The sequence below is a fragment of the uncultured Sphingomonas sp. genome, assembly GCF_936927845.1.
GTDB lineage: Bacteria > Pseudomonadota > Alphaproteobacteria > Sphingomonadales > Sphingomonadaceae > Sphingomonas.
In genome coordinates this window covers 57672-113322 of the sequence record NZ_CAKZHV010000069.1, presented here as the reverse complement: position 1 = coordinate 113322, position 55651 = coordinate 57672, and the positions used below count along the sequence as shown (strand labels likewise).

The 55651-nt window shown below is 68.2% G+C and carries 56 protein-coding genes and 2 tRNA genes (2 of these 58 only partly in view); 18 read left to right on the top strand and 40 right to left on the bottom strand.

Annotation, left to right across the window (positions count from 1 at the left end):
* Together Q0579_RS17420 and queF are read right to left on the bottom strand one after the other, a co-directional pair.
* Positions 1-229: the beginning of a glycosyltransferase family 4 protein gene (locus tag Q0579_RS17420; RefSeq protein ID WP_298814911.1), read on the bottom strand. The gene continues 2045 nt to the left of window position 1, outside the view; the window shows 229 of its 2274 coding nt (coding positions 1-229); it begins with the start codon at positions 227-229; its stop codon lies off the left edge, out of view.
* 128 nt (positions 230-357) lie between these two features.
* The gene (queF, locus tag Q0579_RS17415) at positions 358-810 is read right to left on the bottom strand and encodes a preQ(1) synthase (protein WP_298815048.1); all 453 of its coding nucleotides are present in this window, start codon (positions 808-810) and stop codon (positions 358-360) included.
* An 84-nt stretch (positions 811-894) separates the two neighbouring features.
* Between queF and Q0579_RS17410 the strand changes: the two genes are divergently transcribed.
* The 3 genes from Q0579_RS17410 to Q0579_RS17400 are packed head-to-tail and all read left to right on the top strand — an operon-like array spanning position 895 to position 4869.
* Positions 895-3882, top strand: a complete 2988-nt coding sequence (locus Q0579_RS17410; protein WP_298814908.1) for an isoleucine--tRNA ligase — start codon at positions 895-897, stop codon at positions 3880-3882.
* Positions 3879-4400: a signal peptidase II gene (gene lspA / locus Q0579_RS17405; protein WP_298814905.1), complete on the top strand. Its 522-nt coding sequence runs from the start codon at positions 3879-3881 to the stop codon at positions 4398-4400. The genes Q0579_RS17410 and lspA overlap by 4 nt, the downstream gene beginning before the upstream one ends.
* Complete coding sequence (locus Q0579_RS17400; protein WP_298814902.1) at positions 4393-4869, top strand: DUF3035 domain-containing protein; 477 nt, start codon at positions 4393-4395, stop codon at positions 4867-4869. Before lspA ends, Q0579_RS17400 begins: the two co-directional genes overlap by 8 nt.
* A 141-nt stretch (positions 4870-5010) precedes the next feature.
* Here the strand turns inward: Q0579_RS17400 and Q0579_RS17395 are convergent, their stop codons facing one another.
* The 11 genes from Q0579_RS17395 to Q0579_RS17345 form a co-directional block, all read right to left on the bottom strand.
* Positions 5011-6324 (bottom strand): mechanosensitive ion channel domain-containing protein, encoded by a 1314-nt coding sequence (locus Q0579_RS17395; RefSeq protein WP_298814899.1) that lies wholly within the window; start codon positions 6322-6324, stop codon positions 5011-5013.
* A complete protein-coding gene (gene metC / locus Q0579_RS17390) occupies positions 6321-7514 on the bottom strand; it encodes a cystathionine beta-lyase (protein ID WP_298814896.1) in 1194 nt (397 codons plus the stop codon). Before metC ends, Q0579_RS17395 begins: the two co-directional genes overlap by 4 nt.
* A complete protein-coding gene (locus Q0579_RS17385; RefSeq protein ID WP_298814893.1) occupies positions 7511-8356 on the bottom strand; it encodes a sulfurtransferase in 846 nt (281 codons plus the stop codon). Before Q0579_RS17385 ends, metC begins: the two co-directional genes overlap by 4 nt.
* Before the next feature lie 226 nt (positions 8357-8582).
* Entirely contained in the window at positions 8583-10124 is a 1542-nt protein-coding gene (locus Q0579_RS17380) for a cryptochrome/photolyase family protein (protein WP_298814890.1), read from the bottom strand.
* Positions 10125-10149: 25 nt separating this feature from the next.
* Complete coding sequence (locus Q0579_RS17375) at positions 10150-11076, bottom strand: bifunctional riboflavin kinase/FAD synthetase (RefSeq protein ID WP_298814888.1); 927 nt, start codon at positions 11074-11076, stop codon at positions 10150-10152.
* A gap of 48 nt (positions 11077-11124) precedes the next feature.
* Entirely contained in the window at positions 11125-11592 is a 468-nt protein-coding gene (locus Q0579_RS17370; protein WP_298814887.1) for a dihydrofolate reductase, read from the bottom strand.
* Positions 11589-12344 carry an SDR family NAD(P)-dependent oxidoreductase gene (locus Q0579_RS17365; RefSeq protein WP_298814885.1) on the bottom strand — a complete coding sequence of 252 codons (756 nt, stop codon included), beginning with the start codon at positions 12342-12344 and terminating at the stop codon, positions 11589-11591. Before Q0579_RS17365 ends, Q0579_RS17370 begins: the two co-directional genes overlap by 4 nt.
* Before the next feature lie 12 nt (positions 12345-12356).
* Positions 12357-13283, bottom strand: a complete 927-nt coding sequence (gene thyA, locus Q0579_RS17360) for a thymidylate synthase (protein ID WP_298814883.1) — start codon at positions 13281-13283, stop codon at positions 12357-12359.
* Between the two features lie 10 nt (positions 13284-13293).
* Positions 13294-14037 (bottom strand): 16S rRNA (uracil(1498)-N(3))-methyltransferase, encoded by a 744-nt coding sequence (locus tag Q0579_RS17355; RefSeq protein WP_298814881.1) that lies wholly within the window; start codon positions 14035-14037, stop codon positions 13294-13296.
* Entirely contained in the window at positions 14037-14201 is a 165-nt protein-coding gene (locus Q0579_RS17350; RefSeq protein ID WP_298814878.1) for a hypothetical protein, read from the bottom strand. The genes Q0579_RS17355 and Q0579_RS17350 overlap by 1 nt, the downstream gene beginning before the upstream one ends.
* Before the next feature lie 117 nt (positions 14202-14318).
* Positions 14319-14723, bottom strand: a complete 405-nt coding sequence (locus tag Q0579_RS17345) for a DUF2147 domain-containing protein (RefSeq protein ID WP_298814875.1) — start codon at positions 14721-14723, stop codon at positions 14319-14321.
* A gap of 100 nt (positions 14724-14823) precedes the next feature.
* Between Q0579_RS17345 and ubiA the strand changes: the two genes are divergently transcribed.
* A complete protein-coding gene (gene ubiA / locus Q0579_RS17340; protein WP_298814872.1) occupies positions 14824-15756 on the top strand; it encodes a 4-hydroxybenzoate octaprenyltransferase in 933 nt (310 codons plus the stop codon).
* Positions 15757-15923: 167 nt separating this feature from the next.
* Here the strand turns inward: ubiA and Q0579_RS17335 are convergent, their stop codons facing one another.
* Positions 15924-16292, bottom strand: coding sequence for a hypothetical protein (locus Q0579_RS17335; protein WP_298814868.1), 369 nt, complete (start codon positions 16290-16292; stop codon positions 15924-15926).
* Between the two features lie 191 nt (positions 16293-16483).
* Between Q0579_RS17335 and Q0579_RS17330 the strand changes: the two genes are divergently transcribed.
* Positions 16484-17830, top strand: coding sequence for a metallopeptidase TldD-related protein (locus Q0579_RS17330; protein WP_298814866.1), 1347 nt, complete (start codon positions 16484-16486; stop codon positions 17828-17830).
* Positions 17831-17867: 37 nt separating this feature from the next.
* Entirely contained in the window at positions 17868-18638 is a 771-nt protein-coding gene (locus Q0579_RS17325) for a 3'(2'),5'-bisphosphate nucleotidase CysQ (protein ID WP_298815045.1), read from the top strand.
* A 309-nt stretch (positions 18639-18947) separates the two neighbouring features.
* Here Q0579_RS17325 and Q0579_RS17320 read toward each other — a convergent pair whose 3' ends face one another.
* From Q0579_RS17320 to Q0579_RS17300, 5 genes are all read right to left on the bottom strand, one after another.
* On the bottom strand, positions 18948-19328 hold the full coding sequence (locus Q0579_RS17320; protein WP_298814863.1) for a hypothetical protein: 381 nt from the start codon (positions 19326-19328) through the stop codon (positions 18948-18950).
* Positions 19329-19338: 10 nt separating this feature from the next.
* Positions 19339-20085 carry an HAD-IIB family hydrolase gene (locus Q0579_RS17315; RefSeq protein ID WP_298814860.1) on the bottom strand — a complete coding sequence of 249 codons (747 nt, stop codon included), beginning with the start codon at positions 20083-20085 and terminating at the stop codon, positions 19339-19341.
* A complete protein-coding gene (locus Q0579_RS17310) occupies positions 20082-20879 on the bottom strand; it encodes a Cof-type HAD-IIB family hydrolase (protein ID WP_366522295.1) in 798 nt (265 codons plus the stop codon). The genes Q0579_RS17315 and Q0579_RS17310 overlap by 4 nt, the downstream gene beginning before the upstream one ends.
* 41 nt (positions 20880-20920) lie before the next feature.
* Positions 20921-21904 (bottom strand): phosphogluconate dehydrogenase (NAD(+)-dependent, decarboxylating), encoded by a 984-nt coding sequence (gene gnd / locus Q0579_RS17305; protein ID WP_298814851.1) that lies wholly within the window; start codon positions 21902-21904, stop codon positions 20921-20923.
* Between the two features lie 93 nt (positions 21905-21997).
* Entirely contained in the window at positions 21998-24343 is a 2346-nt protein-coding gene (locus Q0579_RS17300) for a GH92 family glycosyl hydrolase (RefSeq protein ID WP_298814848.1), read from the bottom strand.
* Positions 24344-24472: 129 nt separating this feature from the next.
* Here Q0579_RS17300 and uvsE point away from each other — a divergent pair, with 129 nt between their 5' ends.
* Complete coding sequence (uvsE, locus tag Q0579_RS17295) at positions 24473-25642, top strand: UV DNA damage repair endonuclease UvsE (protein WP_298814845.1); 1170 nt, start codon at positions 24473-24475, stop codon at positions 25640-25642.
* Between the two features lie 46 nt (positions 25643-25688).
* On the opposite strand, the gene Q0579_RS17290 is transcribed toward uvsE, so the two are convergent.
* The 7 genes from Q0579_RS17290 to Q0579_RS17260 are packed head-to-tail and all read right to left on the bottom strand — an operon-like array spanning position 25689 to position 33218.
* The gene (locus Q0579_RS17290; protein WP_298814842.1) at positions 25689-26672 is read right to left on the bottom strand and encodes a UDP-glucuronic acid decarboxylase family protein; all 984 of its coding nucleotides are present in this window, start codon (positions 26670-26672) and stop codon (positions 25689-25691) included.
* 11 nt (positions 26673-26683) lie between these two features.
* Entirely contained in the window at positions 26684-27766 is a 1083-nt protein-coding gene (locus Q0579_RS17285) for a glycosyltransferase (protein ID WP_298814839.1), read from the bottom strand.
* A complete protein-coding gene (locus Q0579_RS17280) occupies positions 27763-28851 on the bottom strand; it encodes a glycosyltransferase (protein ID WP_298814835.1) in 1089 nt (362 codons plus the stop codon). Before Q0579_RS17280 ends, Q0579_RS17285 begins: the two co-directional genes overlap by 4 nt.
* Positions 28848-29957 carry a glycosyltransferase gene (locus Q0579_RS17275; RefSeq protein ID WP_298814832.1) on the bottom strand — a complete coding sequence of 370 codons (1110 nt, stop codon included), beginning with the start codon at positions 29955-29957 and terminating at the stop codon, positions 28848-28850. The genes Q0579_RS17280 and Q0579_RS17275 overlap by 4 nt, the downstream gene beginning before the upstream one ends.
* Entirely contained in the window at positions 29954-31036 is a 1083-nt protein-coding gene (locus Q0579_RS17270) for a glycosyltransferase family 4 protein (protein ID WP_298814828.1), read from the bottom strand. The genes Q0579_RS17275 and Q0579_RS17270 overlap by 4 nt, the downstream gene beginning before the upstream one ends.
* On the bottom strand, positions 31033-32106 hold the full coding sequence (locus Q0579_RS17265) for an SDR family NAD(P)-dependent oxidoreductase (RefSeq protein WP_298814825.1): 1074 nt from the start codon (positions 32104-32106) through the stop codon (positions 31033-31035). The genes Q0579_RS17270 and Q0579_RS17265 overlap by 4 nt, the downstream gene beginning before the upstream one ends.
* A complete protein-coding gene (locus tag Q0579_RS17260; RefSeq protein WP_298814822.1) occupies positions 32106-33218 on the bottom strand; it encodes an NAD-dependent epimerase/dehydratase family protein in 1113 nt (370 codons plus the stop codon). Before Q0579_RS17260 ends, Q0579_RS17265 begins: the two co-directional genes overlap by 1 nt.
* A gap of 192 nt (positions 33219-33410) precedes the next feature.
* Here Q0579_RS17260 and Q0579_RS17255 point away from each other — a divergent pair, with 192 nt between their 5' ends.
* The gene (locus tag Q0579_RS17255) at positions 33411-34007 is read left to right on the top strand and encodes a histidine phosphatase family protein (protein WP_298814820.1); all 597 of its coding nucleotides are present in this window, start codon (positions 33411-33413) and stop codon (positions 34005-34007) included.
* Here the strand turns inward: Q0579_RS17255 and Q0579_RS17250 are convergent.
* Positions 33991-34443: a DUF6165 family protein gene (locus Q0579_RS17250; protein ID WP_298814817.1), complete on the bottom strand. Its 453-nt coding sequence runs from the start codon at positions 34441-34443 to the stop codon at positions 33991-33993. The two genes, Q0579_RS17255 and Q0579_RS17250, sit on opposite strands and share 17 nt — an antisense overlap.
* A complete protein-coding gene (locus tag Q0579_RS17245) occupies positions 34427-35344 on the bottom strand; it encodes a glycosyltransferase family 9 protein (RefSeq protein WP_298814814.1) in 918 nt (305 codons plus the stop codon). The genes Q0579_RS17250 and Q0579_RS17245 overlap by 17 nt, the downstream gene beginning before the upstream one ends.
* 127 nt (positions 35345-35471) lie before the next feature.
* Between Q0579_RS17245 and Q0579_RS17240 the strand changes: the two genes are divergently transcribed.
* Together Q0579_RS17240 and Q0579_RS17235 are read left to right on the top strand one after the other, a co-directional pair.
* The gene (locus Q0579_RS17240) at positions 35472-36317 is read left to right on the top strand and encodes a TIGR04290 family methyltransferase (RefSeq protein ID WP_298814812.1); all 846 of its coding nucleotides are present in this window, start codon (positions 35472-35474) and stop codon (positions 36315-36317) included.
* A complete protein-coding gene (locus Q0579_RS17235) occupies positions 36314-37237 on the top strand; it encodes a glycosyl hydrolase (protein ID WP_298814809.1) in 924 nt (307 codons plus the stop codon). The genes Q0579_RS17240 and Q0579_RS17235 overlap by 4 nt, the downstream gene beginning before the upstream one ends.
* A 99-nt stretch (positions 37238-37336) precedes the next feature.
* Here the strand turns inward: Q0579_RS17235 and Q0579_RS17230 are convergent, their stop codons facing one another.
* Positions 37337-38056 (bottom strand): folate-binding protein, encoded by a 720-nt coding sequence (locus Q0579_RS17230; RefSeq protein WP_298814805.1) that lies wholly within the window; start codon positions 38054-38056, stop codon positions 37337-37339.
* A gap of 44 nt (positions 38057-38100) precedes the next feature.
* Between Q0579_RS17230 and Q0579_RS17225 the strand changes: the two genes are divergently transcribed.
* Positions 38101-39441: a dihydroorotase gene (locus Q0579_RS17225; protein ID WP_298814802.1), complete on the top strand. Its 1341-nt coding sequence runs from the start codon at positions 38101-38103 to the stop codon at positions 39439-39441.
* A gap of 9 nt (positions 39442-39450) precedes the next feature.
* Here Q0579_RS17225 and Q0579_RS17220 read toward each other — a convergent pair.
* Positions 39451-39526, bottom strand: a tRNA-Lys gene (locus Q0579_RS17220).
* On the bottom strand, positions 39517-40014 hold the full coding sequence (gene folK, locus Q0579_RS17215; protein ID WP_298814799.1) for a 2-amino-4-hydroxy-6-hydroxymethyldihydropteridine diphosphokinase: 498 nt from the start codon (positions 40012-40014) through the stop codon (positions 39517-39519). Before folK ends, Q0579_RS17220 begins: the two co-directional genes overlap by 10 nt.
* 23 nt (positions 40015-40037) lie before the next feature.
* Between folK and Q0579_RS17210 the strand changes: the two genes are divergently transcribed.
* Positions 40038-40706 carry a uracil-DNA glycosylase gene (locus Q0579_RS17210; RefSeq protein WP_298815042.1) on the top strand — a complete coding sequence of 223 codons (669 nt, stop codon included), beginning with the start codon at positions 40038-40040 and terminating at the stop codon, positions 40704-40706.
* A gap of 35 nt (positions 40707-40741) precedes the next feature.
* Positions 40742-40975, top strand: a complete 234-nt coding sequence (locus Q0579_RS17205) for a hypothetical protein (protein ID WP_298814796.1) — start codon at positions 40742-40744, stop codon at positions 40973-40975.
* Between the two features lie 18 nt (positions 40976-40993).
* On the opposite strand, the gene aguB is transcribed toward Q0579_RS17205, so the two are convergent.
* From aguB to Q0579_RS17190, 3 genes are all read right to left on the bottom strand, one after another.
* The gene (gene aguB / locus Q0579_RS17200; protein ID WP_219769691.1) at positions 40994-41845 is read right to left on the bottom strand and encodes an N-carbamoylputrescine amidase; all 852 of its coding nucleotides are present in this window, start codon (positions 41843-41845) and stop codon (positions 40994-40996) included.
* A 6-nt stretch (positions 41846-41851) separates the two neighbouring features.
* Positions 41852-43270, bottom strand: a complete 1419-nt coding sequence (locus Q0579_RS17195) for a glycosyltransferase (RefSeq protein WP_298814784.1) — start codon at positions 43268-43270, stop codon at positions 41852-41854.
* A 92-nt stretch (positions 43271-43362) separates the two neighbouring features.
* Positions 43363-44706: a NupC/NupG family nucleoside CNT transporter gene (locus tag Q0579_RS17190; RefSeq protein WP_298814781.1), complete on the bottom strand. Its 1344-nt coding sequence runs from the start codon at positions 44704-44706 to the stop codon at positions 43363-43365.
* Positions 44707-44942: 236 nt separating this feature from the next.
* Here Q0579_RS17190 and Q0579_RS17185 point away from each other — a divergent pair, with 236 nt between their 5' ends.
* Positions 44943-45581 (top strand): hypothetical protein, encoded by a 639-nt coding sequence (locus Q0579_RS17185; RefSeq protein ID WP_298814778.1) that lies wholly within the window; start codon positions 44943-44945, stop codon positions 45579-45581.
* A gap of 78 nt (positions 45582-45659) precedes the next feature.
* Complete coding sequence (locus Q0579_RS17180; RefSeq protein ID WP_298814775.1) at positions 45660-46319, top strand: queuosine precursor transporter; 660 nt, start codon at positions 45660-45662, stop codon at positions 46317-46319.
* A 42-nt stretch (positions 46320-46361) separates the two neighbouring features.
* Here Q0579_RS17180 and Q0579_RS17175 read toward each other — a convergent pair whose 3' ends face one another.
* On the bottom strand, positions 46362-47663 hold the full coding sequence (locus tag Q0579_RS17175; protein WP_298814772.1) for a UDP-glucose/GDP-mannose dehydrogenase family protein: 1302 nt from the start codon (positions 47661-47663) through the stop codon (positions 46362-46364).
* A 196-nt stretch (positions 47664-47859) separates the two neighbouring features.
* Here Q0579_RS17175 and Q0579_RS17170 point away from each other — a divergent pair, with 196 nt between their 5' ends.
* A complete protein-coding gene (locus Q0579_RS17170; RefSeq protein WP_298814767.1) occupies positions 47860-48315 on the top strand; it encodes a MaoC family dehydratase in 456 nt (151 codons plus the stop codon).
* Positions 48316-48320: 5 nt separating this feature from the next.
* Here the strand turns inward: Q0579_RS17170 and Q0579_RS17165 are convergent, their stop codons facing one another.
* The 3 genes from Q0579_RS17165 to cysD are packed head-to-tail and all read right to left on the bottom strand — an operon-like array spanning position 48321 to position 51992.
* A complete protein-coding gene (locus Q0579_RS17165; RefSeq protein ID WP_298814764.1) occupies positions 48321-49121 on the bottom strand; it encodes a 3'(2'),5'-bisphosphate nucleotidase CysQ in 801 nt (266 codons plus the stop codon).
* Between the two features lie 13 nt (positions 49122-49134).
* A complete protein-coding gene (cysN, locus tag Q0579_RS17160; RefSeq protein ID WP_298814762.1) occupies positions 49135-51078 on the bottom strand; it encodes a sulfate adenylyltransferase subunit CysN in 1944 nt (647 codons plus the stop codon).
* Positions 51078-51992: a sulfate adenylyltransferase subunit CysD gene (cysD, locus tag Q0579_RS17155; RefSeq protein WP_298814759.1), complete on the bottom strand. Its 915-nt coding sequence runs from the start codon at positions 51990-51992 to the stop codon at positions 51078-51080. Before cysD ends, cysN begins: the two co-directional genes overlap by 1 nt.
* A gap of 164 nt (positions 51993-52156) precedes the next feature.
* Here cysD and Q0579_RS17150 point away from each other — a divergent pair, with 164 nt between their 5' ends.
* Positions 52157-52342: a hypothetical protein gene (locus tag Q0579_RS17150; RefSeq protein WP_298814756.1), complete on the top strand. Its 186-nt coding sequence runs from the start codon at positions 52157-52159 to the stop codon at positions 52340-52342.
* Positions 52343-52362: 20 nt separating this feature from the next.
* Positions 52363-52908: a DUF924 family protein gene (locus Q0579_RS17145; RefSeq protein ID WP_298814753.1), complete on the top strand. Its 546-nt coding sequence runs from the start codon at positions 52363-52365 to the stop codon at positions 52906-52908.
* A 16-nt stretch (positions 52909-52924) separates the two neighbouring features.
* Here the strand turns inward: Q0579_RS17145 and Q0579_RS17140 are convergent.
* Together Q0579_RS17140 and Q0579_RS17135 are read right to left on the bottom strand one after the other, a co-directional pair.
* Positions 52925-53000: transfer RNA gene (locus Q0579_RS17140), tRNA-Ala, on the bottom strand.
* Between the two features lie 178 nt (positions 53001-53178).
* Positions 53179-55651, bottom strand: partial view of an NAD-glutamate dehydrogenase domain-containing protein gene (locus Q0579_RS17135; RefSeq protein ID WP_298814750.1) — the 3' portion only. Its footprint extends 2162 nt past the window's final position; only the last 2473 of its 4635 coding nucleotides appear in the window; its start codon lies beyond the right edge, outside the window — the gene reads right to left on this strand; the stop codon is at positions 53179-53181.

Here is a 55651-nt window from a genome sequence, read left to right as displayed (position 1 = left end):
TATAGGCGGCGCGGTCGTGCTGCGGGATCGCGGCGGTGACAGCTTCGGGGTAATCGTAGCGTCCCGGGTGATCGTCCATCGCGTACACGTCGACCTGGAGGTCGGGGTAACGCTTTCGCAGTGCTTCGTACGTGTCGGTCGTGAACGTGGCGATGCCGCACTTGCGCGGCAGGAAATTCCCGATCAGGGCGATATGCTTGACCGCGCCCGGCTCGACCGACTGCTTCATCCTTCTACCTTTGCTGATCCCGCAGCCGTCATAACGGACCGCCGCTTGGCATCATCAACGGGTCGTCGGGGCTTTGGTTGCATTGCGATGTACTGCAATGCAGCATGATCTTGCACTAGTAACGTGGATCAACCGCGCCCGCGGTAACCCGGAACTCCTTGATCGGGCAGCCATAACCCTTCCGGCGGAGTGCCCGACTGCCAGAACACGTCGATCGGCATGCCGCCGCGCGGGTACCAATAGCCGCCGATGCGCAGCCAGCGCGGGCGCATCTCGCGGAACAGCCGCTCGCCGATGCCGACGGTGCAATCCTCGTGAAAGGCGTTGTGGTTGCGGAAACTACCGAGGAACAGCTTCAACGACTTCGACTCGACGATCGTCTCGTCGGGCACGTAGTCGATCACCAGATGCGCGAAATCGGGCTGGCTCGTCACCGGGCACAGCGAGGTGAACTCGGGCTGGGTGAAGCGGATCAGATAGGTCTGGTGCGCGCGCGGGTTGGGCACATAGTCGAGCACGGCTTCTTCAGGCGAGGTGGGAAGCGGCACCGACTGGCCGAGATGGGTGGGAGCAAGCGTCATGCGCAGGCAGATAGGAGCCGCCGGCGCCGGCGTCACCTGCCGGTTTGTTTCGGACGCGCGCCCGCGCTAAGGCGCACCCCGATCATGACCGACCACCCCGACACCAAACGCGACTGGCGTCACACCGTCTTCCTGCCGAAGACCGACTTTCCGATGAAGGCAGGACTCGCGCAAAAAGAACCCGCGATCCTGGCGCGATGGCAGCAGATGGGGCTGTACGACCGGCTACGCAGCGAGCGTGCCGGGCGCGAGCGCTGGATCCTGCACGACGGCCCGCCCTACGCCAACGGCGACATCCACATGGGCCATGCGATGAACAAGGTGCTGAAGGACGTGATCGTCCGCAGCCGATCGCTGATGGGTTACGACGCGCCCTACGTGCCGGGCTGGGACTGCCACGGTTTGCCGATCGAGTGGAAGGTCGAGGAAGCCTATCGCGCGAAGAAGCTCGACAAGGACCAGGTCCCGGTTGACCAGTTCCGCGCCGAATGCCGCGCCTATGCCGACAAATGGGTCGCGGTGCAGGCAGACGAGTTCCAGCGGCTGGGCGTGATGGGCGACTGGGCCGACCCGTATTTGACGATGAAGTACGAGGCCGAGGCGACGATCGCGGGCGAGCTCTTGAAGTTCGCCGAGAGCGGTCAGCTCTACCGCGGCGCGAAGCCGGTGATGTGGAGCCCGGTCGAGAAGACCGCACTCGCCGAGGCCGAGGTCGAATATGAGGACGTGGTATCGACGCAGATCGACGTGGCGTTCGAGATCACCGACGCGCCGAACGCGCCCGAGCTGATCGGCGCGCACGCGGTGATCTGGACCACGACGCCGTGGACGATCCCGGTAAACCAGGCGTTGGCGTATGGGAAAGACGTACATTACCACGTCTTCCAAGATGAAAACGGACGCCGCTTCCTGCTAGCTTTCGATCTGAAGGAGCAATTCGAGCAGCGCTCAGGGCTAAGTCTAACGACAGTTCCAGACTCAGTCGACGATGACGTTTCCGATCTGCAGAAGATCGCTGATCGACAGGTCTCAGGTTCGCAACTCGAAGGCGCGCTCGCCCGCCACCCGATGCATCACCTCGGCGGGTTCTTCGCCAAGCCGCGACCATTGTTGCCGGGCGACTTCGTGACGACCGACGCCGGTACGGGCCTCGTCCACATGGCGCCCGACCACGGCGAGGACGACTTCCTGCTGTGCAAGCAATACGGGATCGAGCCGGTGTTCGCGGTCGACGGTGCGGGCTTTTACCGCGCGGATTGGGCGTGGCTGGGCGGCCAGGGCAGCGTCATCAACAAGAAGTTCGTCTCCGCCGAGGGCCCAATCTGCGCCGACCTGCGCGAGGCGGGAGCGCTGCTGGCCGCCTCGGACGACTTCAAGCACAGCTACCCGCATTCGTGGAGGTCGAAGGCGAAGGTGATCCAGCGCGCGACGCCGCAATGGTTCATCCCGATGGATCGTAGCGGCGTCGGCGATCTGCCGGGGGCAGATCGCGCCGCGGAGATCGGCTCGCAAAGCGAGCCGTGGGCCGCGGGTCAGGCGCGTGCGGCGGGGATCGCGGGGGAGCAGGATCAGGCGGACCGTGCGGGGCAGCCCCTCTCCCAACCCTCTCCCCAGGGGCGAGAGGGCTTTGAGGGCGACAACGCCCCTACGCTACGCAACCTCGCGCTCGACGCGATCGCGCGGACACGGTGGGTGCCGGCGCGGGCCGAGAACCGGATCACCGCGATGGTCGAGGGGCGCCCCGACTGGGTGATCTCGCGCCAGCGCGCCTGGGGGGTGCCGATCGCGCTCTACGTCCACCGCGCGAGCGGCCAGTACCTCGCCGACGGGCAAGTGAACGCGCGCATCCTCGACGCCTTCAAGGCGGGCGGCGCGGACGCGTGGTTCACCGCCGACCACCAGACGCTGCTCGGTGACCAGTACGATTTGGCCGATTACGAGCCCGTCAACGACATCCTTGATGTGTGGTTCGATTCAGGTTCGACCCACGCCTTCGTCGTCGAGGCGCGCTACGGCGAGGGGACGCGCGCGAACCTGTACGTCGAGGGATCGGACCAGCATCGCGGCTGGTTCCAGTCGTCGCTGCTGGAGAGCTGCGGCACGCGCGGGCGCGCGCCGTATGACGCGGTTCTGACGCACGGCTTCGCGCTCGACGGCAAGGGGCGCAAGATGTCCAAGTCGCTCGGCAACGTCGTCGATCCGTTGAAGATCATCGGTGAGAGCGGCGCCGACATCCTGCGGCTGTGGGCGGTGTCGACCGATTATTTCGACGACATCCGCATCGGCAAGGAAGTGCTGGCGACCGCGTCCGACGCGTACCGCAAGCTGCGCAACACGTTCCGCTACCTGCTCGGCGCGCTCGACGGATTCGGCGAGGACGAGCGGGTCGCGGTGGCGGACATGCCCGAATTGGAGCGCTACGTGCTCCACCTGCTCCACAAGCTCGACCTGGAGCTGCGCAGCGCGGCGGACGCGTTCGAGTTCAACCGCTACACGCGCGCGCTGACCGACTTCTGCAACGAGGATCTGTCGGCGTTCTTCTTCGACGTGCGCAAGGACTCGCTCTACTGCGACGCGCCCACCGACGTAAAACGCCGCGCGTACCGGACGGTGCTCGACACGCTATTCCACGCTTTGGTGCGCTATGCCGCGCCGGTGCTGGTGTTCACCGCCGAGGAGGTATGGCAGGCGCGCTTCGCGCAAGCCGACACGTCGGTTCACCTGCTCGAATGGCCCGAGTTGCCCGAGCAGGCGGCCGAGGACATTGCGCAGCGCTGGCATGAGGTGCGCAAGCTTCGCGAGCGCGTCACCGAGGCGATCGAGCCGCTCAGGCGCGAGAAGACGGTGCGATCGAGCCTGGAGGCCGAGGTTACGGTGCCCGAGGCGCCGCTGCCCGCCGACGCGCTCGCCGAGGTGTTTATCGTCGCGAAGGTGAGCGAGGCCGGCACGGTCGACGTCGCGCGGACCGATTACCATAAGTGCGGGCGCTGCTGGCGGCACCTGCCCGAGGTGCGCGAGGATGGTGATCTGTGCGCGCGGTGCGAGGACGTGGTGGCTGAGGTGGCGGCATGACGCGGGTGACGCCCCGCGCCGGGCTGCTGCTCGCCGCGGTCGTGCTGGTCGTGGATCAACTGGTGAAGTGGCTCGTCACCGGGCCGCTGGGCCTCGATTATCTGAACGCGTCGCGTACGCTGCTGCCGATCTTCGACCTGCGCTTCGTGAAGAACAACGGCGTGTCGCTTGGGCTGCTGCGCGCGGAGACGGCGACGATGCGCTGGGTACTGGTCGCGTTCACGGCCGCGATCGCGATCGCGGTCGCGGTGTGGATGTGGCGCGAACCCAAGCGCGGCGACCAACTGGCGCTCGGGCTGGTGCTGGGTGGCGCGATCGGCAACATCCTCGATCGCGTGCGGCTGGGCTATGTGGTCGATTTCGCCGATCTGCATTTCGGTGAATGGCGGCCGTTCCTCGTCTTCAACGTCGCCGACGCGGCGATTACGATCGGCGTGCTGATTCTGCTGGTGCGCGCGCTCGTGATCCGCGACAAGCCGGGCGAGATCGCGAATTCCTCGGAGAACGTACATGCGTAAGTTGGTGGTGGTGGGCGTCGCACTCGCCACGGTGGCGTCGCTGTCGGCGTGCGGCAAGCGTGGGTACGACCGCGCACGGCCCGACGAGTTCGCGGTGGCGCGCCAGGCGCCGCTGGTGATCCCGCCCGATTTCTCGCTGGTCCCGCCACAGCCGGGCGCCGCGCGCACGCAGGGGACGAACACGCAGGGCCAGACGCTGGAGGCGCTGTTCGGCACCCCCGCACCGCGCAGCCAGGCCGAGGCGGGTGTCGTCGATCAGGCCGGCGGCGACGTGGCGCAGCCCGGCATTCGCAGTGCGGTCGGCGATCCGCAGACCAACGTGATCGACAAGGGCCAGACCACGCGCGACATCATCGCCGCGCCACAGGGTGACGGCCAGGGCGCGCGCGCGGTCGCGGGTGGCGCCAACGCGGGCGCAACGCAGGCGACTACGCCCTCCCCCGCCGCCACGCCAACGCCGCAGCCGTAAGGCCACGTTGACCCACTGACCTCCGTCACCCCGGACTTGATCCGGGGTCCCGCTTCTCGGGAACGGCAGGAGAAGGCAGCGGGATCCCGGATCAAGTCCGGGATGACGGTAAGGCGGATTGGTCGCGAACCGCGCTCGCAATCACGCGCCGGACACTTCGCCCTCGCTGCCCTGCCGCGCTTCCTTCGGCCAGGCGCGGACGTAGACGTCGCGCTGCGCGAACGGAATCTCGATCCCGGCATCCTTGAACAATACCCACAAGCGGTTGAGCACGTCCGAGCGGACGTTGCCGACGCCGCTCTCGGGATCGCTGATCCAGGCGAGGATCTCGTGCTCGACCCCGTCGTTGCCGAACGCGGTCAGCCAGACGTTGGGCTTCGGGCTGGTCAGCACGCGCGGGCTGTCGGCCGCGGCCTTTAACATCAGCGACTGCGCGAGTTTCAGGTCGCACGAATAAGCGACGCTGACCGGGATGCGGACGCGCACGTTGCGGTCGGTGAAGGACCAGTTCTCCACCTCCTGCGTCATCAGATTCTCGTTCGGGATCAGGTGCTCCTTGCCGTCGCGCGTCACCACGCTGACCGCGCGCACGCCGATCTTGTTGACCCAGCCGAAACTGTCGCCGACGACGATCACGTCGCCCGGCTTGATCGATCGGTCCATCAGCAGGATGATGCCTGCGATCAGATTGCCAACCGTTTTCTGCAACCCGAACCCGACCGCCAGCCCCATCGCGCCCGAGAAAAAGGCAAAGGCGGTGAGGTCGATCCCGGCAAAGTCGATGCCAAAGAAAAAGGCTGCCACCACGATGCCGATGCTCGCCAGCTTCTGCGCGAGCAGCTTCTGCGTCGCATCGAGCGACCGCGCCTCGCCGATCGTGTGCGTGACGACGCGGTTGGCGAGCCGGACGCCCGCGAAGATGACGATCGCGGTGACCAGGATGTAGATCAACGCGAGCAGCGACAGCCGCCGGCGGCCGACGTTGAACCCGACCGCGTCGAGCGTGGTGGTGATCGGCTCCAGCCCACCCACCGCGCGGCTGAGCAAGGTCACGAACACGATGATCGCAAAGGTCCAGGTCGCCCAGCGCGGCATGCCGAGCCCGCGCAGCACCGCGTGCGCGAGTGCGGCCGCCGCCGCCCCCAGCGCGATGCCGATCGGCAGGCCTACCCAACCGGTCCAATCATGCGACACCAGCACCAGCACCAGCGCGAGCAGCAGCGCGGCGCTGCCGTGGCGCAGGATCGCGCTCATGCGGCGCCACAATCCCTCACCATGATTGGCGACGCGCGCCTTCCACCAGGCCGCGACACGTGGCCCCAGCACGCGCCCGGCCGTGAGCCCGAGCAGCAGCGAGACGAGGACGAGCACGCCCGCCACCGCCATTTCGAGCAGGTCGAACCGGCCCGGCAGCGTGATGCCGTTCTCGTTCAGCCAGTCGGTCGCGAAGCTCACCCGCGCGCGGTCCGGAACGCGGCGAGCCCGCGCGCGAGATCCGCGATCAGGTCGGCCGGGTCCTCCAGCCCGATCTGCAAACGGACGAGCGGGCCGGCGAAGTCGGGCTTCGTCGCGGTGCGATGACGCGCAGGGTCGACCGGCAATGCGAGACTCTCATACCCACCCCAGCTGTAGCCGATGCCGAAATGGTCGAGCGTGTCGATCAAGGCGGCGCGCGCGCGCTCGTCGCCGCCCGCCAGCGCGAACGAGAACAGCCCCGACGAGCCGAGGAAGTCGCGCGTAAACGTCTCGTGTCCGGGGCAGGACGGGAGCGCGGGATGAAGGACGCGCGACACCTCGGGCTGGGCGTCCAGCCAGCGCGCGATCTCCAGCGCGCTCGCCTGATGCTGGCGCAGTCGGACTGACATGGTGCGCAGGCCGCGGCTACCGAGCCAGGCGTCGTCGGGGCTGGTGACCTGCCCAAGCTGGAAGCTGGTGTCGCGAAGGCTCGCGAAGCGGCCAGGACCGGCGGTGACCGAGCCGAGCATCACGTCCGAATGCCCGACGACGTATTTGGTGCAGGCGAGGATCGAATAATCGACGCCGTGCGCGATCGCGGGAAAGAACAAGGGCGTCGCCCAGGTGTTGTCGAGGATCGTCGCGATTCCGCGCGCGCGCGCGACCGCGACAATCGCAGGCACGTCCTGCACCTCAAAGGTCAGGCTGCCGGGCGACTCCATGAAGATCGCGCGCGTGGTGGGGCCGATCAGATCGGCGATGCCTGCGCCCACCAGCGGATCGTAGAAACGCGCGGCGATGCCGAACCGCTTGAGCAGCCCGGTCGTCATCGAGCGCGTCGGGTCATAAGCGCTGTCGGGCACGAGCAGCTCGTCACCGGGTGACAGCACCGCCATCAGGCAGGCGGCGATCGCGGCGACGCCCGAGGGGTAGAGGAACGTGCCCTCCGCGCCGGGCTCGAGCGACGTCAGCGCGTCGGCGAGGCTCCACTGCGTCGGCGTGCCGCGGCGTCCGTAGAACAGGCGGTGGTGGGTGTCGGCCGCCCCGCTCGCGCGCAGGTGCGCGACGTCGTCGTAGAGGATCGTCGACGCGCGCCAGACCGGCGGGTTGACGACCCCGGCGGTCCACTCGCGCCGGCGACCGGCGGTGACGACGCGCGTATCGGGACGGAGGTCTTCGTGGTCGCTCATGCGTCACCGATCGCCTTGGGGGTGGAGGGATCGGACCCCCATTCGGTCCAGCTGCCGTCATACACCGCTGCCTCGTGGCCCAAGAGGTGCGCGGCGAAAGCGAGGATGCTTGCGGTGATGCCCGAGCCGCAGGTCATCAGCATCGGTCGTTCGGGATCGACGCCGGCGGCGGCGAAGGCGGCGCGTAAGGACTCCCCGCGCTTCCATGTACCGTCGGGATTGAAGACCTGCTTGTACGGCAGGTTGCGCGCGCCGGGGATGTGGCCGGGCGCGACGCCCGCGCGTGGGTCGGCTTCAGCGCCAGTGAAGCGCGCCACGCCGCGGGCGTCGACGATCTGCGTGTCGCTGCTCAGCGCGGCGCGTACCTGCTCCATGTCGGCGATGCTCCTGCCCTGCGCGCGCGGGGTCGCGTGGCGCGGGCGGATGGTGTGTGCGCCGGTTTCCCGCGGTCGTCCTTCCGCGCGCCACTTGGCCAGACCGCCGTCGAGGATCGCGACATCGCTGAAGCCGAACGCGCGCAGCATCACCCAGGCGCGCCCGGCAGTTACGTGCGAAGCGTCGTCGTAGAGGACGATCCGCAACCCGTCGCCGAGCCCGAGCTTCGCCATCCGGCTGGCGAAACGCGCCGCGTTCGGCATGGTCGAGGGGAGCGGGCTGTCCGGGTCGGAGAAGCCGGCGAGGTCCATGAATACTGCGCCCGGCACGTGCCCCGCGGCGAACTCGGCCGCGGCGTCGCGCTTCGGCTCGCCGGGGAGGTCGATGTGATAGGTCGCGTCGGCAACGCGTAGGTCACGGTCGCTCAGATGATCGGCGAGCCACTGGGTGGAGACGAGCGGGTCCATGCCGGGCAGCATAGCGGGGTGTAGGGACGGCGCCAGTGGCGGGGTGCAGTGTCCTTTAAGCTCCCCTCCCTGAAAGGAAGGGGTTGGGGGTGGGTCGGTGCGACGCGGTCCGCACGCGAGCAGCCGATGTGGACGTCTCTCCGGTGTCGCTGCCGCCGATCAGCGATGTGGCCTACGCAACCTACCCGCCCCGCCCCTCCCTTCCAGGGAAGGGTGCGCGCTGAACTCAGTAAGGCGGGCCGCTTGCGTCGAGGTGGTCGAGGAACGTCGCGGCCTGCGCGCGCGTCTCGGCGCGGGTCTCGGGCTTCATCCGGTCCCAGGTGCGGTACGGCATCGCCATACGGCGGTTGGGGCGCAATTTGTCCTCGTTGCGCGCGAGAAAGTCCCAGTAGAGCGCGTTAAACGGGCAGGCGTCGTCGCCGACGCGTTTCGTCACGTCGTAGCGGCAGTGCGCGCAATAGTCGGACATGCGATTGATGTACGCGCCTGACCCCGCATAAGGCTTGGAGCCGAGCAGCCCGCCGTCGCCGAACTGGCTCATGCCGAGCGTGTTGGGCAGCTCGACCCATTCATAGGCGTCGATATAGACTTCGAGGTACCAGAGGTGGACCGCCTTCGGGTCGGCCCCGATCAGCAGCGCGAAATTGCCGGTGACCATCAGCCGCTGGATATGGTGCGCGTGCGCGGTGGCGAGCGTCTGGCCGAGCGCTTCGCGCAAGCAATGCATGTCGGTTTCGCCGGTCCAGTACCAGTCGGACAGCTGGCGCGTATTCCCGAAATAATTGCGCTCAACGTAATTCGGCCCCTCGCGCCAGTAGATGCCGCGCATATACTCGCGCCAGCCGAGGATCTGGCGGACGTAGCCCTCGACCGAGTTGATCGGTGCCTTGCCCGCGCGGTACGCCGCCTCGGCGCGGCGGCATAGGTCAAGCGGATCGAGCAGCCCCGCGTTCAGATAGGGCGAGAGGATCGAGTGCCATAGATGGCGCTCGCCGGTCAGCATCGCGTCCTCGTAATCGCCGAACTTCTCCAGCGCGTGCGCGAAGAAGGTGTCGGCCTGCCGCGCAGCGTCCTCAGCGGTGACGGCATAGTCGAAGCCGTCGAGCGTGCCGGGATGATCGGCGAAGCGCGCGGCAACGAGGGCGAGCACATCCTGTGTCGTCTCGTCGGGCGCGAACGCGAGCGGTTGCGGCATGAACAGGTCGTGGCTCGCAGGCTTTCGGTTCTCCTTGTCGAAGTTCCACTGCCCACCCGCCGGCTCGTTTCCGTCCATCAGCACGCCGGTGCGCTGACGCATTGCGCGGTAGAAATACTCCATCGTCAGCACCTTGCGCGACGCGGCCCAGGCCTCGAAATCGGCATGCGTGCCGATGAAGCGGTCGTCGGTCAGGATGTCGACGGGCACCCCGAACAACGTCTCCCACGCGTCGAGCATGGCGCGCACGCGCCACTCCCCCGCCTCGGTCGCGACGATGCGGTCGGGGGCGTGCCGCGCGACCGCGCGCGCGACCTCGCCGGTGAAGCTGCCGCTATTGTCCGCGTCGTTGAGGCGGACGTAATCGACCTGCCAGCCCGCTTCGCGCAGCGCCGCGGCATGATGGCGCATCGCGGAGAGGATGAAGGCGATCTTCTGCTTGTGATGCCGGACGTAGGTCGTCTCGTCGGCGACTTCCATCATCAGCACAACCGTGTCCGCCATGTCCGCGGCGGCGAGCGAGGAGATCGTCGGGGTGAGTTGATCGCCGAGGATGGGGACGAGCGTGGTCATGCGCGTCCTAACGCATGTTGCGACGTCAGCGCTCCAGGATCGCGCGGGCGCGCGCGCAGTCGGCGTCCATCTGCGCCATCAAGGCGTCGAGCGTGTCGAACTTCGCCTCGGGACGCAGGAACTCGATCAGCTCGACTTCGAGTTTCTGGCCGTAGAGGTCGCCGGAGAAGTCGAAGAAATAAGGTTCGAGCAATTCCTTGGGCGGCTCGAACTGCGGGCGGATGCCGAGATTGGCGGCGCCGTTCAGCACGCGCCCGTCGGTGAGGCGCCCGCGCACCGCGTAGATGCCGTAGGCGGGGCGAAGATATTTGCCCATGTCGAGGTTGGCGGTGGGATAGCCGATCGTGCGGCCAACCTTGTCACCGTGCTGCACCACGCCCTCGATTGCAAAGGGTCGCGTGAGCAGCCGCGCCGCACCCGCAGGGTCGCCGGCGCGCAGCAGCTCGCGGATGCGGGTGGAAGACACCGTCTCACCGCCGAGCGCGACCGCGCCGACCGTTTCAGCGGTGAAGCCGAAGGCACGACCGAACGCGGCGAGGCCCGCCGCATCGCCGACCTTGCCCTTGCCGAAGGTGAAATCCTCGCCGGTGACGACGCCCGCGACCCGCAGCCGATCGACCAGCCGCTCGGTGACGAATTGCTCGGCAGTCAGCGCGGCGAAGGCGGCGTCGAAGGAGAACACCACCATCGCGTCGGCACCCGCGGCGGCGAACAAGCGCTCGCGCTGGTCGAGCGTGGAAAGGCGGAACGGCGCGGTGTCGGGGCGGAAAAAGCGGACCGGGTGCGGATCGAAGGTGGCGACGAGCGCGGGTCGTCCTTCGGCACGGGCGCGCTCGACCACGCGCGCGACGACCGCCTGGTGGCCGAGGTGAAATCCGTCGAAATTGCCGAGCGCGACGACGCCGCCGGCGAGGTGCGGCGGGACCGGGGCGCTGCCGTCGAGGCGCTCCATGACGCGCGCTCTAGGGGGCGCGGTGCCGGGCGGCAAGTCCGCGGGCGCTCACCGTTCCAGCCGGACGAAGCTGTAGGCGGGGCGCGTGCCTTCCGCGGCGTGATCCTCGCGCGACACCTCGCGCCAGCCGGTGAAGGCGGGCACGATCGCGTCGCCCTCGGGTGTCGCGTGAACCTCGGTGAGCTCGATCGCGTCGGCTCTAGCGAGGTAGAGCGCGAAGATCTCCGCGCCGCCGATTACCGCGACATGCGCGCCCGCGATGCGCAGTGCGACGGCGGGATCATGCACCACCTCCGCCCCCGCTGCCTTCCAGCTACGGTCGCGCGTCAGCACGATGTGGCGCCGGCCGGGGAGCGGCGCGGGAAAGCTCTCGAACGTCTTGCGCCCCATCACCATCGCGCGGCCGGTGGTCAGCGCCTTGAAGTGGCGCAGGTCGGCCGGCAGGTGCCACGGCAGCTTGCCGTGTGCGCCGATCACGCCATTCTCCGCGCGCGCAAGGACGAAGGTGACGCTCAAAGCGATTGCCCGTCGTCGACGTCGATCACGCTGCCAGTGACGTGCGCCGAGGCGTCGGAGGCGAAGAAGGTCAGCATGTCGTCGAGTGCGTCGATCGGCAGCAGGCGGCGGCGGTGCCATCCGGCGATCTGCGCGCGCCCGCCCTCGGTCGCGAACCAGTCGCCGTTGATCTCGGTCTGGATGTAGCCGGGCTGGATCGTGTTGACGTTGATGCCGGCGCGCACCCACTCGCGCGCGAAGTTGCGCCCCAGATGCGCGACCGCGGCCTTGCTGGCGGCATAAGCGGCGTCGCCGGTCGCGGTCTGGTGCGACGTCATCGACCCGATCAGCACGACGCGCCCGTGTCCCCGCTCGCGTGCACCGGCGGCGATCAGGCGACGCGCGCCCTCGCGGACGGTCAGGAACACGCCGGTAAAGTTGGTGTCGATCGTTGAGCGGATGAGGTCGGCAGCAAGGTCGGTCGAGCGGCCGGGATTGGCTTGACCCGCGTTGGCGACGATCGTGTCGACGGTGCCGAAATGCGCCTCGGCCGCGTCATAGGCGGCGGCGATCGATGCCTCGTCGGTCACGTCGATGCTCAGCGGCAGCGCGGCGTCACCGAGCCGGTCGGCGAGCGCCTGGACCCGGTCGACGCGGCGCGCGCCGATCGCGACGCGTGCGCCGCGTGCCACGAACAGTTCGGCGAAATGCGCACCCAAGCCTGAGGACGCGCCGGTGATGAGCGCGACGCGCCCGCTCAGGTCGAATGCCATCGCTCCCTCCCTTTACACCGCAACCGGCGCGGCGATGTGCGGGTGCGGATCGTAATCGACAACGCGGAAATCATCGATGGTGTAGTCGAAGATCGAGGCCGGCTGACGCTGCAGTTCGAGCCGCGGATGCCCGCGCGGCTCGCGCGCCAGTTGCTCGCGCACCAGATGTTCGTGGTTCAAGTAAACGTGCGCGTCACCGCCGCTCCATACCAATTCGCCGGGCTGGAGGTCGCATTGCTGCGCCAGCATGTGGACGAGCATCGCGGCGGAGAAGGCGTTGAACGCGAAGCCGAGCCCGAGATCGCACGAGCGCTGCCACAACAGCCCCGACAACCGGCCCTGGCTCACGAAGAACTGATAGGTCATATGACACGGCGGCAGCGCCATGCGGTTCACCTCGGCGACGTTCCAGCCGGTGAACAGCAGCCGGCGCGAGGTCGGGTTGGTGCGGATTGCCTCGACCAGCTCGGCGATCTGGTTGACCCCTGCGCCGCGACGGTAGAGGTCGTCGCCCACGGGTTCATACGTCTGCCAGTCGACCCATTGCTTGCCGTAGACAGGCCCGAGATCACCCCACTCGCGGGCGAAATCGTCGTCGGCGAGGATGCGCGCCTCGAATGCGTCGCGCGTCACCTGGTCCCCGGTCTCGCGGCGGTAGCGATCGAGCGGCCAGTCGGTCCAGATGTGGACCTTCTGTTCGACCAACGCGCGGATGTTGGTGTCACCGGTCAGGAACCACAGCATCTCGCGCGCCGCGGTCTTCCACGCGACGCGCTTGGTGGTGAGAAGCGGCACCGCGCCCCCTTCTAGCGAGAAGCGCAGTTGCGGGCCAAACACCGCGCGGGTGCCGACACCGGTGCGGTCGCGACGCTCGTCGCCCTCCTCCCACACGCGGCGCAGCAGGTCGAGATACTGGTGTTCGTAGTGCGAGTCGGTCACGGCAGCCGTGCTACCGCCAGTCACCCGCCGACGCCATCCACAGCGCGATCGCCGCCGCCGCCGCGGTGTCGGCACGCAGGATGCGGGGGCCGAGCGCGATACCAATCGCTTGCGGCAATGCCCGGATCGCGGCGCGCTCGTCGTCGTCGAAGCCGCCTTCGGGGCCGATCAGGATCGCGGCCGCGCCGGGCGCGCCGCGCATCGCCTCGGCCGCCGGCGTACCGCCCAGTTCGTCGGCGAAGAACAGGTGTCGGTCGGCGGGCCAGTCGCGCAGCAGCGCGGCGAGCTTCACCGGCTCGGCGACCGCGGGCACCGCAGTGCGGCCGCATTGCTCGGCCGCCTCGACCATATGCGCGGCGAGCCGTTCGATGTTGGGCTTGTCGACCACGGTACGCCTGGTGACGACGGGGACGAGCCGCGCAACGCCCAGTTCGCACGCCTTCTCCGCCATCCAGTCGACACGGCCCTTCTTCAAGGGCGCGGCGCAGAGCCACAGGTCGGGGACGTGTTCAAGCGGGGCGAGTTGCTGCTGCACGTCGAGCGTCACGTCGCGGCGCGCCACGTCAGTCGCGACCGCCAGCCACTCGCCGCTCGCGCCGTCGAACAGCTTGACCGGATCGCCCGGCTTCATCCGCATGACCGAGACGAGATAATGCGCCTGCGGACCCGACAGCGTCAGCGCGCCAGCCCCGAGTGGCGCATCCACGAACAGCCGCGGGGTCGAGCGCGGCGGCCAGGCAGGGGTTGCTCCCATCATTTTCTCCGTCCGCGCACGATCAGCCAGCGCGCGCCGAGAAACAGGATCGCGCCCGCGAGCGCAATCCCCAGCACCACGCCGGTCACAACACCCGCGACGCGCACGATGGCAAAGAACAATGCCTCGAAAAAGCGGCCGATCGCGACCGAGATGTGGACCATCTAGCGCGCGGCGCGCTGCGTCACGGAACGCCGCAACGACGGAGGTACGAAACGGTGCGGCATCGACGACACCGCATATCGCAATCCGCCCTTTTGGTCACCCGGCGAACGAGCGCATCATTTGGCGGCGACGCGGGTCCAAGTTTGCGACTTGCACAGGCCCGGCAGCACGCAGCCGGTGCCGATCAGCGTGTTCGCGCCTTGCAGCGATAGCGTGCCGTCGAACTCCTGCCCGAGATCGGGAACGAACACCGTGCCCTGCCACGCGCCACCGGGGCCGCGGCGGAAGTCACGAAACAATTGCGTACCGATCAGCCGGTCGGTGCCGCCCGCCGCCGCATCGTCGCGCGCGCGCTGGTCAGCGGCGACGACGGTGCCGCACAATCCGGCGCCGCAGGGCGCGACGCGGATGCGGACGCTGTCGCGCGCGTTGCGCCACGTACCGGCAGGGGTGGCGACGGGTGCGGCGATCGCGGGGGTGGCGACGGCGAACGCTGCGGCGGTGAGGATCAGACGCTTCATGACGGGCGAGATAGGGATGCAATCGGCCCAATTTAAGAGTGTCCGCGTGACGGGTGGCTGATGATTGGCGGCGCGACGCGAATGGCGGTAGGGCGGACGGGTGACTGCCTCCCCTGCCCCCGGTACGACTCCCGAGATCACCCCCGATAGTGAGCATCGCGGGCTGGTCGCGCTGCTGCCGCGCAGCCTTCGCGGCTTTGCGCTGCTGGCGCGGTTCGATCGGCCGATCGGCTGGTGGCTGCTGTTCTGGCCCGGTGCCTGGGCGGTGGCACTGGCGGGCGGCGTGGTCGCGCGCTGGGACCTGATCCTGTGGCTGCTCGTCGGCGCGATCGCGATGCGCGGCGCGGGCTGCGTATACAACGACATCGTCGACCGCGATCTGGATGCGAGCGTCGAGCGGACGCGCAACCGCCCGCTGGCGAGCGGTGCGGTGTCGAAGCGCGCGGCGTGGGTGTGGCTGCTGCTGCTGTGCCTGGTCGGGCTGGTCGTGCTGGTGCAGTTGCATCTGCCGGCAGCGATCGTCTCGCTGGCGGCGATCCTGCCGGTCGCGGCCTATCCGTTCATGAAGCGGATCACCTGGTGGCCGCAGGTGTGGCTGGGGCTGGTCTTCTCTTGGGCGGCCTTGGTCGGGTGGACCGAGACGTGGGGGTGGCTGAGCGCAGGCGGTGTGCTGCTCTATGCCGGTGGCATCTTCTGGGTGGTCGGGTACGACACGATCTACGCATTGCAGGACCGCGAAGACGACGCCCTGGTCGGTATTCGATCGTCGGCCCTGCGCATGGGGCAACACGTGCGCGGCGGCGTGGGCGTCTGCTACGCGCTCGCGGTCGCGCTGTGGGCGGCGGCCTTGTGGCAGGTGCGCGCCGATCCGCTGGCGCTCGTCGCATTGCTGCCGGTGGCGGCGCATCTCGCATGGCAGGTCCTGACGCTCGCGCCAGACGACGGCGCCGGGGCGCTGGCGCGGTTCCGGTCGAACCGGTTCGCAGGGTTGTTGATGTTCCTCGCCTGCGTGGTGGTGGGGACGCCGTTGTAGGCGCGGAAGGTCGCAAAGGTCACAGGCCAACGCAGGTGCGCGCGCGGTGATGTTCTGCGGTGAGAAAGAGCGGGTGGCGGCTGGGCGAGTTCGGAGCGTGTAGGACAGCGAATTACAAGCGTGTGATCGATTGGCGGTCGCGCGTTTCTGCTAGACTCTGCGCATCGTCAGTTGCCCTCTGCGAGATGGCCGGTCAGGCTGTAGCACCACCACCCTGCGATTGCCGCGTCGACGAACACGAAGATCACGAACTCCGATGTTGCGCAGGCAAGCGTCAGCACGATCGGACATCCCATGAACAGGGCTTTCCGATGGCGGGCGATTGTGATCGGGAACAAGGCTGCGAGCGTCATCCCGAGAAGCAGCGGAACAACCGAAGCGACGATCGCGAGCGGTATCGCGATCGGCAGCAAGATCAGCCCGAACGCGGATCGTTCCAGGATCGCCGTCGCCAACAGCGTCAGGATGGTGCCGCCGATCGCGCCGACAAGCCATGCCGAGAAGATCGTCGTGATCAGTTCGCGCCTGACATTCATCCCTACCGACCAGCCTGCCCCGTTATCGCCCTATTGGGGCTGAAAACCCGATCTGATGACAAGCGGTATCTGTCATCACGCCATCATCAATAATCCCGAGGCTGGGTGACGGGAGCCATCAGAGCTCGGTTGTCACATGCGCCGCCATACGCACCCTAGTATCCCACGTCCCCGCCCCCTAAGTCGCTCCCATGCTTACCCCCGATCAGGCGCAGGAGCGCGCCCAGGATATCGTCCGCCGTGCCAGCGCCGCGGGTGCCGATGCGGCCGACGCGGTATTCGCCGCCGATGCGTCGAGCGAGGTATCGGTGCGGCTCGGCAAGCTGGAGGATGTCGGCCGATCCGAGGCGGAGGAGTTGGGGCTGCGCGTGTTTGTCGGACAGCGTTCGGCGAGCGTGTCGACCTCCGATTTGTCGTCGGCGGCAATGGACGCGCTGGTCGAGCGTGCGGTGGCGATGGCGCGCGAGGCACCCGAGGACCAATGGGCCGGGCTGGCACCGGCCGAGCGGCTGATGCACGGCGCGGCGCCGCTGCTCGATCTGGCCGACGATGGCGCGGTGACGCCCGCCGAGCTGCGCGAATTGGCGTTGCAGGCGGAGGAAGCCGCGCGCAGCGTGCCGGGCGTGACCAATAGCGAGGGCGGCGGTGCGGGTGCCTCGTCGAGCGTATGGGCGCTCGCCACCAGCCACGGCTTCGCGGGCGCTTACGCCACCACCGGATACAGCGTGTCGGCAAGCGTGGTCGCTGGACAAGGTGGCGGAATGCAGCGCGATTACGCCTTCCACTCGGCGCGGCACCGCGCGCGGCTCGACGCGCCGCACGAGATCGGGCGCCGCGCGGGTGAGCGCGCGGTCGCGCGGCTGGATCCCGGCCGGGTAGCGAGCGGCGCGGTGCCGGTGGTGTTCGACCCGCGCGTCGGGTCGAGCCTGCTCGGCCACCTGACCGGCGCGATCTCGGGTCAGGCGATCACGCGCAGGACGAGCTTCCTGCAGGACGCGATGGGAACCGAGGTATTCGCGCCCGGTGTCACGATCTGCGACGATCCGCACCGCCCGCACGGGCTGCGCTCGCGTCCGTTCGACGGTGAAGGGCTGCCGGTGTCGCCGTGCTCGATCATCGAGAACGGCATGCTGGAGACGTGGCTGCTCGACAGCGCGTCGGCGCGGCAATTGGGGCTGGCGCCGACGGGGCATGCCGCGCGCGGGGTGAACGGTGCGCCGGGCGTCACCACCAGCAACCTGTTCATGCAGGCGGGCCACGTGCCGGTCGCGACGCTGATCGAGGACATCGCGCTGGGCGTCTATGTCACCGAGCTGATCGGGCAGGGTGTGAACCCGGTGACGGGCGATTACAGCCGCGGCGCGGCGGGGTTCCTGATCGAGCACGGCGCGATCACGCGGCCGGTGGCCGAGTTCACGATCGCGGGGAACCTCAAGGACATGTTCCGCGCGGCAGTGCCCGCGAACGACCTCGAATTCCGCTATGGCATCAACGTGCCGACGATCCGCATCGATGGGATGACGGTCGCGGGTGGCTGACGCGCGCGCCGCTGCTGCCCCTACCGCGCTCGCTCCCATCGCACTGGCCGGAGCGGTCGCGGCTGCGACGCGCGAGGCAGCGTCGATGGCGATGGCGCGCTGGCGGACCGATTTCGCGCGCACCGAGAAGAGCGACGGCAGCCCGGTGTGCGAGGTCGACCTCGATGTCGACCGGATGCTCCACGCGCGTCTGTCGGCGCTGCTGCCCGACGCGGGCTGGCTGTCGGAGGAAACCGCCGACAGTGCCGAGCGGCTTTCGGCCAGGCAGGTGTGGGTGGTCGATCCGATCGACGGCACGCGCGACTATATTCGCGGGCGCACCGGCTGGTGCGTTTCGGTCGCGCTGGTCGAGGCCGGGCGCGTGGTGATCGCGGTGCTCGACGCACCGGCGCGCACCGAAGTGTGGCACGCGGTCGCAGGGAGCGGTGCAACGCTGAATGGCGCGGCGTTACGCGCGGGCGCGCGCGCGCAGATCATCGGCGCGCGCGTACCGGCGGACGCGCTGCCCAAGATCGACCGCGACCTGGTAGCGGTGGAGAAGCCCAATTCCATTGCATTGCGCATGGCAATGGTTGCCGCGGACCGCGCCGACCTGGTCGCGACGATGCGCTGGGGCAACGAATGGGACATCGCCGCCGCTGCATTGGTCGCCGAGGAAGCGGGCGCGAGCGTCACCGACGCGCTGGGTCAGGCGCTGCGCTTCAACAAGCCCGACCCGCATGCCTTCGGCGTGCTGACCAGCACCCGCGGCATCCACGCGGCGGCGGTGGAGCGACTGGCCGGCCGCGCAAAGGCGGTAATCCGGTAGATTTCGCGACGCGGCGTGGCCCGAGCGAGCGCGCGGTTCAGGACTGTTTGCCTGTTACAGTTGCGTAGACGCGATCAGCCGGTCCTGCTGTGTGCCCGTGCGTATCCCAGATCAGTTCGAGCCACATTCTCCCGTCACCCCGGACTTGATCCGGGGTCCCGCTTCTTGGACGGGGCGGGGGGAGACAGCAGGATCCCGGATCAAGTCCGGGATGGCGATAAGTTGAAGCGTTGCGAGCTTAACCTTGCTTTACGGGTTGCAGTAGGTAGCGCGCCAGTGGACGAAGTGGCTCGGCAGACGTTCAACGCTCTACCCCACGATGATCGACGGATGGTCGCGTTCGGCTAGCGCGTGAGCGGCAGTGCTGTGCTGCGCGACATCGCGCGCGACCATCGGGCGCAGGCGTACTGCCAGGCAGATAACGATCGGCCAGAACAGGGTGTTCGCAACATCGCCAAGCGTATCGGACCAGCGCCACGAGCCGTAGTGGATACGGTCGAGAAGCTCGTTCGCGCCCTCCGCCGCGACCACGACGGAGAGCGGGATAAGCGTGCCGAGCGAGCGCCCGGTGACGAGCCGCGCGACCAGCAGCACGGCCATCCCCGCGTGGACATGGAGGATCGTGTCGGGCAGCCCCGTGCCGTCCCCGACCCAAACGGTGAAGTCGGTCCACCATTTCGCCAGGTCCACGCGCGTCGCCTTATTTCTGGCAGGCGACGATGGTTGCGATCACCGACAGCGTGTCGTGCGGATCGCGGACGCGGACGGTGTCGAGCCCGAGTTCTTTCGCTGGATAATCGTTGCCACCGGGGAAGATCGCGTCGCCGATGAACATCATCTTGTCGAGCGCGATGCCGCTCTCGTCGCGCAGGCGCTTGAGGCCATAGGCCTTGTCGACGCCCTTCTGCGTGATGTCGATCGAGGTGGCACCACCCATGTTGATCGACAGCTCGGGCAGCCGCTGCTTCAGGTCGGCCTGGATCACCTTGCGCTTCGCGAAGTCGGGGTCCCACTTCTCCTTGGCTTCCACCGGCGCCTGCTGGCCGAGCGCGGAAAAGGTGATCTGCGAGCCGCGATCCTCGATCCGCTCGCCCCAGGTCTGCTCGGGCTTGAACCCGGTCGCCTGGAGCGAGGCGTCGAATGCCTCGATGATGTTCTTCTTCGTCTCATCGTCGAACAGCTCGGCATAGACCGCTTTCCACGCACCCGACTGGTGCGTGTAGAGCTTGGTGCCTGTCGTCGGCATCAGCCACAGCCGCGACAGATCGGCGCGCGCGGGCAGCCGGCTCGCCACCTGCTTGTCGAACTGCGGCCAGTCGCCGCCCGAGATCACCGCGACGTGCGCGACCTGGAGCAGGTCGGCCAGCGCCTCGCTCATGTCCTCCTTGATCGCCTGCTTGCTCTCGGCGAGCGTTCCGTCGAGGTCGAAGGCGACGAGTTCTTTCACTTAGGATTCTCCAGGGTAGGCAGGATGATCGTTTCGATGGCGTGCGCTACGCCATCCTCGTCGTTGGCGCGAGTGACTTTCCTCGCAACCGCTTTCACGTCGTCGGGCGCGTTGCCCATCGCGATCGGGAGGCCGGCGCGGCCGAGCATCGGCAGGTCGTTGTGCTGGTCGCCGATCACCGCGGTGTCGGTTAGGTCGACGCCGTTCGATTTGGCCAGCGCGGCGACGCCGTCGCCCTTGTTGGCCGCGAGCGCGGTCACGTCGAGATAGTAGGTCTGCGACTGCGCGATCGTCGCCTGCTCGCCATATTGGCCGTGCGCCTTCTCGTAGAGCGCGTGGAGGCGGTCGGCATCGTCGCTGACGAAGGTGATCTTGTCGGCGCGGCCGAGCAGATCGTCGAAGTCGGCGCGAATGACCGGCTCCTGGTTCGAGCTCACGCGCTCGCTGGCGGTATGCGGTCCGTCACCGTCGGTTGCGAACCACTGATCGTCGGCGAAGACCCAGGTGTCGACCTGCTCGCCCGCTGCCATGCCGATCACGCCGCGCGCGACGCGTTCGTCGATCGTGTGGCGGCTGACGATCGTACCGTCACGGCGAAACACGATGCCGCCGTTGAAGGCACCGACATCCTCGTCGAGTTCGAGCGGTTCGAGCAGCGGCTGGATGCCCGACATCGGCCGCGCGCTGATGACGGTGAAAGCAATGCCGGCATCGCGCAGTCGCTTCACCGCCGCAATCGTGCCGTCGGTCAGTCGTTTGTCCTTGTCGACCAGCGTGCCGTCGACGTCGGACACCACCAATCGTATCGCGCTTACGCCCTTGTCCGTATCCGCCATTACTGCGGCATCTCGACGTGACCGCCGAAGCCGAAGCGCATCGCGGAGAGCACCTTGTCACCGAATGTGTGGTCGACGCGGCTGCGGTAGCGCGCGAACAAGGCGGCGCTCAGCACGTTCAACGGCACCGCTTCCTCCATCGCGGCGTCGATCGTCCAGCGACCCTCGCCCGAATCGGCGACATGGCCCGAGAAGCCCTCGAGCTTGCCGTCCTTTGCGAGCGCGAGCGCGGTCAGGTCGAGCAGCCACGACGAGATCACGCTGCCGCGGCGCCACACCTCGGCGATGTCGGTCAGGTTGAGGTCATAGCGCTGATCCTCCGGCAGCTTGTCCGACGCCTTGCCTTTCAGCACGTCGAACCCTTCCGCATAGGCCTGCATCAGCCCGTACTCGATCCCGTTGTGAACCATTTTGACGAAGTGCCCGGCACCCGCCGGCCCCGCATGGATGTAGCCGTTCTCTGCGCGCGGGTCGGTCGCGTCGCTCAAGCGACCTTCGGTGCGCTCGATCGAGCCCATGCCGGGGGCGAGCGTGGAGAAGATGGGGTCGAGTTGGTGGACGATGTCCTCCGGCCCGCCGATCATCATGCAATAGCCGCGCTCGCGACCCCAGACGCCGCCCGATGTGCCGACGTCGACGTAGTGGACGCCCTTCTCGGCCAGTGCCTTCGCGCGGCGGATGTCGTCCTTGTAGAAGGAATTGCCGCCGTCGATGACGATTTCGCCCTCGGCCGCATTCTCGCAGATGCTGTTGATCACGCCCTCGGTGATCTCGCCGGCGGGGACCATCACCCACCAGACAACGGGCGAGCCCGCCTTGGCACGCGCGTCGTCGACCGAGGTGGCGGCCTCCGCGCCCGCCTCGACCAGCTTGGCGACCGCGTCGGCATCGCGGTCGAAGGCGACGATCTCGTGCCCCTTGTCCATCAATCGGCGCGCCATGTTGCCGCCCATCCGGCCGAGGCCGATCATCACCATCTTCATGCGCACACGCTCCTGCTCGCTTGATCCGCGTAAAGCGGCAGGATGGGGCAATGTTCCCGTCCTACCCGGACACGCGCGGCGGGCGGTGCCCGCTCAACGTTTCACCGAAGCGGAGAAGGGACGCGCATGGCGGTCGGTCGCCCATTTGTAGTTCGGCTCCGCCGACATCGCGAACCGCAGTTCGCCGCCCGCCATGATCTCGGCGTGCGTCAGGTAGCTGCGCTCGAGCGGCTTTCCATTCAGCATCAATGCGCCGACATACGGGCGCGACTGGCCGAAATTGTCGGCGACGATCGTGAAGCGCTTGCCGTTCGGCAGATCAAGCGCGGCGCGGCGGACGAACGGGCGGCCGATCGCATACTCGAGGCTGCCGGGCGTCACGGGATAGAAACCGAGCGCGGTGAAGACGAGCCAGGCGGACATCTGACCCAAATCGTCATTGCCGGCAAGGCCGTCGGGCGTCGGCTTGTATTGCGAGTTGACGATCTGCGTCAGCCGGTACTGCGTGCGCCACGGTTGCCCGGCATGGTCATAGAGGTAAGCGACGTGGTGGCTCGGTTCGTTGCCATGGATATACTGGCCGATCAGCCCGGCAATGTCCTCGGCATGGCTATAGTCGAGTTTCGAATTGTCATAGTCGAACATCTGGTCGAGCTTGGTCACCGCGGCTTGATCCCCGCCCATCGCCTCGAACAAGGCGGCCTGATCCTGCGGCACGAACCAGGAATATTGCCACGCATTCCCCTCGGTATAGTCCGAGCCGTAGTTGATCGCGGTGGGATCGAATGGTTCGCGGAATGTGCCGTCGGCTTTGCGCGCGCGGACGAAGCCGGTCTTGAGGTCGAAGGTGTTGCGCCAATAGCCCGACCGCGCATCGAACCAGGTAGCGACGTCGTCGCGCTTCATCGCGCGCGCCATCTGCGCGATCGTCCAGTCGTCATAGGCGTATTCGACCGTCTTCGATGCCGCCTCGGGCTCGCGGTCGATCGGAATGTAATGAAGCACCGGCAGGTCGGCGAGCCCGCCGTAGGGCGCATAGGTCGCGCTGCGGATCATCGCGGCGAGCGCCTGCGTCTCATCGAACCCGCGAATGCCCTTCAGATACGCGTCGGCGATGACCGGGACCGAATGGTAGCCGATCATCGTCCACGTCTCGCGTCCCTGAAACTGCCAGACGGGGAGGATGCCGTCGGGCGAATATCGCTGGCTGGCGAGCAGCGAGCGGATGATCTGCGAATTGACCTCGGCGGGCTGGACCAGCGTGAGCAGCGGGTGCTCGGCGCGGAACGTATCCCAGAGCGAGAAGGTCGAGCGCTGCGTGTAGCCTTCCGCCCGGTGGACCTGATTGTCGGGACCGCGCCAGCGCCCGTCGACGTCGCTGGTGACGGAGGGCGCGATCAGGCTGTGATAGAGCGCGGTCATCACGTTCTTGCGCATCGCGGGCTCACCGTCGAGGTCGAGCACCCCGAGCGCCTGGCGCCACGCCGCGGTGGTCGACTTGCGCACCGCATCGAAGCCGCCGCTCTCCGCCTGGAGGTTGGCGATCGCGCCGTCCTCGTCGACGCTGGAGATTGCGACGGTTACCTCCAGCGGCTTGTCGAGCTTGCCGAAGTCGAACCGCGCGACGAGCGCGCGGCCGGCGCGCTCCATCACGCGGTCGCTGCCGCGCCCCGGGCCCTGAAAGCCCTTGTAGGTCACGTCGGCCTCGGTGCTGACGAAGGCGTGGTTGGTGATCGGACGCGAGAAGCGCATCGCGAAGAATAATTGCCGGTCGGGCGCCCAGCCGCGCGTCTGGCGGCTGCCGGTGATCGTGCCATCGGGACGCAGCCGCAGCGACGACCAGAGCGTCTTGCCGGGGTAATTGTAGAGGCTTGATCGCAGATCGAGGATCAGATGCGCCTCGTCGCCCGAGCGGAACGTGTAGCGGTGGACGCCGACGCGCGTGCCCGCGGTCAGCTCGGCCCGGACGCGCGCGTCGTCGAGCTGGACCGAATAATAGCCGGGCGTCGCCTGCTCGTTCCGGTGGCTGAAGCGCGAGCGATAGCCCGAGCCGGGCTGTTTGGGGTCGCCGGGTTCCAGCTTGACCGCGTCGGCCGCGCCGGTCGCGGGCATCAGCAGGAAGTCGCCGAGATCGCTGTGCCCGGCGCCCGAAAAATGCGTGTGCGAGAAACCCTGGATCGTCGGGTCCTCGTAGCGGTAGCCCGCGGCGTGCGGGTAGCAGTCGCGCAGGACACAGGTCGTGTCGGTGTCGGGCGACAATTGCACCATGCCGAACGGCGCAACCGCACCGGGAAAGGTGTGCCCCTGTCCGCCGGTGCCGATAGATGGGTCGACCGCGCCGAGCGGATCGGCATCGCGCTGCGCCGCGACCGGGGTAGCGAGCGGCATGGTCAGCGACAGGGCGACGAGGGCGGACAGGCAGCGGCGGGCGAGCGTCATGGCGAACCTTTTGCCCTGTGCAGGGCCCGGGTGAAAGATGTCGCGAGGTCGCACGGTCGCCGACAGCGGGCGCAACACCCGCCCCGGTCGGTGCGTTAGGCCATTCGATCAGCACGAGTATTCACGACGATGACCGACCCTGCCCGCCCGATGCGCCTCGGCTTCCCCGTGAAGGTGATGGGCAAGCCCGGCTTCAAGAGCAACGACACCCGGCGCTGGCAGAAGAACCCGCACCTCAAATGCTCGCTGGAGGAGGTGTCGAAGATCCTCGACTATCTCGCCAAGGAAAAGCTCGACATGTACCGGCTGTCGTCGGACCTGGCGCCGTACGCGACGCATCCGGACATGCCGCAGTTCCACAACATGGTGGCGGAGAGCGACGCCGAGCTGGCGGCATTCGGGAAGAAGGCGCGCGAACTCGACATCCGATTGTCGTTCCACCCGTCGCAATACGTCCTGCTCAACAGCCCCGACGCGGCGCTGACCGAGAAGAGCATCTGGGACCTGTCGAGCCAGGCGGAGATGCTCGACCGCATGGGGCTGAACGACGAGGCGGTGATGATCACGCACGTCGGCGGCGTGTACGACGACCATGACGCGAGCCGCGCGCGCTGGATCGAGGGGTGGGAAAAATGCCCCGAACACGTCCGGCGGCGGCTGGTGCTGGAAAATGACGACATCCGCTTCTCGGCCGCCGACGCTCTGTGGATCCACGAGCGGACGGGCGTGCGGCTGGTGTTCGACTATCAGCATTTCTGGTGTTTGAACCCCGAGCGGCTCGACATGCGGGCGACGCTCGAGAAGTTCCTGGCGACCTGGCCCGAAGGGGTCAGGCCGAAGATGCATTTCTCGTCTCCGCGCACCGAGATGCGCGAGGTGAAGCAGAAGATCACCGCGAAACAGCGCGCGAGCGGCAAGACGACCAAGAAGGGCGAGCTGACCAAGGCGCCGGTCAAGGCGAACGCGCGGGTGAAGACGGTGCTGCGCCCGCCGATCTGGACCGGCCACGCCGACTTCACCAACCCGTTTGAGTTCGCGACCTTCATGCGGATGGCCGAAGGGCTCGTCTTCGACGTGATGATGGAAGGCAAGTCGAAGGACGTGAGCCTGCTTAAACTGCGCCCCGATCTGCTGCGCTTCGCGCCCGACGTGGCAGCGCGCTTCGGCATCTACCCCGAGGACGCCGATGCGCTGGCGGCCGATGAGGCGGAACTGGAAGGCGGCGTCGACGCGGAGGAAACGCCCGACGTGGACGAGGGCGACGGCGAAGGTGGGGCGATGCTGGAGGCGGCGGAATAATCTGCCGCCGCGCGTGAGGCGGCGGGATCATCCGCCGCTCACCCGGTTACTCCGCGGCTTCGCGCAGGCGCAGCTCGGCCCCCACCTCTTCCGCGAACCATTCGGCGGTCATCGGCAGCCCCTCGCGCAAGGGGACGCGCGGCGACCAGCCGAGCACGTCCTGCGCGCGTGAGATGTCGGGGCGGCGGCGGCGCGGGTCGTCCTGCGGCAGCGGCGTATTCACCACCTTTCCTGCGTTCGGCACCAGTTCCAGCACCATGTCGAGAAGCTCGTTGATGGTGAATTCGTCGGGATTGCCGATGTTGACCGGCTCCGTGCCGTCGATGTCGCTCTCCATCAGCGCGATCAGCCCGCGCACCATGTCGGAGACGTAGCAGAAGCTGCGCGTCTGCGTGCCGTCGCCGTGGACGGTGATGTCACGGCCGGTGAGCGCCTGGCAGATCAGGTTGGAGACGACGCGCCCGTCGTCGGGGTGCATGTGCGGGCCGTAGGTGTTGAAGATGCGCGCGACGCGTACCTCGGCGCGCTTCATCCGCGCAAAGTCGAACGTCATTGCCTCGGCGGCGCGTTTGCCCTCGTCGTAGCAGGCGCGCGGTCCCGTGCAGCTGACCCAGCCGCGATAGCCCTCGACCTGCGGGTGGACTTCGGGGTCGCCGTAGACCTCGCTCGTCGAGGTGAGCAGGAAGCGCGCGCCGGTCCGCTCGGCGAGGCGCAGCAGGTGGTTGGTGCCGACCACGTTGGTCAGCATCGTGTGCTCGGGGTCCGCCTGGTACTGCGGCGGCGAGGCGGCGCAGGCGCAATTGTAGATGCGCGTGAGGTTGGCGGCCTCGGTGACAGCGGCGGGCAGCGGGTTGACGATATCGCCCTCGACGAAGGTGAAGTTGGGCAGGTCCTCCAGCGGCTTCAGGTTCGACGGCCGCGCGGTTTGCAGATTGTCGAGGCAGATGACGCGGTGGCCCGCGTCGCTCAGCGCGCGGCACAGATGCGATCCGATGAAGCCCGCGCCGCCGGCGACCAGGATGGTGTCCATGTTCTTCTCCCTCATGCCGAGACGCGCTCTTTGTCGTGCGCGTGCTCGGCGGCTTCCCTCAAATGGCGCTCGAGCTCTTCGGCCCGGTGCGCGGCGGTGTGTTCGGCGAGGACGCGTTGGCGCCCCGCCTGCCCGATCTGCTCGAGATCGCGGCGCGCGAGCACGGCGAGCATGTCGGCGCAGGTATCGACCAGCAGGATCTCGCGCCCGTCAGCGAGGATCTCGTTCAGTCCGTCCCACCGATCGGAGATGATCGGGGTGCCGCAGGCAGCAGCTTCGAAGATGCGGACCGAGGGCGACCAGCCGGCCGCGATCATGTCAGCGCGCGTCACGTTCAGTGTCGCGCGGCTCGCGCTGTAAAAGGCGGCGTGCTCTGCGGGCGGCAGATGCTCGATCCGCTCGACATTGTCGGGCCACTGGATCGTATCGGGGTATTGCGGCCCCGCGACCGCGAAGCGGCGATTGGGGGCGGCGCGCGCGACGTAGAGCAGCAGGCGTTCGAGCGTCGGCTGACGATCATCGCTATAGGTGCCGAGATAGGTCAGGTCCCACTTCTTCGGCACGTCAAGCGGCACGTACGCCTCGGCGTCGACCGAGCAGTAGAGCGCGCGCGCCATCGGCGAGCCGTAATGCGTCTCCAGGTGGCGGAGCGTCGGGCCGCCGGTGAACGACAGGTATACGTCGTAGCCAGGAATGACCGCGGGCGAGAGATACTCGAAGTCGCCGCGCTCCAGCTTGGCGAGCGTGACCGGCGTGTCGATGTCGTAGAAGGCGACGACGCCTTGCGCCCATTCCTGAACGAGCTGGCCGACCGCGACGCCGTCGGGGACGTAGCTGCCGACGATCACCGCGTCGGCGGCCGCGATCTCGCCGCGCCACTCGGCCAGATGATCGAGGTCGGAGTAGTAATCGAGCCGGCACCAGTCGGGATCGACCAGGTCGCGGTGCGCGCCCGCATACCATGGCACCTCGCGTTCGAGGAACACGACCTCGTGCCCGCGCGCGGCGAATGCCTTCAACAGCGCGCGAAACGTGGTGGCGTGGCCATTGCCCCAGGACGAGCCGAGGCTGAGGCCGAGGACGACGAGCTTCATGCCGCGGTCACCTCGCGCGCGGCATGGACCTTGAACAGCGCGTCGACCTGCTCGCCGCGAAGGTCATAGGTGTGTTCGGCGAGCACGCGCTGGAGCGCCGCCTGCCCGATCGCCGCCGCGCGCTCGGTGGTGAGCGCGGATAGGTGATCCGCCACGTCCTGCCCGTCGCGCGCAACCAGCACTTCCTCGTCGGGTTTGAGGAACAGCTCGATCCCCTCCCACGCATCGGTGATGAGGCAGGCGGCGGCGCCCGCGGCCTCGAACACGCGGGTGGCGGGCGAGAAGCCGATATGCGCCATCGAATCGCGCGCGACGTTGAGGACGGCGCGCGGCGTGCAGTTGAACGCATTGTGTTCGGCGGTGAAGACGTGGCCGCGGTGGCGGACGTTGCCGGGCATCGCCTTCGTCTCCCAGCCGTTGCCGCCGATCAGGAACTGCTGCTCGGGCAGGAGTGATGCGGGGCGGAGGAAGAACTCCTCCACGCGCGCCTCACGGTCGGGCAGGCGGTTGCCGAGGAACGCGAGGTCGCAGGCGAAGCGCGGGTCGGCCTCGACCGGATGGTGCGTCTGCGGGTCGAGCGCGTTGTAGACCGGCACGCAATCCTTCGCGCCGAACCCGGTATAGGCGTCGACGACCGGCGCGCCGCCGCCGTAGGTCAGCACCATGTCGAGCCTGGGCAGCGCGGCGCGCACGGGGTGGCTCGCGTCGGCGCGCATCTCGTCGAGCGTCGCGGCGGCGTCGACGTCCCAGAAGATCTTGAGCGCGCCCGGCCGCGCGTGGGCGATCACGCCTTCGAGCAGTTCGCGGTCGAATACGCCGACGCCGTTCGCCTTGACGACGATGTCGGCGGCGGCGGCTTCGCTCAGCACGTTACGCATCGCCTCCTGGGTGGCGGGATAGACGACGACCTTGGCATATTCGGGCGGGTCGATGTCGCGGTGCTGCTGACGGTCGAACGCGTCGGGTTCGTAGAAGGTGATGTCGTAGCCGCGCTCACCCAGCGCGCGCAGGATGCCGCGATAATAAGTGGCCGCACCGTTCCAATAGGACGACAACAGGCTCGATCCGTAGAAAGCGATCTTCATGCGGCAACTCCCACGCCGGTGTCGGTGCCCAGCGTGTCCAGGATGGTCATCAATTCGTCGACGCGGTGCGCGCAGGTGTGGCGCTCGGCGATCGTCTCCAGCCCGGAGGCGATCAGCGAGGCACGCAGATCGGCGTCGTCGCGGATGCGGGCGAGCACGTCCGCCATCTGCTCGCCGTCGCTCGCGTAAAGGAAGTCCTGTCCAGGGCGGAACAGTCCCTCGCTATCTTCCCACGGCGCACTGGCGAGCGGGATGCCGCAGGCGAGCGCCTCGAACACGCGGATCGTCGGGATGCCGGGCAGGATCGTGCGATAGTAGTTGCGCGGCACGTGGACGGTCGCGAGCGCGCGCGCGAAGATCTCGGGCGCGCGGGCATTGGGCGCCCATCCGTGATAGCGCGCGCCGTAGTGGGCGAGCATCGCGCGCGCCTCGTCGGGGTAGCGGACGCCGTAGATGTCGAGCGGAAGCTGCGCGCGTTGCGCGGGACGGAGCAGGTACTCCTCGATCTCGCGCGTGCGCTCGCCATCGCCCCAATTGCCGATCCAGACCACGCCCTCGTGGGTGTCGCTCGGGAGCGGCTTGAAGCGGCGCGTGTCGGCGGCCTCGTGCCAGGTCCAGACGCGCTTGCCCCAGCCGCGCGCGCGATACTGTTCGGACAAGGTCTCACCGAACGCGAGGACCCCGTCATAGCCCGACAGGTCGTAGGCATCCATCTCGTGCGGCAGACTGACGATGCGGTGGTGCGTGTCGTGGAACAAGAGCGTCCACGGCGCACCGGCCTTGCGCAAGCGACCGACTTCGGCGACGAGGTCGTGCGCGTTCCACTCGTGAACGATCACGAGGTCGGCGCCTTCGACCATCGCTGCGACATCGTCGCCTGCCTCGTACGTGTCCGAAGACAATTCGGGATAGGACGCGCGGTAGGGCGCGAGCGCGTCCTCGCCGCCGTCGGCGAGCAGGTTCTGGAGGCTCCAGCTATCCGCCGGCTCCCACGCCCGAACCTCGTGGCCGCGCGCGATCAGTTCGGACAGCACGCCGCGGACGAAATGCGCGTTGCCGTGGTTCCAGCACGAGGAAAGGCTGTGGGTGAAATAGACGATCTTCATGCCGCAACCCGCTCCCGCGGCGCGACTGCGCGCGCGTAGATATCCGCCATGCCGCGCGCGTTGGCGGCGGGGGTGTAGCGCGCGGCGCGTGCCCGCGCGCGCTCGCCCGCCTCGATCCGCACCGCGGAGTCGCTCGCCAGCGCGTCGATCGCGCGTGCGAAGCCGGCGTCGTCGCCGGGTGTGACGAAGATCGCAACGCCGTCCCATAGTTCACGGAACGTCGGAATGTCGGACAGCACCAGCGCGCAGCCCGCCGACGCGGCCTCCAGCACCGCGAGCCCGAACGGCTCGTAGCGCGCGGCGGAGGCGAAGATTAGGCGTGCCGACAGGCGATCGGCCACATCCGCGTCCGACAGCGCGCCGAGCGTGTCGAGGTGCGCGAAGGCGACCTGCTCGCCGTTGGGGCCGGCGAGCGATCCGGCGGCCTTGATCGGCAGACATATGCGCGCGGCGGCGCGATCGAGCGTGGCGACGTCCTTGCCGCGGTCCCACAGTCGACCCGCGGTGAAGACGTAGTCGGCGAGCGCCCCCGTGCTCGCGATCGCGGTGCGACCGTTGTGGACGACGCGCGGGCGACGCGGCAGCGCATAGAGCCGCTGCACCGTGTCCGCGAGCGCGGCGGAGGGGCAGACGCTCACGTCGGCGCGCGCGAGGCCGTCGCCGGTCAGCGCCGCCTGCCACGCGAGATCGGCGGGCAGCGGCCCTTGCTCGACCGCGTCCCACCACGACGCGACGCAGCTGTGCGCGACCGCGATGATCGGCATCGCGTAATCGGCGAGCGCGAAGGCAGGCTGGTTGAGCTGCGCCACGTCCGCGCCGTGGAGCGCGGCTGCCATCGCGACCGCGTCGGCGGTGCGGCGGACTTCCGCAGCGTCCCGCGCGAGCCAGTCGAGCGGCAGGCCCGTCTCGGTGTACGTCACCCCGAGCGCGGCGGCGCGGTCGCGCTGCGCAGACGACAGCGCGGGGCCGATCAGCGCGAGGTGCGCGTCGACGCCGAGTGGCGCGAGCGCGGCGGCGAGTTCGAGCGCATACTGCCACACGCCGCCGACCGCGTCCGCCGTCATCAGCAGGCGTGTCACGCAGCGACCTCGAGCGCGGCATGCTCCGCCTTCAACCAGTCGGCGAGGCGGGCGACGCCGTCGCGCCAGTCGGTCCGGCGCCCGAGCCCGAGCGCCGTTTCCGCCGCGCGCGTGTCGGCGACGAAGTAGCGCTGGTCGCCCGCGCGCCAATCGTCGTGGCGCACGTCGACCGCGCGCCCGGTCACCTCCGCGATATGGTCGAGCAGCACGCGCAGGCTGACTGCATTGTCGGGCCCGCCGCCGAGATTGAACGCGCGACCCGATACGTCGTCGATCCGCGCCCAGGCGGCGAGATAGGCGTCGACCGCGTCGGACACGTCGAGGATGTCGCGTACCTGGCAACCATCGCCGTAGAGCGTGATCGGCCGGCCTTTCAGCGCGCTGATCAGGAAGTGCGCGACCCAGCCCTGGTCCTCGGTCCCCATCTGCCGCTGGCCGTAGATGCAGCTCATCCGCATGACGGCGGTCTTGAGCCCGTAGCTGCGCGCGTAATCGAGCACATACTGGTCGGCCGCGCCCTTCGACACGCCATAAGGGGTGTGGAAGTCGAGCGGACGGCCTTCCCCGATACCGTGCGCGCGCACTTCCGCGTCGACGGGTACGTAGCGGTCACCCTCCAGCGCGAAGTTGAGGTCGGTCAGGTCGCCGTAGACCTTGTTGGTGGAAGCAAAGATGACGGGCGCTTGCGGAGCGTGGTGGCGCACTGCCTCTAGCACGTTCAAGGTGCCCGCGATATTGGTCGCGAAATCGTCCATCGGGTCAGCGAGGCTGGTGGTGACCGCCACCTGCGCGGCGAAGTGGAACACCGCCGACGCACCCTTCACCGCCTCCTGCACCCGCTCCGCGTCGCGCACGTCGGCCTCGACGAAGCGCACGCGGTTGCCGTGGCGGCTGCGCAGCCAGTCGAGGTTGCGTCGCACGCCCGCGCGCGCGAGCGCGTCGTAGACGATCACATCGTGGCCCGTGTCGGCGAGGCGGTAGGCAAGGTTCGCGCCGATGAACCCCGCGCCGCCGGTGACGAGAACCGGACCGTCGGGAGCCGGCCCGGAGCTTCCCCCCGGTCCGGCCATCACGCGACCAGCCCGCGCTTGTCGAGCTCGGCGCGCATCGTCTCGACCTTGTCCTCGGCGGTCTGCTGCGCGACCCATTCGGCGAGCACGGCGAGCCCCGCCTGGAAGTCCTGGGTCGCCTCGAAACCGAGCTGCTCCTTCGCGAGCGTGGTGTCGCAGAAGCAGTGGCGGATGTCGCCGATCCGCGCCTTGCCGACGACCTGCGGCGAGATGTCGTTCTTGCCCATCGCCTGCGCCAGCTCGGTCGCGACCTCGCGCACCGAGCGGTGGTGGCCCGAGCCGATGTTGAACGTGCCGCCCGCCGCCTGCGGCAGCGTGAGCGAGTCGGCAAAGGCGCGCGCGACGTCGGAAACGTGGACGAAATCGCGGCGCTGCTCACCGTCCTCGAAGATCATCGGCTGCTGCCCGTTCAACAGCCGCGACGCGAAGATCGCGAGCACCCCGGTATACGGGTTCGACAGCGCCTGGCCCGGACCATAAACGTTGAACAGCCGCAGGCAGACGCCCTCCATGCCGTAGGGCGCGGCCATGATGTGGGTGGTGCGCTCCTGCACATATTTGTTGAGCGCGTAGATCGAGGACAGGTTGGGGCGCTTCCACTCAGGCGTCGCGACCGCCTCCAATGGGCGTCCCTGCGCATCGACCGGCTCCCAGTTGGTCAGCCCGTCGCGCAGACCCTTGCGCTCCGCATCCTGCACCAGCTTGCCGTCGGCGTCGCGGTACAGTCCCTCGCCGTAGATCGACATCGACGAGGCGGTGACGACGCGGCGGACGGGATTGTCGATCAGTTTTTCGAACAGCACGGCGGTGCCGACGTCGTTGGTCGAGGTGTAGCGCTCGACCTCGTACATCGACTGCCCGACGCCGACCTCGGCCGCCAGGTGGACGACGCTGTCGACGCCCTTCAGCGCCTTCGCCACCACGTCGCCGTTGCGCACGTCGCCGCGGATCAGCTCGACCTCGTCGTTCAAGAGCGGCGGGCGCTCCACATCGCCGTGCACCTGCTCGATCAGGCTGTCGAGCACGCGCACCTTGTTGCCGCGCGCCAGAAGCTCGTCGGCGACGAAGCGCCCGATGAAACCAGCACCCCCCGTAATCAGAACCGTTTCCATATGTCCTCCCACCCCGGTCAGGGTCGGTGGACGGAAACGACATTGATCTGGATCAACGACACAGCACGGCCACCAACGCCATACAAGAAGAAGAACATCTTCTACTTAGCTTGGTTCCGCGAAGCCGTTCCAGCATCGTAACTTTTTTGCGGCGGCGGTTGCGATGTGCGCACCGGCGGTAGACGAAGGCGCATGACACGCACCATCCTGCTCGCGCGCCACGGCACCCATGCCGAGGTCGGTCACGTACTGAGCGGCCGATCGGAGATCGGCCTCGCACCCACGGGCGAAACGCAGGCGCAGCGACTTGCCGAGTGGCTGGAGCGTACACCGCTCGCCTCGATCCACGTCAGCCCGCGCGCGCGAACGCGGCAGACGGCGGGCCCGGTCGCGACGAAACGCGGACTTACGCCGGTGCCCGCCCCTGCGCTCGACGAGATCGACTTCGGCGCATTCACCGGACGATCGTTCACCACGCTCGACGCCGACCCGGATTGGCAGCGCTGGAACGCGCAGCGCGATACCGCGCGCTGCCCCGGTGGCGAAACGATGACGGAAGCGGTCACGCGCGCCTGGGACTATCTTCACGCGCTACCCGCGACGGCGACGCCTGCCTTGTGCGTCACGCACTGCGACGTGATCCGCGGACTGGTCGCGAGCCATCTGGGACTGCCGTTCACCGCCATCTACGGCTTCAACTGCGATCCCGGATCGGTGACGACCTTGGTGCTGAACGATCCTGCCGCAGGAGCGGGCGCGCGGCTCGTTGCGCTCAACGAGCGGCCATGAGTGCGCCGGCGGGCATGGTCATCGCCGGCGCAGCACCGGTGTGCATGTCGGCGTAGCTCTTTTCCTCGATCAGTTCGGAGCCCAGTTGCAGATTGATCGCACGCTTGATCGCGGCGCGTTCGTCGTTCTTGTGATACACTGCACGCGCCAGATGAACGAACTCGGCGCCGAACGTGCCCGCCGCCTCCTGCTCGCGGATCGCGTCTTCGATCTCCCAAAGATCCTCGTTGACCGCCTTGAGCGTGGCGTAGAGCGGCGCGATGCCGTCGCTGCGCAGCGCCATGTTGCCGAACTCGCTGAGCAGCCGGTGTTCGTTCATCACGTTGGCGCGCGCATCGGCGCGTACGATCCGCTCGCGCTTGATCTCGAGAATGCTGATCTTGTCGAGCAACTCACCCCAGGAGACGGGGACGGTCGGGCTAACCTTGGAGGCCATGCGCCATTCCTTGCAGTTGAGATGGGTGTGAGTGCCGCCGCGCGAGGTCGCACGCGATCTCCTCGACGACGCCCGTCCAGTCGCCCGCGTGCGGTTGCGCGTAAAGGCGCATCGTCGGGTACCAGGGCGTGTCGCGCGCACCGGGGGCCCAGCGCCAGTCGGGCTCGGCCTTGAGCATCAGCCACGTCGGCCGCCCCAGCGCACCGGCCAGATGCGCGATCATCGTGTCGACGGTGATGACGAGCGCGCAGGCCGCGACCAGCGAGGCGGTGGCGTCAATGTCGAACGGACAGCCCGCGGGGTTGAGGACGGCGAGGTCGGTCGGCTCGGCGACGAGCGAGAGGCAGCGATGGCCTTCGCACAAGGGCGCGAGCAATGTTGGCGGCACACGGCGGTCGTGGTCCCAATCACCCGAGGAATAGCACAGGCCGATCGTGCCCGCGGGCAGCGCCGCGGGGCTCGCGCGCAGGTAGGGCACGGCCGCGTCGCCGGGCGTCGCGCGCAAAGCCTGAGGCAGTTCGGTGATCTCGATGTCGCAGGCGAACGGCTTGGCTGGTGCCGCGTGATCGAAGGGGATCAGGCGATCGACCCCGGGGATCGTCGCCAGCAGGTGGTGCAGCCGCGCCGGCGCCTCGACCGTTACCGAACGCGCGCGTTGCTTGAGCAGCGGCAGGAAGCGCGCGAACTGGATCGTGTCGCCGAGCCCATGGTAGCAGCGCACCAGCACGTCCTCGCCGTCGAACGCGCGGCCGTCCCACACCCAGCGGCGATGATAGTCGACACGCGGGTCGTCGCGCTCGGCGGGCGAGCGCGCGGCGATCACCGCGTCGCCAATCGCGAACGCCGCCGCGTAATCGCCGCGCCGCATCGCGGCGGTCCAGGGATCGGCAGCATCTACCATCCCGGTGCAAATCCTTGACGAAGCACGCTGGTTCCATCGTTGCGGAGGCGTAATGCAGCTTTGTTGCTGGCAGCCCGGAACGGCGCTGTGGCAGGATCGTTGGCGTAACGATTGCAAAGGGGGACGAATGAGCGACACCGGGGAACGCGCGGACACGCGTGACGCATTGCGCGAGGAGGTGCGCGCGCTCGCGCCATGGTTCCACAACATCGACCTGGGCGCCGGGCTCCACACCGCGCCCGAGCATTTCCTGGGCGATTATCCCAATTTCAAGTTCGCGATGTTCCGCGACTGCGTGCCCGACGACCTGACCGGCAAGACCGTGCTCGACATCGGCTGCAACGCGGGCTTCTACTCGATGGAGATGAAGCGGCGCGGGGCGGCACGCGTCGTCGGGATCGATTCGGACGAGCGCTACCTGGCGCAGGCCCGCGTCGCGGCGCGCGCGCTGGGATTTCAGGATTCGGTCGAGTTCCGTAACCTATCGGTGTACGACGTCGCGAAGCTGGGCGAGCGCTTCGACCTCGTGATCTTCATGGGCGTGCTCTACCATTTGCGCCACCCGCTGCTGGCACTCGACCTGATCCGCGAACATGTCGCGCGCGACCTGATGCTGTTCCAGACGATGCAGCAGGGATCGACCGAGGTCGCCGACGTGCCCGAGGACCACCCCTTTTTCCTGCCCGACAGCTACACCCCGCCGCCGTACTTCGACGAGCCCGGATACCCGAAGATGCACTTCATCGAACGCAAATTCGCGGGCGACTGGACCAACTGGTGGGCGCCCAACCGTGCGGGTTCGATGGCGATGCTGCGCGCCGCGGGGTTCGAGGTGGTCGAGAGCCCGCAGGACGACGTCTTCCTTTGCCGCGTCACCGACGTGCCCTATGCGCAATTTGGTCCGGCCGCGGTGTACCCGGCCAAGGGCGACAAGAACGAGACAGCCAAGAATCAAACGGGGGTGAACGCGTGATCGAAGCGGCGATGATCTGGAACGAGCCGAACAACAAGTCGCACTGGGATCCGGAAGTCGACCCCGACTGGTCGAAGTTCGCCGACACGGTCAGCCGCACCGGTGCTGCGATCCATGCGGTCAACCCGGACGTGACGCGCGTGCTGGGCGGCATGTCGCCGATCGACCCGATGTGGGTGAAGCGTCTGGAGGGCCACGGCTGTCTGGATGCCGTCGACGTGCTGGCGGTCCACGGCTTCCCGCTCGACTGGAACCTGTGGTCGATCCACGAATGGCCGAACAAGATCGCCGAGATCGAGGCCGTGACCGACAAGCCCGTCTGGGTGACCGAGGTCGGTGTCGGATCGTTCGGCGCGGAGGAAGTGCAGGTGTTCGGGGTCGAGAAGACCGCTGAGCTGCTGATCGGTCGCGTGCCGCGCATCTATTGGTATTCGTTGTTCGACCTGCCGCAGGAATGGGGTGCGACGACGCGCCACCGCGAGGCGGAGGGGTCGAGCTATTACCGCCATTTCTACATGGGGCTGATCCGCGCCGACGGGACGCCCAAGCCGTCGCTCGACTCTTATGCCAAGGTCGCGAGCGAGATGGGGCTGATGCAGTGGTTCCACTATCACGACCCGCGGCTCGATGACGCGGTCGAGTGGATGAAGCGGCTCGGCACGAAGAAGCTGCGCACCGGATTGTCCTGGGCCGACAGCTTCCGCCCCGACGCGATCGGCTGGTTCGACCGGCAGATGGAGGCGCTGCAGGATTTCGACACCACCGTCACCTTCTGCTTCACGCCCGAACATCTCGGCATCCAGCCGCACCACACCAGTGCGGCGCGCGAGCCGCAGGCATTCGCCGATTTCTGCGCGCAGATGATCGAGCGCTACGCGCCCAAGGTGGCGGCGCCGAAGGCGGAGCCGGTCGCGGCGTGAACGCATCTCCGTCGTCCCGTACTTGATCCGGGATCCCGCTTCTTCTCCGACCGGCGAAGGCAGCGTGACCCCGGATCAAGTCCGGGGCGACGAGGGCGATTAGTTTGCGGGTGGCGGCACGACGCCGTCACCCAGTTCCTCCGCGCGGCGTACCGTCACCATCACGCCCAGGTCCGCGTAACCCACGCGCCGCTTCGGATCGGCCGCGTCGTCGGGCGCCACCGCAAGGCGGCGATTGACCTTGCTGCGGTGGTGCATCCGCGCGGTATTCTCCTGTCCGACGTAACAACCCTTGGTGAAGCTGACGCCGTTCAGCTCGCGCGCGTTCGCTTCCAGCCACAGCGTCTCGCCCGAGCCGAGTTCGGCCAACCCTTCCGTCACGCCGAGCGACAGGCGGTGCGCGTGCCAGCCCTTAGCCGGCGCGCCCGGCGGCGCGATCCAGCGGTAGCCGAGCGCGGGAAGCCGCGGGTCGGGCGTGGCACCCTCGACCGGCCCGCGCGACCAATGCACCGCCAGCCCGTCGTCGCGCGCGATCGTGAGAGCGCGGCGCAGGCGGTAGATCGACAGCCGGCGGGCGAGCGCGTCGGCCTGGGTCGCCTCGACGTCGAGCAGCACGTCGTCGCCGTCCGCCCACATGATGAAGTCGAACAACGCCTTGCCCTGCGGCGTCAAGAGCGCGGCATAGGCCGGCAATCGCGCGGTGTCGTTGGTGACCAGTCCTTGCAGGAACCCTGCCGCATCCTCGCCAGAGACGCGCAGGATCGCGCGGTCGGTCAATGTCGTGCCGGGTTGCGGGGTCGTCGGGGTGGCATCGCTCATGCACCCAAGTTAGGAGGGCGCATCACGCGACGAAAGGGCTGGCGATGGCGACCTGTGACCTGAAACTGACGGGCGGCACCGTCCACACGCCGGGTGGTCCCGTGCAGGCCGATGTCGCGGTGAGCGGCGGGCGGATCGTCGCGATCGGCAACGCTGGCGGCCAAGCGGGCGACGCGGGCCGGACGATCGACTGCACCGGGCTCGACATATTGCCGGGCGTGATCGACACGCAGGTCCACTTCCGCGAACCCGGTCTGGTCCACAAGGAGGATCTGGAGAGCGGCAGCGTCGCGGCCGTCATGGGCGGCGTGACGGGCGTGTTCGAGATGCCCAACACCAAGCCCAACACCGACAGCGCGGAGGCGATCGCGGACAAGCTCGCGCGCGCCAAGGACCGGATGTGGTGCGACCACGCCTTCTACGTCGGCGCGACGCACCACAACCCGGCCGCTCTCGCCGAGCTGGAACGGATGCCGGGCACCGCGGGGGTCAAGATCTTCATGGGCGCGTCGACCGGCGACCTCTTGGTCAGCGACGACGCGACGCTGGCGCAGGTGCTCGCCCACGGCACGCGCCGCGTCGCGATCCACGCCGAGGACGAGGACCGGATGAACGCGCGCGAGAATGAGCGCGTGACCGGCGACGCCTCGTCGCACCCCGTCTGGCGCGACGACGAGAGCGCGATCCTCGCCACGCGCCGCATCCTGGGTCTTGCGCGCGCGGCCGGGCGGCGCATCCACGTGCTCCACGTCACCACGCCGGCGGAGCTGGAGCTGCTCGGCCAGAACAAGGATATCGCCACCTGCGAGGTGACGCCGCAGCACCTGACGCTGGCGGGCGAGGAAGCCTATCCGCGGCTCGGCACGCTGGCGCAGATGAACCCGCCGATCCGTTCCGGCGCGCACCGCGCCGGGCTGTGGCACTGGCTCAACCAGGGTGTGCCCGACGTGATCGGCTCCGACCACGCGCCACACACGCTGGAGGAGAAATCCAAGCCCTACCCCGCCAGCCCCAGCGGCATGCCCGGCGTGCAGACGCTGCTGCCGCTGCTGCTCGACCATGCCGCCAACGGTCGCCTGACGCTCCAGCGCGTGATCGAGCTGACCAGTGCAGGCGCGCAGCGCATCTTCGGCATAGTCGGCAAGGGCCGGATCGTCGCGGGGTACGATGCCGATTTCACAGTGGTGGACCTGAAAAAGCGCTGGACGATCGAGGACAAGTGGCTCGCCTCGCGCAGTGGCTGGTCGCCGTTCACGGGGATGGAGCTGACCGGCAAGCCGATCGGCACGATCGTGCGCGGGCAGGTCGCCATGTGGGAGGACCAGCTCGGCGATCGGGCGCAGGGCGCACCGATCCGCTTCGAGGCAACCGCGTTCGGGCGTTAAAGGGAACACTGGTGGGTCCGCCGGGGCTCGAACCCGGGACCTCTCGATTAAAAGTCGCTTGCTCTACCGACTGAGCTACGGACCCCAACAGTGTTCGCGCGACCTAGGGGCGGGGCGGCGCGCGGTCAACCGGGTGTGAAGCTGGCGGACGCTGCGACCCGTCACGGGATCGCGCCACGCCGGCGCGATCGCCAGCGCGGGCGCCAGCACGAAGCTGCGCACGCGAAAGGCGCGGTGCGGCACGGTGAGCGTCGGCGTGGCGATGCGCCCGCCCGACCACAGGATGATGTCGAGGTCGATCACCCGCGCCCCCCAGCGGCGACCGGTGCGGCGACCGAACGCCCGCTCGATCCGCTTCAACCGTTTGAGCAATTCGGCGGGCGCTTCGTCACTCTCGATCAGCACCGCGGCATTGGCGAAGGTGCGCGTCGAGGGGCCGAGCGGTGCACTGGCGATGATCGGGGATGCTCGCCCACCCAGCAGCCGCAGCGCGGCGGCGACCTCATCCCGCGGACGGCCATGGCGACCGACGCGGTTCGATCCGACCGCGACGAGGTAGGTTGAGCGACGCATGGAGATGCGCCTATCGCATGGCCATGTATTTCGCACCCTCCCCCATTCCCGAGACCGAACCGCCGCGCGACTGCCCGCGCTGCCCGCGGCTGGTTGCGTTCCGCGAAGCCTTGCGCGTCGAATATCCCGATTGGTGGAACGCGCCGGTCAACGCCTTCGGTGATCCGAACGCGTGGCTCGCGATCATCGGTCTCGCCCCCGGCAAGCACGGCGCCAACCGCACCGGCCGCCCCTTCACCGGTGATTACGCGGGCGAACTGCTGTTCAACACGCTCGGCAAATACGGCCTCGCACGCGGCACTTTCGAGGCGCGCGCGGACGATACGCTGGCGCTCGACGGCGCCATCATCATCAACGCGGTGAAATGCCTGCCGCCCGAGAACAAGCCCACGCCCGAGGAGATCCGCACCTGCCGCACCTTCCTGGAGGGGCAGGCAGCGGTGCTGCCCAACGTCCGCGTCTTCGTGGCGCTGGGGCAGATCGCGCACCAGTCGGCGGTGAAGATGCTCGGCGGGCGCTTGCCCAAGGCGAAGTTCGGCCATCTGGCCGAGCACGAGATGCCCGATGGGCGCATCCTGCTCGATAGCTATCACTGCTCGCGCTACAACCAGAACACCGGGCGATTGACGACGGACATGTTCGAGGCGGTGTTCGCGCGCGCGCTGGAGCTACGCGAGCGGACCGCACCATGATAGGGTCGCGCCGTCATTGAACGGAGATTTCGACCATGTCGCTTCTTCTGCTCGTCGCCCTGGCCGGCGCCGCACCCGCCGGGACGCCGGACGCCAAACCCGTGTGCCAGGACACGCAGACGCGCCTGATCGCGGCGAAGCGCAAGGGCAGCATCCACCCGCTCGGTCAGGAACCGAACGCCGACGCGGTGCTGACCGTGCTTCGCAGCGAGAACGGCTGCTCGCGCCCGGTCAAGGTGCGCGAGGACATCGGCGCCCGGAAGCGCTGAGGCGGAAACGCTGACCGATCAGATATCGGCGACCAGCCGACCGTAGAGTTCGGGGCGGCGGTCGCGGAAGAAACCGAAGGCGGCGCGGTGGCGCTTGACGCGCGCGAGGTCGAGCGTCGCGGTGATCACCCCCTCCTCCTCGCGGTCGAGCTCGGCCAGGATGTCGCCGCGCTCGTCGGTGATGAAGCTGGTGCCGTAGAAAGTCTGGCCGTGCTCGGTGCCGACGCGGTTGGCGGCAATCACGGGAACGACGTTCGACACCGCGTGGCCGACCATCGCGCGCCGCCACAGCCGCGCGGTGTCGAGACTGGTGTCGTGCGGCTCGCTGCCGATCGCGGTCGGATAGAACAATAGCTCCGCCCCCATCAGCATCATCGCGCGCGCGGTCTCGGGATACCATTGGTCCCAGCAGACGCCGACGCCCAGCGTGGTGCGGTTCGGGCCCGGCCACACCTTGAACCCGGTGTTGCCGGGGCGGAAGTAGAACTTCTCCTCATACCCCGGACCATCGGGGATGTGGCTCTTGCGATAGACACCCTGCACCTCGCCGTCGGGGCCGATCATCGCCAGGCTGTTGTAATGGTGCGGGCCGTCCGCCTCGAAGAAGCTGGTCGGGATCCACACGCCCAGCGCCTCGGCCAGCGCCTGCATCGCCAGCACCGCCTTGTGCTCGCCCACCGGCGCCGCGTTCGCGAACAGCCCCTCGTCCTCGACGCGGCAGAAATATTCGCCCTCGAACAATTCGGGCGGCAGGATCACCTGCGCACCGCGGCCGTGCGCCTCGCGTACGGCGTCGGACACCTTGGCGATGTTGGCGTCGATGTCGGCGGAGAAAGCGAGCTGGAGTGCGGCGACGGTGATCTCGGTCATGCCGCGTCAGATAGGCGCTCGCGCAGGGTTGCGCAAAGGCGAACGCTTTATCCGCACACTGCCGCGCGTGCGGATGTGCTCATAGGCGATCGTGACCGCGAGCAGCAGGAGAGGCGTCACGAACGCACGGTGCCGCTCGTCGAACTCGAACCATACGCCCAGCAGCAGCAATTGCGCGAAGCACGCCGCCAGCAGCCGCGTCGCGCGCTCCCCATGCAAGCGGAAGGTCGCTGCCGAGGACAGCGCAAGCAGCAGGACGTGTGTGCCTTGCACGAGCGGCAGCAGCAATGCGGTGAGCGGCGCCGTCACCGCCGGGCGCATCGCGGCGAGCCGCACCAGCCCCGCGTCGGCGAGCCCCATCGCGCGCACGAACTTCGCCACCGTCAGCCGCGCCGCCTCGGCCGGGTGGGCCGCGATCCACTCGAGTGCGATCCGCCCCGCGGCATGCGAGAAGGCGAGCTCGGGCAGGCCGTACAGCGCCGCGGGCGGCGGCATCCACGTGCCTGTCGCCGCCGGGTTGTTGCCGATCCACAGACTGTAGCCGCTCGCGCTGGTCAGCGGCACGAAGGCGCCGAGCAGGTCGTAGTTGCGCCACCACCACGGCAGCATCGCGAGTGCCGCGACGCCCGCGGCCGCTGCTCCGGCACGCACCAGTTGCGCGGTTCCCAGCCGCCGCCATTGCAGCAGCGCAAACAACCCACCTATCAGCGCGTCGCCCGGCTGCGTCAGCGCGAGCGCGGCCGAGGCGAGCCCGAGCAGCGCGGCCTGGCGAACGCGCCCGTTCGTCACGCTCCAGCCATAGGCGAGCAGCAGCGCCAGCAGTGTGACGAGGCTCTCCTTCTGCGCGAGCGGCGCGTCGAGCAATTGCGCGGGCCAGATCAGGAACAGCCCGGCCGCCGCCACGCCGGCGCGCGCCGCACCCAGCCGCCGCGCGATGAGCACGATCAGACCGGCGGAGGCGAGATCGAGCAGGCTGGAAAGCAGCACCAGCGACGCGGTCGACAGCCCGGCGATCGCTCCCCAGCCCGCGAGCAACAGCGGGTAAGCGGGCGGGAACAGCGCCACCGCGCGCGTGCCCATGTACGGCTCAACGAGGCCGAGGCCGTCACCGGCCAGCAAACCGCGCGCGAGCACGAGGTACCAGTGCGGATCGCCCGGCGAGACGCGCCCGTCGCTCAAGAGAGCGGCCGCGACGCGGAGCGCGACGGCGGCGGTTGCAAAGGCGATCCAGGCGCCCCTGCCCGTCGCGCGCGGCAGATGCGTCACTATCCACGCGGCGACGACGAGCCAGGCGGCGAACAGCGCCCATCCGCCCGCACTCGCGCCCCACCGCGTGGCGAGCGCGGGTGCGCTGCCGACGCCATACGCCGCCAGCATCAGCAGCATCGCCGCCAGCGCGGCACCGAGAACACGATCGGGCTTCATCGCGCCTTCGAACCTATGCCCGCGCGCCGCCCAGGCAACAGCGTCGATCGGCGCGCGGCGACCGTTCTGTCCCTTATTCGCGCACGGTGTGGTTAACCGATCAACAATCCCGCGAGCGCAGCGCTCATCAGATTGGCAAGGCTGCCCGCGAGCAACGCGCGCAGGCCCAGCTTGGCGATCGTCGGGCGCTGATTGGGAGCGAGCCCGCCCGTCACCGCCATCTGGATCGCGATCGAGGAGAAATTGGCAAACCCGCACAAGGCGAACGTGATCACCGCAACCGTGCGCGGTGACAGGTTCGCGGCCTGTTTGCCGAGATCGATATAGGCGACGAACTCGTTCAGGACGATCTTCTCGCCGAACAGGCCGCCCGCGATCCCCGCCTCGTTCCACGGCACGTTCAACAGGTACATGACCGGCTGGAACACGCGACCGAGGAGTCCCTGGAAGCTCAGGCCCGGCAGCCCCACCATATTGCCCAGCCCGCCGAGGATGCCGTTGGCGAGTGCGACGAGCGCCACGAACGCGAGCACCATCGCGCCGACCGCGACCGCCAGCTTGACGCCGGTCTGCGCACCCTGCGCGGCGGCCATGATGAGGTTGGCGGGCTTTTCCTCGTCGTGCGTCGCGTCCGGCAGCGGCTCGCCCGGCGTTTCCGACGGCAGCACCGCGGGACCGCGCGCATCGAGCCGGCCTTCCGCGATCGCGATCTGCCGGCCTTCGATGCTCAAGGGATCGTTGGGATCGTCGAGCGGCAGTTCGCCGGGACGAGGGTGCAGGCGATCGGGCATGATGATCTTCGCCATCAGAATGCCGCCCGGCGCCGCCATGAAGCTGGCGGCGAGCAGATAGTCGATGCTGATCCCCATCGAGGCGTAAGCGGCCAGGATCGTCCCCGCGACGCCCGCCATCCCGCTGGTCATCACGGTGAACACCTGCGGCGGGGTGAGCCCGGCAAGGTAGGGACGGATGACGAGCGGCGATTCGCTCTGTCCGACGAAGATGTTGGCGGCGGCGCACAGGCTCTCCACCTTGCTGACGCCGATCACGCGCTCGATCGCGCCGCCGAGCCAGCGCACCACCAATTGCATGATGCCCAGATGGTAGAGGATCGAGACGAGGGCGGCGAAGAAGATGATGACCGGCAGCGCCGCAATGGCGAAGCTCGTCCCGCCGATCTCCGGCCGTGCCAGCGGGCCGAACAGGAATTCGACGCCCGCGTGCGCGTAGCCGAGCAGCGCCGCGACCCCGCCCGACGCCCCCGCCAGCGCCGCGCGGCCGGGCAACCAGTAAAGCACGATCACCGCGATCGCGGCCTGCAGCGCGAAGGCGGAGCCGACCACGCGCAACCGGATCGCGCGGCGATCGGTGGACAAGAGCAGCGCGATCCCGAGGATCACCGCGACGCCGGCGAGGCCGATGAGGATACGCTGCATGACACTTCCGCGTGAGAGATGAACCGAACGACGCGGCCCCCCGCGCGGGCGCGCATCATACACATGGCGCACGCCCGCGCCACTCATGCTTGCCCCGTACCCGCAAAAGGCGCGCCGATGGAGGCGGTTGGGCAGCCCTCACGCCTTGTCGATCGGAGCGTGGAAGGTAAGAGCGGCTGTCGGATCGGTCCTAATATGATATCGCGGTCGATCGAGCGATTGGAGGCTGTTGCGCGGTGAACGACCACTATCGGACGAATGGCTATACCCACCTGCCTCACCTGTTTCCGCCCGAGGTGCTGTTGACGCTCTACGCACGCATGCAGGCCGACCTGAAGGCAGCCGGCCGCCCGCTAGGCAGCTTCGCGGCACAAGGACCGCTGCTCACACGGCCCGCGCTGGAAGTGTATGCATATCAATACACGCCGCTGCTCGGCTTCTTGTGGGGGCTGACCCCGCGGATCGCAGCGGAGGTCGGGTGCGAACTGCTGCCCACCTACGCGTATTTCCGGGCCTATCAGCAGGGCGACGTGTGCCGCATCCACCACGATCGCCCGGCATGCGAGCACAGCGTGTCGCTGACGATCGCTTACGGCGACAACAAACCGTGGGCGCTCAGCGTCCAGACCACGCCGACCGACACGCCGCAACCAGAGGTCAGCGAGGATTTCGGGGGCGAACCGTATGGCTCGGTCGCGATGCAGCCCGGCGACGGCGTGCTGTACCAGGGCACGCACCACCGTCATGGCCGGCTCGACGTCAACCCCAACAGCTGGTCGGCGCACCTGTTCCTGCACTGGGTAGAGAAGAACGGCCGCTACGCCGAACACGCCTTTGACCGTCCGACAATGGAGCGGGCGGCACAGCGTCGTTGAACCGCAATGCAGGGTCAGACGCGCATCGCTTGAGGCAGGCGTGATTGACCCCGCGGCGTTTCGCGCTAGCAGTCGGCCATGCCGATCCCGCCCACCCCCATCGCCCATCCGACCGCGCCGCCAATCTCGCGGTCGTTGTTCGTTTTCTCGATCTTCTACGGCGGGATGACGTGCATCGCGGGCGTGCTCGGCAACAAGCAGGTCGCGCTCGGCCCCCTGGCGGTGGAAGCGGGAATCTTCGCGTTCCTGCTGCTGGTGGTGACGTCGAGCGCGGTGGCGGAGTTGCACGGGCGCGTCGTTGCGGGGCGGCTGGTCGTGTTCGGCTTCATACCGCTGCTCGTCTCGATCCTGCTGTCGTGGATCGTTCACGCGCTGCCCGCCTCACCCGAGATGCAGCCCGCCAACCGCGATGCGATCCAGCTGGTGCTCGGCTCCACCTGGCGGATCTGGCTCGGCGGGATCGTCGCCTACGGCATCTCGCAAACGCTCAACATCACGATCTTCTCGTGGTTGAAGGGGCGCGAGGGGTCGAGCCTGTTGTGGCTGCGCGCGGGGCTCGCCAGCATGTTGTCGCAGGTGGTCGACACGCTGCTGTTCGTCACCATCGCGTTCGGCGGCGTGTTTCCGATCGCCGAACTGCTCGCGGGACAGATGATTTCCAAGGTGGTGTTGTCGGCGGTGCTGGTACCGCCGCTGATCTATCTCGCGGTCGCGATCGGACGCCGGCTCGACGCCTGACCAGCGTGCATCGGGGGAGCGGATGACGCTCCCCCCGCCGGTTTACCGTCCGACCGCGGTGTACGCGAACCCGGCCGCCTCGACCTGCTCGCGGTTGTAGATGTTGCGCAGGTCGACGAGCACGGGGGCGCTCAGCAGCGACTTGACGCGGCGCAGATCGAGCGCGCGGAACGCATTCCACTCGGTCAGGATGACGAGCGCGTCGGCGCCCTCCATCGTCTGGTAGGCGCCGTCGCAGTATTGGACGTTCTCCAGCACCTTCTTCGCCTGCTCGTGACCTTCGGGATCATAGGCGCGGACGGTCGCGCCCGCGTCCTGCAATGCCTGGATCACCGCAATCGCGGGGCTGTCGCGCATGTCATCGGTGTTGGGCTTGAAGGTGAGGCCTAGGATCGCGACGCACTTGCCGCGTACGTCGCCGCCCATCGCGGCGATCACCTTGCGCCCCATCGCGCGCTTGCGGTTGTCGTTGACCGCGACCACCGCCTCGACGATCCGCTGCGGCGCCTCGTAATCCTGCGCGGTCTTCAGCAGCGCCAGCGTGTCCTTGGGGAAGCACGACCCGCCGTAGCCGGGGCCGGCGTGCAGGAACTTGTCGCCGATGCGGCCGTCGAGCCCGATGCCGCGCGCGACGTCCTGCACGTTCGCGCCGACCTTCTCGCACAAATCGGCGATCTCGTTGATGAAGGTGATCTTGGTCGCGAGGAACGCGTTGCCGGCATATTTCGTCAGCTCGGCCGCACGCCGGCTCATCTCCACGATCGGCGACTTGTTGAGGTAGAGCGGGCGATAGACGTTGCGCAGCACCTCCAGCGCGCGGGCGTCATCGGAGCCGATGACGATGCGGTCGGGACGCTTAAAGTCGTCGATCGCAGCACCTTCGCGCAGGAACTCGGGGTTGCTCGCGACCGCGAAGTCGGCGCCCGGATTGGCCTCACGGATGATCCGCTCGACCTCGTCGCCGGTGCCGACGGGCACGGTGGACTTGTCGACGATCACGGTGAAGCCGGTCAGCGCCGCGGCGATCTCTTCGGCGGCGGCGTAGACGTAGGACAGATCGGCGTGGCCGTCGCCGCGCCTGGACGGCGTGCCGACCGCGATGAACACCGCGTCGGCGTCGCGCACGCCTTCGGGCAGGTCGGTCGTGAAGCGCAGCCGGCCGGCCTCGACGTTGCGCGCGACCAGTTCGTCGAGCCCCGGCTCGAAGATCGGCATCACGCCCGCGAGCAATTTGTCGATCTTGCCCTGGTCCTTGTCGACGCAGACCACGTCGTGGCCGAAGTCGGCGAAACAGGCGCCCGAGACGAGGCCGACATAGCCCGAGCCGATCATGGTGACGCGCATGATGGTGATGTTACCCCCTGGATGCTGGCGCCGCCGCGTTGGCGCGGCGTGATGTTGGAAGATCGCTTAGCTTCGTCGCTGCGCGAGCGCCAGCTACGAACCCTTCCTACGCCGCAGCCTTTCGCGCCGATCCGATCGGCAAAGGCTGGCGAAGCGGGCGCCGGCGCGGCAAAGCGGCCTGCGAAGGAGAGAACGGATGGGTTTGTGGTTCGAGGAATTCACGGTCGGGCAGCGCTTCACCCACCCGCTGCGCCGGACGGTGACCGAATATGACAACATGAGCTTCAGTCTGCTGACGATGAACCCGCAGCCGCTTCACATCGATTTCGACTTCGCGGAAAAAAGCGAATGGGGTCGGCCGCTGGTCAACAGCCTGTTCACGCTGGGGCTGATGATCGGCATGTCGGTGCAGGACACGACGCTCGGCACCACCGTCGGCAACCTCGGCATGAGCGACACGCGCTTTCCGAAACCGGTGTTCCACGGCGACACGCTGCAGGCATCGAGCGAGGTCGTGTCGATCCGCGAGAGCAAGTCGAACCCCGCGGTCGGCATCGTCGAGTTCGAGCATCGCATGACCAACCAGCGCGGCGAGCTGGTGGCGATCTGCCGCCGCGCCGCGATGATGAAGCGGCGGCCGGCCGAGGGCTGAGCCGGTCAGCCGCGCGCCGCGTCGGCCGTGAAGCGCGCATAGACGTCGAGCACCGGCGCAGCGAGCTCGGGACGGCAGATCAGCAGGTCGGGCAGATAGGTGTTCGCGCGATTGTAGACGAGCGGCGTGCCATCGGCACGGCTGACGTGGAGCCCGGCGGCGCGCGCCACTGCGGCGGGCGCGCAATTGTCCCATTCATACTGACCGCCGGTATGGAGGTAGATGTCGGCCTCCCCGCGCACCACCGCCATCGCCTTCGCGCCGGCCGACCCCATCGGAATCAGCTCGGCGTCGAGTGCCTCGGCGACCGCGAGCGCCTCGGCCGCGGGGCGCGAGCGGCTGACCAGCATCCTCAATCGCGCCGGCGCGTCGCACAGTGCGCGGGGCCGCGCCGAACACAGCGTCAGCGACACCGCGGGCAGCGCCACCGCGCCGACCTGCGGCTCGCCGTCGATCGCGAGCGCGACGTGCACCGCCCAGTCGTCGCGCCCCTCGCCATATTCGCGCGTGCCGTCGAGCGGATCGACGATCCACACGCGCCGCGCCGACAGCCGCGAATCGCTGTCGCGCTCCTCCTCCGACAGGATCGCGTCGTCCGGGCGATTGTGGCGCAACGCCTCCATGATGAAGGTGTTGGCGACGCGGTCGCCCGCGCGGCCTAGCGCGGCGCCGGTGAACAGGCTCGATGCGCGCGCGGCGACCAGAATTGCGCCGGCGTGCTCGGCGATGTGACGCGCGAGCGCGGCATCGTCCTCCAGCCCCGGCGGCGGCGCGATCGCCGCGAGCGCGAGCGGCGTGTCGCTCATGGTATCAGCCCCGTCACGGTATCAGTCTGGCGACGATCGCGTCGGCAGCCTCGTCGGGCGTCATCTCGCGCGTGTCGATGCGGATCTCAGGCGCCTCGGGCGGCTCGTACGGGCTGTCGATCCCGGTGAAGTTCTTGAGCTGACCCGAGCGCGCCTTCGCGTACAGTCCCTTCACGTCGCGCGCTTCCGCGTCCGCGAGCGGCGTATCGATATGGACCTCGATGAACTCGCCGGGCTTCATCATGGCGCGCACCATGTCACGTTCGGAGCGGAACGGCGAGATGAACGCGGTGATGACGATCAGCCCCGCATCGGTCATCAGCTTCGCCACCTCGCCGACGCGGCGAATGTTCTCGACCCGATCGGCGTCGGTGAAGCCGAGATCGCGGTTGAGGCCGTGGCGCACGTTGTCGCCGTCGAGCAGGAAGGTATGGCGGTTCATCCGCGCGAGCTTCTTCTCGACCAGATTGGCGATCGTCGACTTGCCCGCCCCCGACAGACCGGTGAACCACAGCACGGCGGGCTGCTGGTTCTTGAGCGCGGCGTGATGCTCGCGCGAGGTATCGGTCGCCTGCCAGTGGACGTTCTGCGCGCGCCTGAGCGCGAAGTGGATCATGCCCGCCGCAACGGTCGCGTTGGTGAACTTGTCGATCAGCACGAAGCCGCCGAGCGTCTTGTTCGTGGTGCCGTCCTCGCCGGCGTACGGCTCGAACACCAAAGGTCGGTCGGTCGAGAGATTGGCGACGCCGATCGCGTTCAGCTCGAGCGTCTTGGCGGCGAGCCGCTCGGTAGTATTGACGTTGACCTGATATTTGGGTGGCTGGACGCTCGCGGTGACAGTCTGCGTCGCGAGCTTCAGCCAGTAACCGCGGCCGGGCAGCAGCGGCTCGTCCGCCATCCACACGATCGTCGCCTCGAACTGGTCGGCAGCCTCGGGCGGGGCGTCGGCAGCGGCAATCACGTCGCCGCGCGAGCAATCGATCTCGTCGGCGAGCGTCAGCGTGACCGATTGGCCCGCGACCGCTTGGCCTTGGTCGCCGCCCTGCGTGACGATCCGCGCGATCGTGCTGGTGCGCCCTGAGGGCAGCACGCGCACCGCGTCGCCGGGACGGACGGTACCCGCGGCGATCAGCCCGGAGAAGCCACGGAAGTCGAGGTTGGGGCGGTTGACCCATTGCACCGGCATGCGGAAAGGCCGCGCGGCGTCGGCGTGCTGGTCGACCTCGACCGCATCGAGATGCGCGATCAGCGTCGGCCCGGCGTACCAGGGCGTGTTCGCCGACGCGGCGGTCACGTTGTCGCCGCGGAAACCCGAGATCGGGATGGCGGTGAACTCCTTGATCCCGATCGAGGTGGCGAAGGCGCGGTAATCGGCGACGATCTCGGCGAAGCACTGCTCGCTGTAATCGACCAGATCCATCTTGTTGACCGCGAGCACGACGTGACGGATGCCGACGAGGTGCGCGAGGTAGGAGTGGCGCCGCGTCTGCGTCAGCACGCCCTTCCTCGCGTCGACCAGGATCACCGCCAGGTCGGCGGTCGACGCGCCGGTCACCATGTTGCGCGTATATTGCTCGTGCCCCGGCGTGTCGGCGACGATGTACTTGCGCGCCTCGGTCGAGAAGAAGCGATAGGCGACGTCGATCGTGATCCCCTGCTCGCGCTCGGCCGCGAGGCCATCGACCAGCAGCGCGAAGTCGATCTCCTGCCCTTGCGTGCCGACGCGCCTCGAATCCGCTTCGAGTGCGGCGAGCTGGTCCTCGAAGATCGTCCGGGAGTCGTACAGCAATCGCCCGATCAGCGTCGATTTGCCGTCGTCAACCGACCCGCAGGTGATGAAGCGCAGCAACGTCTTGTTCTGGTGCCGATCGAGATAGGCGTGGATGTCGTCGGCGATCAGCGCGTCGGGGGTGTAGCCGGCGCCGGCCCCGGTTCCGGCCATGGTCTCGGGCGGCATCAGAAATACCCCTCCTGCTTCTTCTTTTCCATGCTGGCGTCGCCCGCGTCGCGGTCGATCGCGCGGCCCTGCCGCTCGGAGGTGGTGGTGAGCAGCATCTCGCGGATCACGTCGGGCAAGGTCGCGGCCTCGCTCTCGACCGCGCCGGTCAGCGGGTAGCAGCCCAAGGTGCGAAACCGGACCGAGCGGGTGACCGGCTCTTCACCGGGCAGGAGCCGGAAGCGGTCGTCGTCGACCATCAGCAGCGTGCCGTCGCGCTCGACCGTGGGGCGCGGCGCGGCGAAGTAGAGCGGGACGATCGGAATGTCCTCGGCGGCGATGTACTGCCAGATATCGAGCTCGGTCCAGTTCGAGATCGGGAAGACGCGGATGCTCTCGCCTTTCGCTTTCCGCGCGTTATAGAGGTTCCATAATTCGGGCCGCTGGTTCTTCGGGTCCCAGCGGTGATTGGCGGAGCGGAACGAGAAGACGCGTTCCTTGGCACGGCTCTTCTCCTCGTCGCGGCGCGCGCCGCCGAACGCGGCGTCGAAACCGTGCAGGTCCAGCGCCTGCTTCAGCCCTTCCGTCTTCCACAGATCGGTGTGGAGCGCGCCGTGGTCGAACGGGTTGATCCCGCGCGCCTCGGCGTCGGGGTTGCGGTGGATGAGCAATTCCATCCCGCTCTCGCGCGCCATGCGGTCGCGCATCGCGTACATGTCGCGGAACTTCCATGTCGTGTCGACGTGGAGCAGCGGGAACGGCGGCGACGACGGGAAGAACGCCTTGCGCGCCAGATGCAGCATGACCGCCGAATCCTTGCCGACCGAGTAGAGCATCACCGGGCGCTCGCACTCCGCCACCACCTCGCGCATGATGTGGATCGCCTCGGCCTCGAGCCGGTCGAGATGGGTCAGCGTGCGCTGGTCGGGCGCCATTCGTCATCCTCTGTCATCGACACCGGAACAGCGGCGCCTCGCGGGCGATATATGCTGACGCGCGTGCGCGGCCGCGACAATGATCTGCTCGCGGGGTTGATAGCGCGGGTTGGGCAGCGTTACCGTCGTGTGCACTGCCCACGAGGCATGAGGAGACGGAAACGATGTTCGTCGACAATCGCGACTGGCCCCCGCCGCCGCCGTGGCAGCCGAACCGTCCGGTGCGTCGATTGAACGCGAAACAGGCGCGCGTGATGCGCAACATCGTCGTCTTCAATCTGCTGATGCTGATCTTCGGGCCGCTCGCGGGCGTGACCCTGCTCGACGCGGTCGCGGCGGCGCTACGGTGAATGGGGCGATGAATGGGACGATGAACGTCCAGCCGGAGGACGTGCTCGACTTCTGGTTCGTTCGGATCACGCCCGAGCAGCGTTTCGCGAAGGACGACGCGCTCGACCGCACGATCGCCGAGCGGTTCGGCGGCCTGCGCGACGCGGTGCTGGCGAGCCGCGCACAAGGTTGGCGCGACACGCCCGAGGCGCTGCTCGCCGCGAGCATCCTGCTCGACCAGTTCTCGCGCAACATCCACCGCGGTGAGGCCGAGGCGTTCGCCGCCGACGATCTCGCGCGCGAGTTGACGCTCGCGGCGATCGAACGCGGGTGGGAGGCGCGCTACACGCCCGAGCAGCGGCAATTCCTGTACATGCCGCTGATGCACGCGGAGGACGCCGCACTACAGGCGCTGTTGGTCGAAAAGTTTGAGGAATTGGGCGACGAGGAAGCGCTCGCCTTCGCGCGCGACCACCGCGACGTGCAGGCGCGCTACGGCCGCTTTCCGTCGCGCAACGCGGCGCTCGGGCGCGCGTCGTCGCCCGAGGAACAGGCCTATCTCAGCCAGCCGGACGCGGGATGGTGATGTGAAGTTGGCGGGGTGGTGGAGCTGAGGGGAATCGAACCCCTGACCTCTGCAGTGCGATTGCAGCGCTCTCCCATCTGAGCTACAGCCCCGCCCGGCCCGGCCACGAAGGACCGAGCGCTGCCACTAGCGGCGTTGCTCGCGCGGCGCAACAGGCTTTCGCACTCTGAACCTCTCACCAGCCGTCATCCCGGACTTGATCCGGGATCCCGCTGTTCCTTGGACGGTGCAAGAGAAGCGGGACTCCGGATCAGGTCCGGGGTGACGAGGTTACGAGCGCCCCAGCAGCACGCGCGCCTGCCCCGCGATCTGCGCGAGCATCGCCGCATTGGGCGCGGACGCGTGGCGCGCGCGGTCGACCACCGCCTTGAACTGCCCGACGCGGGTCGCGTTCGCGGCAAGCCAGCGCTCCACCGCCTCCTCGGGTGCGCCGTTCGCGGTGCGACCGAGGAAATCGAGCCGCAGCTGCTGGAAATCGCGCGCGAGCCCCGCGATCAGCAACCGCTCCCACGGATCGCTCGAGGTGATCCGCGCCGCGGTCGACTGCGCCCAATCGAGCCCGAGCGCCTGGCCCAGATGCGTGAAGGCACGCGCCAGCCGCGTCTCGTCGACCTGCGAGCGGCCACCCAGATCGGCGAGCCCGACGACGCCGTCGAGCTCGAACAAGCGCACGACCCGCGCGACGAGGTCGGCGGGCGCGCCCGTCCCCTCCAGCGTCGCGGCGATGCGACGGCTCTGCGCCTGCGCTTCCTCGAGCAGCAGGTCGCGCGCCGCGGCGTCGAGCCGCGCGATCCCCTGCCCCAGCCGTTCGAGCACCGCCGAGGGCATTGTGCCCGGCGCCTCGACGCGCAGCAGGTCGGCGACGTGCGAGCGCGTCGCGACCGCGACCTCGTCGAACAAGGCGTAGCGCGCCGCCTCGGGCATCGCGGTCTGCTCGATCTCGCGCCACAATCCGGCCAGGCCGAACTGCCGTTCGGCGACCACGAACATCGCCGCAATGTCGGCGAGTGCCGCGCCCTCCTCTTCTGCCAGCTCGAACGGATGCAGAATGCCGATCCTGTTGACGATCCGGTTTGCAAGCTTGGTCGCAACGATCTCCCCGCGCAGCCGATGCTGATCGATCGCGTCCGCGAACCGCTCCTGCATCGCGGCTGGGAAGGCGGCGTGGAGGTCGGGCACGAGCGCGGGATCGAGCCCGAGCGCGCTTCCCTCGATCGCGTCCTGCAACGCGAGCTTGGCGGTCGCGAGCAGCACCGCGAGCTCGGGTCGCGTGAGGCCGCGCCCGTCGACGCCGCGGCGCAGGAAGTCGACGTTGGAGGCGAGCCCCTCGACCTTGCGATCGAGCCGCCCGGCTTCCTCGAACACTTCCATCACGCGAACGTAGCTCGGCACCGCTTGTGCGGCTTCGTTGCCCGATCCTTCGGCGATCGACAGCGCCAGCGTCTGGAGGCGGTTGTCCTCCAGTACCAAGTGCGCGATGTCGTCGGTCATGCTGGCGAGCAGCGCGTTACGATCCTCGTAGCCGAGCCGCCCCTCGGTCATCTCGCGGTTCAACGCGATCTTGATGTTGACCTCGTTGTCTGAGCAATCGACGCCGGCCGAGTTGTCGATGAAGTCGGTGTTAATGCGGCCCCCGTGCGCGGCAAAGGCGATGCGCGCGGCCTGCGTCACGCCCAGGTTCGCACCCTCGCCGATCGCGATCGCGCGTAGCTCCTCCGCATCAACGCGCTGACGGTCGTTGGCGGGATCGCCGACGGTCGCGTTATTCTCCGCCGCGGCCTTCACATAGGTGCCGATACCGCCGAACCAGATCAGGTCGACCGGCGATTTCAGGATCGCGGCAATCAGCAGCGACGGCTCCATCTCACCGACTGGAATGTCGAGCGCGGCGGCGACCTCGGGCGTGATCGTGATCGACTTGGCCGCGCGGCTGTGGACTCCGCCCCCCGCCGATAAGGGCGCCGAATAATCCGCCCATGACGAGCGCGGCAGCGCGAACATGCGCGCGCGCTCGTTCCAGCTCGTCTCGGGATCGGGGTCGGGATCTAGGAAGATGTGGCGGTGGTCGAACGCGGCGACCAGCTTTATCGCCTTGGACAAGAGCATGCCGTTGCCGAACACGTCGCCCGACATGTCGCCGCAGCCGACGACGCGAATGGGTTGCGTCTGCACGTCCACCCCGCGCTCGGCGAAGTGGCGCTGGACCGAAACCCACGCGCCCTTGGCGGTGATGCCCATCGCCTTGTGGTCGTAGCCGACGCTGCCGCCGCTGGCGAAGGCGTCGCCCAGCCAGAAGTCGCGCTCGAGCGCCAGCGCGTTGGCGACATCGCTGAACGTCGCGGTACCCTTGTCGGCGGCGACGACGAAATACGGGTCCTCGCCGTCGCGGATCACGACGCCGTCCGGATGGACGACGCCGGTGCCGACGATGTTGTCGGTGATCGACAGCAGCGTACAGATAAAGATGCGATACGCCTCGGTTCCTTCCGCCAGCCAGGCATCGCGGTTCGACGGGGCGGGTAGCTGCTTGGCGTAGAAGCCGCCCTTCGCACCGGTTGGCACGATCACCGCGTTCTTGACCCGCTGCGCTTTCATCAGCCCGAGGATCTCCGTGCGGAAATCGTCGCGGCGGTCCGACCAGCGCAGGCCACCGCGCGCCACCGGGCCGGCGCGCAGGTGGATGCCCTCGACCCGCGGGGAATAGACCCACACCTCGCGCCACGGCAGCGGCTTGGGCAGGCCC

Excerpts from the sequence above, each read along its gene's own strand:
- queF (WP_298815048.1), bottom strand. The coding sequence starts at position 810 with ATGACGCTTGCTCCCACCCATCTCGGCCAGTCGGTGCCGCTTCCCACC.
- Q0579_RS17410 (WP_298814908.1), top strand. The coding sequence starts at position 895 with ATGACCGACCACCCCGACACCAAACGCGACTGGCGTCACACCGTCTTC.
- lspA (WP_298814905.1), top strand. The coding sequence starts at position 3,879 with ATGACGCGGGTGACGCCCCGCGCCGGGCTGCTGCTCGCCGCGGTCGTG.
- Q0579_RS17400 (WP_298814902.1), top strand. The coding sequence starts at position 4,393 with ATGCGTAAGTTGGTGGTGGTGGGCGTCGCACTCGCCACGGTGGCGTCG.
- metC (WP_298814896.1), bottom strand. The coding sequence starts at position 7,514 with ATGAGCGACCACGAAGACCTCCGTCCCGATACGCGCGTCGTCACCGCC.
- Q0579_RS17385 (WP_298814893.1), bottom strand. The coding sequence starts at position 8,356 with ATGGACCCGCTCGTCTCCACCCAGTGGCTCGCCGATCATCTGAGCGAC.
- Q0579_RS17380 (WP_298814890.1), bottom strand. The coding sequence starts at position 10,124 with ATGACCACGCTCGTCCCCATCCTCGGCGATCAACTCACCCCGACGATC.
- Q0579_RS17375 (WP_298814888.1), bottom strand. The coding sequence starts at position 11,076 with ATGGAGCGCCTCGACGGCAGCGCCCCGGTCCCGCCGCACCTCGCCGGC.
- Q0579_RS17365 (WP_298814885.1), bottom strand. The coding sequence starts at position 12,344 with ATGGCATTCGACCTGAGCGGGCGCGTCGCGCTCATCACCGGCGCGTCC.
- Q0579_RS17355 (WP_298814881.1), bottom strand. The coding sequence starts at position 14,037 with ATGGGAGCAACCCCTGCCTGGCCGCCGCGCTCGACCCCGCGGCTGTTC.
- Q0579_RS17350 (WP_298814878.1), bottom strand. The coding sequence starts at position 14,201 with ATGGTCCACATCTCGGTCGCGATCGGCCGCTTTTTCGAGGCATTGTTC.
- Q0579_RS17345 (WP_298814875.1), bottom strand. The coding sequence starts at position 14,723 with ATGAAGCGTCTGATCCTCACCGCCGCAGCGTTCGCCGTCGCCACCCCC.
- Q0579_RS17335 (WP_298814868.1), bottom strand. The coding sequence starts at position 16,292 with ATGAATGTCAGGCGCGAACTGATCACGACGATCTTCTCGGCATGGCTT.
- Q0579_RS17330 (WP_298814866.1), top strand. The coding sequence starts at position 16,484 with ATGCTTACCCCCGATCAGGCGCAGGAGCGCGCCCAGGATATCGTCCGC.
- gnd (WP_298814851.1), bottom strand. The coding sequence starts at position 21,904 with ATGAAGATGGTGATGATCGGCCTCGGCCGGATGGGCGGCAACATGGCG.
- Q0579_RS17300 (WP_298814848.1), bottom strand. The coding sequence starts at position 24,343 with ATGACGCTCGCCCGCCGCTGCCTGTCCGCCCTCGTCGCCCTGTCGCTG.
- uvsE (WP_298814845.1), top strand. The coding sequence starts at position 24,473 with ATGACCGACCCTGCCCGCCCGATGCGCCTCGGCTTCCCCGTGAAGGTG.
- Q0579_RS17290 (WP_298814842.1), bottom strand. The coding sequence starts at position 26,672 with ATGGACACCATCCTGGTCGCCGGCGGCGCGGGCTTCATCGGATCGCAT.
- Q0579_RS17285 (WP_298814839.1), bottom strand. The coding sequence starts at position 27,766 with ATGAAGCTCGTCGTCCTCGGCCTCAGCCTCGGCTCGTCCTGGGGCAAT.
- Q0579_RS17280 (WP_298814835.1), bottom strand. The coding sequence starts at position 28,851 with ATGAAGATCGCTTTCTACGGATCGAGCCTGTTGTCGTCCTATTGGAAC.
- Q0579_RS17275 (WP_298814832.1), bottom strand. The coding sequence starts at position 29,957 with ATGAAGATCGTCTATTTCACCCACAGCCTTTCCTCGTGCTGGAACCAC.
- Q0579_RS17265 (WP_298814825.1), bottom strand. The coding sequence starts at position 32,106 with ATGGCCGGACCGGGGGGAAGCTCCGGGCCGGCTCCCGACGGTCCGGTT.
- Q0579_RS17260 (WP_298814822.1), bottom strand. The coding sequence starts at position 33,218 with ATGGAAACGGTTCTGATTACGGGGGGTGCTGGTTTCATCGGGCGCTTC.
- Q0579_RS17255 (WP_298814820.1), top strand. The coding sequence starts at position 33,411 with ATGACACGCACCATCCTGCTCGCGCGCCACGGCACCCATGCCGAGGTC.
- Q0579_RS17250 (WP_298814817.1), bottom strand. The coding sequence starts at position 34,443 with ATGGCCTCCAAGGTTAGCCCGACCGTCCCCGTCTCCTGGGGTGAGTTG.
- Q0579_RS17245 (WP_298814814.1), bottom strand. The coding sequence starts at position 35,344 with ATGGTAGATGCTGCCGATCCCTGGACCGCCGCGATGCGGCGCGGCGAT.
- Q0579_RS17240 (WP_298814812.1), top strand. The coding sequence starts at position 35,472 with ATGAGCGACACCGGGGAACGCGCGGACACGCGTGACGCATTGCGCGAG.
- Q0579_RS17230 (WP_298814805.1), bottom strand. The coding sequence starts at position 38,056 with ATGAGCGATGCCACCCCGACGACCCCGCAACCCGGCACGACATTGACC.
- Q0579_RS17225 (WP_298814802.1), top strand. The coding sequence starts at position 38,101 with ATGGCGACCTGTGACCTGAAACTGACGGGCGGCACCGTCCACACGCCG.
- folK (WP_298814799.1), bottom strand. The coding sequence starts at position 40,014 with ATGCGTCGCTCAACCTACCTCGTCGCGGTCGGATCGAACCGCGTCGGT.
- Q0579_RS17210 (WP_298815042.1), top strand. The coding sequence starts at position 40,038 with ATGTATTTCGCACCCTCCCCCATTCCCGAGACCGAACCGCCGCGCGAC.
- Q0579_RS17205 (WP_298814796.1), top strand. The coding sequence starts at position 40,742 with ATGTCGCTTCTTCTGCTCGTCGCCCTGGCCGGCGCCGCACCCGCCGGG.
- aguB (WP_219769691.1), bottom strand. The coding sequence starts at position 41,845 with ATGACCGAGATCACCGTCGCCGCACTCCAGCTCGCTTTCTCCGCCGAC.
- Q0579_RS17195 (WP_298814784.1), bottom strand. The coding sequence starts at position 43,270 with ATGAAGCCCGATCGTGTTCTCGGTGCCGCGCTGGCGGCGATGCTGCTG.
- Q0579_RS17190 (WP_298814781.1), bottom strand. The coding sequence starts at position 44,706 with ATGCAGCGTATCCTCATCGGCCTCGCCGGCGTCGCGGTGATCCTCGGG.
- Q0579_RS17180 (WP_298814775.1), top strand. The coding sequence starts at position 45,660 with ATGCCGATCCCGCCCACCCCCATCGCCCATCCGACCGCGCCGCCAATC.
- Q0579_RS17175 (WP_298814772.1), bottom strand. The coding sequence starts at position 47,663 with ATGCGCGTCACCATGATCGGCTCGGGCTATGTCGGCCTCGTCTCGGGC.
- Q0579_RS17170 (WP_298814767.1), top strand. The coding sequence starts at position 47,860 with ATGGGTTTGTGGTTCGAGGAATTCACGGTCGGGCAGCGCTTCACCCAC.
- Q0579_RS17165 (WP_298814764.1), bottom strand. The coding sequence starts at position 49,121 with ATGAGCGACACGCCGCTCGCGCTCGCGGCGATCGCGCCGCCGCCGGGG.
- cysN (WP_298814762.1), bottom strand. The coding sequence starts at position 51,078 with ATGCCGCCCGAGACCATGGCCGGAACCGGGGCCGGCGCCGGCTACACC.
- cysD (WP_298814759.1), bottom strand. The coding sequence starts at position 51,992 with ATGGCGCCCGACCAGCGCACGCTGACCCATCTCGACCGGCTCGAGGCC.
- Q0579_RS17150 (WP_298814756.1), top strand. The coding sequence starts at position 52,157 with ATGTTCGTCGACAATCGCGACTGGCCCCCGCCGCCGCCGTGGCAGCCG.
- Q0579_RS17145 (WP_298814753.1), top strand. The coding sequence starts at position 52,363 with ATGAACGTCCAGCCGGAGGACGTGCTCGACTTCTGGTTCGTTCGGATC.